Genomic DNA, 55,582 nt, shown 5'->3' with positions numbered 1-55,582 from the left:
GTTGCCCTTGACCCACAGCACTTCACCGAGGTGAGCGGCGACTTCGTGATCAGGGAAACGCTCCAGCGCCTGACGCAGATATTTCTCGGCGTCGTCCAGATTGCCCAAGCGGAAGTTCACCCAGCCGAGGCTGTCGAGTACTGCCGGGTCTTGCGGGTTGATCTGATGCGCCTGCTCGATCAGCGTCCTGGCTTCAGCGTAGCGCGTGGTTCGGTCAGACAGGGTGTAGCCCAAAGCGTTCAGCGCCATGGCGTTGTCCGGATCGCGTTTGATGATCAGGCGCAGGTCTTTTTCCATCTGTGCCAGGTCATCGCGTTTTTCCGCGAGCATTGCCCGGGTGTAAAGCAGGTTCAGGTCGTCCGGGTATTGCTGCAAGGCTTGCTGCAAGACTTTCCAGGCCTTGTCGTCCTGTTTGTTGGCCGACAGGGTTTCTGATTCGATCAGGTACAACTGGATGGCGTAATCGGGTTGCGCGTCGCGTTCGACCGCCAGTTTGTTTTGCGCTTCGGCGGTTTTGCCGTTGTTCATCAGGATGTCGGCCTGGCGCAACTGCGCGGGCAAATAGTCGTTGCCCGGTCCTACCTGGGCGTACTCGATCAGTGCACCTTGCGGGTCGTTGCGCTCTTCAGCGATGCGCCCCAGGTTCAGGTGCGCCGAATCGACGTGGCTGTCGCGAGCGATCAGGTCTTCGAGATAGCCCTTGGCCTCGTCCCAGGCCTTGGCTTCCAGGCACACCAGCGCTAACGAATAACGCAGTTCGTCGTCTTCAGGATATTGCTGAACGAGACTGAAAAACTCGGCTTTGGCGTCGTCCACTCGGTCCTGCTCGACCAGCATGCGTGCGTAAGTCAGGCGCAGGCGTTTGTCGTCCGGGTACTTCTTGATGCTTTTTTGCAGCACCGGCAGCGCTTCGTCGCCACGGTTCAAGAGCTGCAGCAGGCGCGCGCGCAGCAGGATCGGGGCAATTTCGCCGTCTTCCGGCGGGTGGTCTTCGAGCAGGGTCAGCGCAGCTTTATTGTCGCCGTCCTGCTGCAAGAGCAGGGCCTTGCCGAAAATCAGTTGACCGTTGTTCGGGTGACGCTGCAACAAACGGTCAAAACTTTTCATCAGGCCGTCGCGGGTTTCCTGGTCGGTATCAGCCGCCGACAGCGCGAGGAAATCGAAATGGGTGTCGCCCTTGCCCAGCAGGACTTTCTCCATATAGACCATGGAGTCGTCATAGCGCCCGGCGCGTGCCAGTTGTACGGCGGCGGCGCGTTGCGCTTCGAGATCGTCCGGGGCGTTTCTTGCCCAGATCAGTGCCGTGTCGAGAGCCGGTTGGTCGGCGCCCAGATACTCGGCGATGCGAAAAGCACGCTCGGAGACGCCCGGGTCCTGGGTATTGATGGCCTGGGTCACGTAGTTATCCAGCGCAATGTCGAATCGATTGCGCTGGCCGGCGAGTTCGGCGCTCAACAGGCTGAAAATGGTTTCCTCGCTGAACGAGCTGTAAACCTTGGGCTTTTCAGGCGCGGGCGTGGTGTCTTCGACCGGTGGCGTACCGTCCGGCGAAACGGGTGCCAAGGCCTGGCAGCCGCTGAGGAAGACAAAAGCAAGGAGCAACGCGGAAGATCTATTCATATAGGAAGAGGACGACTAACCTGCGGTCGGATCATCATGACACAAGCCTTGGGCCAAACATAACCGAGTCTCAATTGTGCCCATTATAGGGGCCGACAATTGGGACAATAGTCAGCGGTAGTTGTTCTGAATCTTTCGAAGGTGGACAATTGCCGGCTTCACGTCACCATCAGCGACCTTGAATGGCCTTCCTTGCACTCGGTATTAACCACAAGACTGCTTCAGTAGACGTCCGCGAGCGCGTGGCCTTTACCCCTGAGCAACTGGTTGAGGCCCTGCAGCAGCTCTGCCGACTGACCGACAGCCGCGAAGCTGCGATCCTCTCCACCTGCAATCGCAGTGAGCTTTATATAGAACAGGATCAGCTTTGTGCGGATATCGTGCTGCGCTGGCTGGCCGACTATCACCATTTAAGCCTCGATGAGCTGCGTGCGAGTGCTTATGTGCATGAAGATGATGCGGCAGTTCGTCACATGATGCGTGTCGCCTCCGGGCTCGACTCGTTGGTGCTGGGCGAACCACAGATTCTCGGCCAGATGAAATCGGCCTACGCCGTGGCCCGCGAGGCCGGGACTATCGGGCCGCTGCTGGGGCGACTCTTTCAAGCCACGTTCAATGCCGCCAAACAGGTGCGCACCGACACCGCAATCGGTGAAAACCCGGTGTCCGTGGCATTTGCGGCCGTCAGCCTGGCCAAACAGATTTTCAGTGATTTGCAACGCAGCCAGGCCTTGCTGATCGGCGCTGGCGAGACCATCACCCTGGTCGCCCGACATTTGCACGAGCTGGGGGTCAAGCGCATCGTCGTTGCCAACCGCACCCTGGAGCGCGCGAGTCTGCTGGCCGAACAGTTCGGCGCCCACGCGGTGTTGCTGTCGGATATTCCGGCGGAGTTGGTGCGCAGCGATATCGTCATCAGTTCGACCGCCAGTCAGTTGCCGATCCTCGGCAAAGGCGCGGTCGAGAGTGCTCTGAAGCTGCGCAAGCACAAACCGATCTTCATGGTCGACATTGCCGTTCCCCGGGATATCGAGCCGGAAGTCGGCGAGTTGGACGACGTTTACCTCTATAGCGTCGACGACCTCCACGAAGTGGTCGCCGAAAACCTCAAAAGTCGCCAGGGCGCAGCCCAGGCGGCGGAAGAAATGGTCTCGGTCGGCGCTGACGATTTCATGGTGCGCCTGCGCGAACTGGCGGCGGTCGACGTGCTCAAGGCCTATCGTCAACAGAGCGAACGCCTGCGCGACGAGGAACTGCAAAAAGCCCTGCGTCTGCTGGCCAACGGCGGTAACGCTGAAGACGTGCTCGGGCAACTGGCCCGTGGCCTGACCAATAAACTGTTGCATGCCCCGAGCGTGCAACTGAAAAAGCTTTCTGCCGAAGGCCGCCTCGATGCGCTGGCCATGGCCCAGGAACTCTTTGCCCTCGAGGGCTCACCGGATAGCTTTTCGGATAAAAAACCGCAATGAAAGCGTCACTGCTCAATAAGCTGGACATCCTCCAGGACCGTTTCGAGGAACTGACCGCGCTGCTCGGCGACGGCGAAGTCATTTCCGATCAAGCCAAGTTTCGTGCCTATTCCAAGGAATACGCCGAACTTGAGCCGGTGGTACAAGGCTATAAAAAGCTGCTCAGTGTACAAAGCGATCTTGAAGGCGCGCAGGCGCTGCTCAAGGACAGCGACCCGGACATGCGTGAAATGGCCGTGGAAGAAGTCCACGAAGCCAAGGAATTGCTGATCAGCCTGGAATCCGATCTGCAGCGCATGCTGCTGCCCAAGGATCTCAACGACGGCCGCAACGTCTTCCTCGAAATTCGCGCCGGCACCGGCGGCGACGAGGCGGCGATTTTTTCCGGCGACCTGTTCCGCATGTACTCGCGTTACGCCGAACGCCGCGGCTGGCGTGTGGAGATCCTTTCGGAAAACGAAGGCGAACACGGTGGCTATAAAGAAGTCATCGCCCGCATCGAAGGCGACAACGTTTACGGCAAGCTGAAATTCGAGTCCGGCGCGCACCGCGTACAGCGTGTGCCGGCCACCGAATCCCAGGGCCGTATCCACACCTCGGCCTGCACCGTGGCGGTGTTGCCCGAGCCAGACGAGCGCGAAGCCATCGAGATCAACCCGGCGGATTTGCGCGTCGACACTTACCGCTCCTCCGGGGCCGGCGGTCAGCACGTCAACACCACCGACTCGGCGATCCGCATCACGCACATACCGACCGGCACTGTCGTCGAGTGTCAGGAAGAACGTTCCCAGCACAAGAACCGTGCGCGGGCGATGGCGTGGCTCGCAGCCAAACTCAATGATCAGCAAACCGCCGCGGCGGCCAATGCGATTGCCAGCGAGCGAAAACTGCTCGTCGGTTCCGGTGATCGTTCCGAGCGGATTCGCACCTACAACTTTGCTCAGGGCCGGGTCACCGACCATCGCGTCAACCTGACCCTGTACTCCCTGGATGACATTCTCGCCGGTGGCGTTGAGGCCGTGATCGAGCCTTTGCTGGCCGAATACCAGGCCGACCAACTCGCGGCAATAGGTGAATAAATGACCATCATTGCCAGCCTGTTGCGTGCCGCCGAACTGCCGGATTCGCCCACCGCGCGTCTGGACGCCGAATTGCTCCTCGCGGCGGCGCTGGGCAAGTCGCGCAGTTTTCTGCACACCTGGCCCGAGCGCATCGTGCCCAGTGACGCGGCGCTGACCTTTGCCGAATACTTGCAACGCCGCCGTAGCGGTGAGCCGGTGGCTTATATTCTGGGTCAGCAGGGGTTCTGGAAGCTCGATCTGGAAGTCGCTCCGCACACACTGATTCCGCGTCCTGACACTGAATTGCTGGTGGAAGCGGCGCTGGAGTTGCTCCCCGCAACGCCCGCTAAAGTGCTCGACCTCGGCACTGGCAGTGGCGCAATTGCGTTGGCCTTGGCCAGCGAACGCCCAGCGTGGAAAGTCACTGCCGTGGACCGTGTTCTGGAAGCCGTGGCCCTGGCGGAGCGCAATCGCCAGCGTCTGCACCTGAACAATGCCACGGTGCTGAGCAGCCATTGGTTCAGCGCTCTGCAAGGTCAGCGTTTTGATCTGATCATCAGCAATCCGCCCTACATCGCGTCCGCCGACCCGCATCTGGTCGAAGGTGATGTGCGCTTCGAACCGGCCAGTGCGCTGGTGGCCGGTGAGGACGGGCTCGACGACTTGCGTCTGATCGTCGCCCAAGCGCCGGATCACCTGCAGGCCGCTGGCTGGCTGATGCTCGAACACGGCTATGATCAAGCCGAAGCCGTGCGCGATCTGCTGCTCACGCGCGGTTTTGAAGAAGTCCACAGCCGCACCGATCTGGGCGGTCATCAACGCATCAGCCTGGGGCGCCTGCCGTGCTGAATGATCAGGAATTGCTGCGCTACAGCCGACAGATTCTGCTGCAACACATCGACATCGATGGCCAGTTGAAGCTCAAGGACAGTCGCGTACTGATCGTCGGCCTCGGCGGTCTCGGTGCGCCGGTTGCCTTGTATCTGGCGGCAGCAGGTGTGGGCGAATTGCATTTGGCGGATTTCGACACGGTCGATCTGACCAACCTGCAGCGCCAGATCATCCACGACACCGACAGCGTCGGCATGAGCAAGGTCGACTCGGCGCTCAAGCGTTTGAGTGCGATCAACCCCGAGATTCTACTGGTGCCTCATCGTCAGGCACTGGACGAGGACTCTCTTGCCGCTGCCGTTTCGGCGGTGGACCTGGTCCTCGACTGTTCCGATAATTTTTCCACGCGCGAAGCGGTCAACGCCGCGTGTGTGGCCGCTGGCAAACCCTTGGTCAGCGGCGCAGCGATTCGTCTTGAAGGGCAGTTGTCGGTGTTCGATCCGCGTCGCGCCGAAAGTCCTTGCTACCACTGTCTGTACGGCCACGGTAGCGAAGCCGAACTGACGTGTAGCGAGGCTGGCGTAGTGGGGCCGCTGGTGGGGTTGGTCGGCAGCCTTCAGGCACTCGAAGCGTTGAAGGTGCTGGTCGGGTTCGGCGAACCGCTGGTGGGGCGCTTGCTGTTGATCGACGCCTTGGGCTCGCGCTTTCGCGAGTTGCGGGTCAAGCGTGATCCGGGTTGCAGCGTCTGTGGTTCGCGCCATGCGTGAAGCGCCGATCGGCGTGTTTGATTCCGGTGTCGGCGGCTTGTCGGTATTGGCCGAAATCCAGCGATTGTTGCCCCGAGAGTCGCTGCTGTACTTTGCCGATTGCGGGCACATTCCTTACGGCGAGAAAACCCCTGCGTTCATCCGCCAGCGCTGCAGCGTGATGGCCGGGTTTTTCCGCGAGCAGGGCGCCAAGGCGTTGGTGGTCGCCTGCAATACCGCGACGGTGGCCGCTGTGGCCGATCTGCGCCGGGATTTTCCCGACTGGCCGATTGTTGGCATGGAGCCAGCGGTCAAGCCCGCCGCTGCTGCCACCCGCAGCGGTGTGGTCGGCGTACTCGCCACCACCGGCACCTTGCAGAGTGCCAAGTTTGCAGCGCTGCTGGATCGCTTCGCCACCGATGTGCGGGTGATCACCCAGCCGTGCCCGGGGCTGGTCGAGTTGATCGAGAGCGGCGATCTGCACAGCGCCGCGTTGCGCCAGTTGCTGCAAAGCTACGTCGATCCGCTGCTGGCCAATGGTTGCGACACCATTATTCTCGGCTGCACGCACTATCCCTTTCTTAAAACGATGCTCAAGTCGATGCTCCCCGAAAACATCAGCCTGATCGACACGGGTGCAGCCGTGGCTCGGCAACTTCAGCGTCTTCTGGCCGAACGCGATTTGCTCGCCGAAGGGCCGAACCGGTCGGTCAGATTCTGGACCAGTGCCGACCCGCAGTACTTCAAAAACATCCTGCCGCTGCTGGGGCAAACCGCAAGTGAAGTGCATCACTTCGGATTGTAAAAAAAGTGTGAAATAACTAAAAAATCGGCTGAACTTCTGATCAACCGCCGCCTTCTATAGCGTGAGTTATCTAGAAAACCAAACGATCGTTCCGGAAAAGGAAGTTTCAAAGTGAAGCGACTATTCTGTTTGGCCGCGATTGCGGCCGCACTGATGGGGCACAGTTTTACCGCACAAGCAGCAGGTGTTGAGTTCGGGGTCGGGGCAACCAGCGACTCAACCATGACGTATCGCCTGGGGATGAATTTCGATTGGGACAAGAGCTGGCTGCAGAGTGACGTCGGTCGCCTGACCGGTTACTGGAGCGGTGCCTACACCTATTGGGAAGGCGACAAGACCTCCAGCAACAACAGCCTGTCCTTCTCGCCGGTGTTCGTTTACGAGTTTGCCGGGCAATCGGTCAAACCGTATGTCGAGGCCGGGATTGGCGTGGCGGTGTTCTCCAATACCCGGTATGAATCGAACAATCTGGGCGGCGCCTTCCAGTTCGAAGATCGCCTGGGTTTTGGTCTGCGTTTCAACGGTGGGCATGAAGTCGGGATTCGTGCGATGCACTATTCCAACGCCGGTCTTGCCAGTGACAACGACGGTGTAGAAAGCTACGCGCTGCATTACACGATGCCACTGTAAGCACAGATTTAACTGTTTGCAGAAAACCTTGTGGGAGCGGGCTTGCTCGCGAATATGGTGTATCAGTCGACATGCGAGTTGATTGACCCACCGCTTTCGCGATCAAGCCCGCTCCCACATTTGGTTTTGGGGTGTTTTCGGGATCAGCGGTATACCGTGGCGATACCCTGGCGCTCTTCGATGCACTCGGGTGAGCCCATCTCGAACTCGCGACAAATCAGCGGACGCTTCTCATAGATCGTGCACATCATCGTGTCGCGATCCAGTGCCGCACACCAGCCGTCGTCCAGACGCAGCATCACTTCGCCGCCCCACTCATCGGTATCGATAAAGCGATCAGGCACGCCGGTGTCGGTGATCAGCATCACTTCGAGCTGGCAGCAGCACGCTGCGCAAGTCGAACAGGTGACCGCCGGTTCGGTGATTTGCTGGTGGGGAATGTTTTTCATGGCCGGCAGTGTAAGGCAGAGCTCGTCGAGTGTGTGAAAGCTCTGACGGACGCTCAGTGGTTCAGGCGTCGCGCCATGGTGTGCAACAACGGAAACAGCAGTGCCCAAAGCAGGCCGATGCCGATCAGGGTCGGTAATTCGCCGTAGGGAAATTGCACCCCGGCCAGTCGTCCGCCGCCGTAGTACGACAATGCGCCGCCGACGGCGCCCAGTGCGCTGGCCAGCCACCATGGCCGGGCAGTCCACGCAAGGCAGTGACGCAGGGTCGTGGCGAGCAAGGCCCAGAGCAGCATCAGCCACAGCGGAATCAATGGTGACTGATCCTGGAACTCAAACACGCCTAGGCCACGCAAAACGCTGTCCACCGCCGTACCGACCAGCACCACACTGAGTACCAAACGGCCCTCAGCCGCCCAACTGCTGATCCAGCACAGATGAATCACCAGCACCGCCAGCGCCAGCAGCAGCCACAAACTGTTGCCGCCGAGCACACAGACCAGCCAGCCGATCTGGAACAACACGGCATTGGCGATCCGCTCAAGCATCGAAACGGCCAAGCAGTGGCGCGGGCATGGCAGCGGGTTTGGCCAGCAGCAATTGCGCGGTGCCGATGGTGCGCTCCAGGAATCCGCCCTCGCAGTAGCACAGATAGAATTCCCACAACCGCAGGAAGTAATCGTCGTAGCCCAATTCGCTCAAGCGGCCGTGTGCACGGCGAAAGTTTTCGTGCCACAGACGCAGGGTGCGTGCGTAGTGCAGGCCGAAATCTTCCATGTGCAGCAAGTTCATGTCGGTTTCGCGACTGACCACTTCAAGCATCTTCTGCACAGAGGGCAGGGCGCCGCCGGGGAAGATGTAGCGCTGGATGAAGTCGACGCCGCGCCTGGCTTGCTCGTAGCGCTGTTCGCGGATGGTGATGGCTTGAATCAGCATCAGACCATTGCGCTTGAGCAGGTGTGCACATTGCTTGAAGTAGGTCGGCAGGAAGCGATGACCGACGGCTTCGATCATCTCGATCGACACCAGTTTGTCGTACTCGCCGGTGAGGTCGCGGTAGTCCTTGAGCAGCAGCGTGACCTGATCCTGCAAGCCCAGTTGTTCGATGCGCTGTGCGGTAAACGCGTACTGCTCTTTGGACAGGGTTGTGGTGGTCACGCGGCAGCCATAGTTTTGTGCCGCGTAGAGCGCCATGCTGCCCCAACCGGTGCCGATTTCCAGCAGGTGATCGCTGGGCGTAAGTGCGAGTTTCTGGCAGATCCGCTCGAGCTTGTTCAGTTGCGCCTGTTCCAGACTGTCTTCGGGGGTGAGGAACTGTGCCGCCGAATACATCATGGTCGGGTCGAGAAACTGCTCGAACAGATCGTTGCCCAGGTCATAGTGCGCGGCGATGTTTTTCTGCGAGCCCTTGCGGGTGTTGCGGTTGAGCCAGTGCAGGCCTTGCACCAGCGGGCGGCCGAGACGGGCCAGACCGCCCTCCATCGCGTCGAGCACCTCAAGGTTGCTGACGAACACCCGCACCACGGCGGTCAGGTCAGGCGAATGCCAGTAACCATGGATGAATGCCTCGCCGGCACCGATCGAGCCGTTGCCGGCCACCATGCCCCAGACTGCCGGGTCCTGAATGTGGATTTCCCCGAGCAAGGCACTTCCCGGCGCGCCGAACATCAAGCGTTCGCCATCCTCGATCACCAGCAGTTGCCCGTGTTTGAGTTGAGCCAGTTGGCGTAATACACCACGGCGCAACAGCGATCCGGTCAAACCATGGGTGCTGAGCCGACTGAGCGACGGGCTAGAGGATTTCATGGCGTTGCTCCTTGGGAGGCACAGTGGCGGTTTGAAAGCTGCCGTCGGCAGCCTGATGAGCAAAGACGGGCGCGCGTTTGAACAGCAGTCGCAACGCTTGCCAGTAAATCGCCAACGCGGTTTTTGCAGTCATCCACGGGAAGCGCCGCAGGTAGCGATGCAGGCTTTGCCGGTTGAGGGTTTCGCGTTGCAGATTGAGCGTGGCGTCGAACAGCTTGTGTTCGCCCTGCCAGTCGGCCATGTGCACGCCAAGGGTTTTGGCGGCGGGGCTGAAGCTCATGCGGTATTCAAGATCGCGCGGCAGAAACGGTGAGACATGGAACGCCTTGGCCACCGCGAAATGCTGGTGAAAATCCTGCAGATTGGCCGGCGTGCGCGCAGGCAGCACGTAGTGATAACGCTCGCGCCATGGGGTGTTGGTCACTTCGCAGACAATCGCGGCCAGTTGCCCGTCGGCTTCGTGGCAGTAAAAGAAACTCACCGGGTTGAACGACAAGCCCCAACTGCGCGCCTGGGTCAGCAGGCAGATCGAGCCTTGCGGTTCATGGCCGATGGCGGCAGCGACCTGCTGGCGCACGGCATCGATCAGGCGAATGCCGCGCCCGGTGAAGGTCTTCAGATAGTCGGTTTCGCGAAAGGAGAACGGCGCGAAGCGGCTACGCCCCGCCAGTGGCGACAGCGCCAGTACAGCGTCCTGTTCGCTCAGATCGAGATAGAGCAAGCCGATCTTGTAACGGAACGCGTGCTTGCGCGGCGAAAAGCGCCGATGACCGATCCAGCCGCTGTACAGGGCGCTGTTCATAAGGTTTCCCCGAACGAAGCAGCCACGCGCAATGCGCTGACCACACCGTCTTCATGGAAACCGTTGGCCCAGTAGGCGCCGCAATAATGTGTGTGTTGTGCGCCGTCCAGTTCTGCCCAGCGATTCTGCGCCGCCACTGCCGCGAGGCTGAATTGCGGGTGGGCGTAGGTGTATTTGGCGAGCACTTTGAATGGGCTGATGCCCGCGCTCTGGTTGAGGCTGACGCAAAACGTGGTGTCGCTCTGGATGCCTTGCAGGATGTTCATGTCATAAGTGACCGCCGCCTGAGTGTGGCCGGATCCGCCAAGTCGATAGTTCCAGCTCGCCCACGCCAGTTTGCGAGCGGGCAGCAGACGCGTGTCGGTGTGCAACACCACTTCATTGTCGGCGTAGGGCAGGGCGCCGAGGATTGCACGTTCGGCATCGCTGGGGCTGGCGAGCAGTTGCAAGGCCTGATCGCTGTGACAGGCAAACACCACTTGGTCGAAATGTTCGCTGCCTGCCGGGCTGTGGATAACCACGCCATGTTCGTTGCGATCAACACGGGTCACCGGGCAGTTGAGGCGGATGTTCTCTTTGAACGAAGCGGTCAGTGGCGCGACATAGGCGCTGGAGCCGCCCTCGATGACCTGCCATTGCGGACGATTACTGACCGATAACAGCCCATGGTTCTTGAAGAAACGGACAAAAAACTGCAGCGGAAAATTGAGCATCTGCGCCATCGGCATCGACCAGATCGCGGCCCCCATCGGCACGATGTAATGCAGGATGAAACGCTCGCCGTAGCCGCCAGCCTTGAGGTAGTCGTCCAGCGTGGTGTCGGCAGCGATCCGCTGTTCTGCGAGGTCGCGTTGCGCTTCTTTGTTGAAGCGCAGAATGTCGCGCAGCATGCCCCAGAATCCCGGCGACAGCAGATTGCGGCGCTGGGCGAACAGGCTGTTGAGGTTGTTGCCGTTGTATTCCAGCCCCGTGTCCGGATCGGTCACGGAGAAGCTCATTTCGGTCGCTTTGAAGCTCACGCCGAGCTCGCCCAGCAAGCGAATGAAGTGGGGGTACGTCCAGTCGTTGAATACGATGAAGCCGGTGTCCACCGCGTAGGAGCGACCGTCGACGGTCACCTCTACGGTGTGCGTGTGGCCACCGACCCAGTCGCTGGCTTCGAACACCGTGATGTCGTGTCGGCGATTGAGCAGGTAGGCGCAGGTAAGCCCGGAGATCCCGCTGCCGATGATGGCAATTTTCACGTTGGTTCCTGCAGCGGTGGATTGCGTCGCACCATGCGTTTGCCAATGGCGAGTTGCGCTCGGGCGGGCAATTTCGACAACGGCCACAGGGCGGCCATGAACAGCGCGGGAAAGGCGATTTCCAGTGGCCGGTCCTTGAGTTTGGCGTAGATGTGTCGTGCGGCTTTATCCACAGGCCAGCTCAGAGGCATCGGAAAATCATTCTTGGCGGTCAGCGGTGTCTCGACAAAACCGGGGCTGACCACCGTGACTTCAATGCCTTCATCCGCCAGGTCAATGCGCAACGATTCGAACAGGTAACGCAGCCCGGCCTTCGATGCACCATAGGCTTCGGCCCGAGGCAGCGGCAGATAGGTCACGGAGCTGGCGACCCCGACCAGATGCGGTGCCGTGCCTTTACGCAGCAAGGGCAGGGCGGCTTCGATGCAATAGCTGCTGGCGAGCAGATTGGTGCGCACCACATGCTCGACGATCGAAGCGTCGAACTGGCGGGCATCGACGTACTCGCACGTCCCGGCATTGAGAATCACGCTATCGAGCGATCCCCAGTCCTGAGTGATGTGCTCACCGATTTCGCGCACGGTCTGGCTGTTGGTCAAATCGCCCGGCACCACGAGCACTTGTCCCGGATAACGTTGCGACAAGGCCTTGAGCGGGGCGACCTGGCGTGAACTGACCGCCAGGTGCGCACCGGATTTCAGAATTTCCTCAGCCAGTGCCGCGCCGATACCACTGCTGGCACCGGTCAACCAATAGCGCCGTGGAGGTGTACGAGTCATCCCATTCTCCTTTTCAACCAAGTAATTACTCGGCCCAATACGGGCAAATGTTCGTACAGCAGCGCCCCGGCATCGAAATAATCCCGGTGGCGATAAACCTTGTCGCGCCAAAGCAAATGCGAGCAGCCGCTGACGCGTATTTCCCGGCCACTGGCCAGCCGTGGGTGGCGATAACTCATGACCCAGCGCAGGTAGCCTTCACCGTCACTGATCTGGTCGAAACCGTAGAAGTCGAAGCGCAGTTCGCTGACGTTGGCGTACATCTGGGCAAAGTAGCTGCGCAGTTGCGTCAACCCCTGCACGTCGTGCAACGGGTCGGTGAAGTGAATGTCATCGCTGTACAGCTCGCCCAAGCGTTGCAAGTTGTCTTTATCCAACTCGCAAAATTGCCGGGCGAAGCTGCGCAGCAATTCACTCATGATCGCCTCCGGCCGCTTGGCGGGCAGGCAGGTTCTTGAAGGCGGCCAACGCGCGCTCCCGTGACGCGCTGAGATTAACGATTGGCGCGCGATAGTCGGCGACACCGAACAGCCCACCGGCGCTGGCCGGGTTGTGCACTTGTTTTTTATTGAGCCCGGCCAGTTCAGGCAGCCAGTGCTTGATGAACAGCCCTTCGCTGTCGAATTTCTCCGACTGGCTCAGCGGATTGAAAATGCGGAAGTACGGCGCCGAATCGGTCCCGGTCGATGAGCTCCACTGCCAGCCACCGTTGTTGGCCGCCAGATCGCCGTCGATCAGGTGGCGCATGAAAAAGCGTTCGCCTTCACGCCAGTCGATCAGCAGGTTTTTGGTCAGGAACATTGCCACCACCATGCGCAGACGGTTGTGCATCCAGCCGGTTTCGAGCAATTGGCGCATGGCCGCATCGATGATCGGCAGCCCGGTGCGCGCTTCTTGCCACGCCGCCAGATCATCCGGTGCATGGCGCCAGGCCAAGGCCTCGGTTTCCGGGCGGAAGGCGCGGTGGCGCGATACCCGTGGATAGCCGACCAGGATGTGTTTGTAAAACTCACGCCACAGCAGTTCGTTGATCCAGGTGACCGCGCCCACCTTGCCGCTTTCGAATTCGCCCTGATTGCTCTGCAGGGCCGCGTGCAGGCATTGGCGGGGCGATATCACCCCGGCGGCAAGATAAGCAGAAAGCTGACTGGTGCCCGGTTTGGCCGGGAAGTCTCTTTCGCTTTTGTAGTAGTCGATTTGCGCATCGGCGAAGGTATCGAGGCGGCGTTGAGCTTCCTCTTCCCCTGCCGGCCACAGGGCGCGCAGGGACTCGCCGGGGGCGGCGAAACCGTCGACGCAGTCAGGCACCGGATCGCTCTCGAGCGCCAGTGCGGTTTGCTTGCCTGGGGTTTTCACCAGGGCCGGCATCGAGCGATGCAGGCGTTCATAGCAGACCTTGCGGAACTGGCTGAACACCTGAAAATAAGTGCCGGTTTTGGTCAGTACCGTGCCGGGCTTGAACAGCAGTTGATCAAGATAGCGGTGAAATTCGACGCCTTCGCCTTTCAGCGTGTCGGCCACCGCCGCATCGCGACGGCTCTCATGAACACCGTATTCTTCGTTGACGTGAACGGCGGCGATCTTCAGTTGCTGGCAGAGTTTGAGCAGCTGCGCTGGGGCCTGATCCCAGTGCGCAGCGGTGCGGATCAGCAAGGGAATGTTCAGCTCGCCCAGGCTTTTGCTCAGTTCGCGCAGATTGCGTAGCCAGAAATCGACCTTGCACGGCGCGTCGTCATGTTCTTGCCATTGCCGGGGGCTCAACAGGTACACGGCGACCGTCGGGCCGCGTGCTGCGGCGGCCGCAATGGCGGTGTTGTCATGTTGGCGCAAGTCAGTGCGCAGCCAGATCAATTGCATGTCGGTCTTCACTGGGTTCATCAAATCAGCCCGCGCTGAATGAGCACCTGGTGCGCTGAAAGCGCATCTTCAGCCAGGTACAAATCAGCTATCTCGCAAGTTCTTACGGACAACTCGGCGTGGTGGATGCATACCGTTGGTCCGACAATTATTTTTGGGCCACTGACCCCCGCCAGAAGTTTCGGCAACTGTGCGAGTTGCATGGCTTTGCTGGAATACAGCAGTACGCCACGCGATTGCAGATGTTCGACCGCCAATGCCAGTTCCCCGGCTGGCAACGGCCAGTCAAAGACTTGCACCGGACAATCGTTGCTGCTGATCAGCCACGCGCATAGCCACAGATGAGGTTCCAGTGGCAGGTCGGAGTGATTGATCAGCAGCAGCGGCGCTGAATGCAACTGACGGTTGTTATGGTAGATGCGCGCGCCGAATTTGCTGCGTAACCATGAATAAAAGAACACGCGCTCCATCTGCGCACCGAACTGGCCCTGCCAGCGTTGCTCAAGATCGGCCAGCAGCGGCATCAGCAATTGTTCGCACAGGGTGCGCGGCGGATACAGCGCCATGGCTTGATTGACGCTGTCGTCGAGGTTGCGTTCATTGAGTTGCGTGACGGCCATCAACAGTGTCTGACGCAATCGTTGCCAGTCGTTTTCCACCGTTTCGCTGAACGCTTGCGGGGTCTCGAGCAACGGCTTGACCTGACTGACCGCAACGCCGCGGTTGAGCCAGGTGAGGATGGTCAGGATCCGTTGCACATGCTCGGCCGAATACAGCCGATGCCCCTTGGGTGTGCGCTGCGGCACGATCAGCCCATAACGGCGTTCCCATGCGCGCAGAGTGATCGCGTTGACGCCGGTTTGCCGCGCCACTTCGCGGATCGGCAGCCAGCCTTCGTCGAGGGCTTTTTTAAAGTCCGCGCCCAAGTCTTCCTGGGCGCTGCTATCGGTTTTTTCAGTCATTAGATGGCGTTTCGCAAGCTGAGATTTTCCGGATGCGGTTGCAGATAAACCTGCTGCGCAATGTACGGGTCCGGATGGAGGCGAAAGTGATGCTTGAGCAGGGTCAACGGCACGACCAGCGGCACGATGCCGAGGCGGTACTGGCCGATGACATGTTGCATCTCTTGTTTGTCTTCGGCGCTGATCGCCTGTTTCAGATACCCGCTGATGTGTAACAGGACGTTGCTGTGCGTGCCACGGGTGGCGCATTTTTTAAGCGCCGCCATCAGTTCGCTGAAGTAGCGAGGGCCCAGTTGCGCAGGGTCGCTCTGCGCCATGTTGCCTAACAACTGCCCCAGTGCCTTGTATTGCAGAGGGTTGTGGGCCATCAGCTGATATTTGTAGCGCGAATGGAATTCCGTGAGGGCACGGCGGCTCAGGCCTTGGGCAAGCAACTGCTGCCAGTCGCGGTAGGCGAGCACGCGGGTAATGAAGTTCTCGCGCAGCACCGGATCGTTCAGGCGGCCGGCTTCTTCCACCGGCAAGTCCGGGTGCCGTGCACAGAAGGCTTGAGCATAGATGCCGCGTCCGCCGCCGTTCACCGGGGCGCCGTTGGCGTGATAGACCTTGACCCGTTCCAGTCCGCAGGACGGTGACTGCTGCATGAAGATGTAGCCGCAGATGTCATTCAGTTCGGCGGCCATCTTCTGGCCGTACTCGGCCAGTGGCTGGGTGACGTTGATTGCGGGGTTGACGGTGCCGATGGCTTCGGGATGCTCCGGGTCGCCGACCAGGCGAATCGGCTCGCGAGGAATGCCCAGGCCAATCGCGACTTCCGGGCACAGCGGGACGAACTCGAAATATTCCGAGAGCGTGCGGCTGCACAGTCGCGACTCCTTGTGACCACCGTTGTAGCGCACCTCGGCACCCAGCAGGCAGGCGCTGATGGCGATTTTGGGTTTAAGCGCAGAAGGTTCGGACATGAGCACCTCGAATCTATACCTGTACAGAGGTTTGCCTCTGTACAACTTTTCCTCAGCATAGATTGTGGGGTGTACAAGTCAAATGATTTGTATAGGTTTTTGCGGGAGGGAGCTCACTTCCAGCCCAAATGCCATTCAGCCGGGTCTTTCAGGATTTGCCAATCGAGTCGCTCGGCGCGCTGGGTCAGCACGGCCTGCAACTCAATCTCAAGCACCGTGCCTTCCTCATCGCAGAACAGTTCGGTCACCAGAAAATGCTTCTCGCGGTTTTTCGGCTGGGCTGCTGTCCATTTCGACAGCAGCAATTTGCGCGGATTGATGCGGTTCATTGCAGGTGCTCGTGCAAGCGTCGCGCGGCCTCCTGACCACTGAGCCATGCACCTTCGACACGTCCCGACAGGCACCAGTCGCCGCAGGCATACAAGCCCAGATCGGCATCGGCCAGCGTGCCCCATTCGTGGCCGGTCGCCGGGCGGGCATAGAGCCAGCGATGGGCGAGGCTGAAGGTCGGGGCGGGCATCGCGCCGTGCAGCAATTCGGCGAAAGCACCGTGCAGTTGCTCAATGACCGCCTCTTTGGACAGGTCGATGTGCTGCCGGCTCCACGCGCTTGTGGCATGCAACACCCAAGTGTCGAGGGTGTTGTCGCGCCCCGGCTTGCTGCGGTTGCGCGCCAGCCAATCGAGTGGGCTGTCCTGCACGAAGCAGCCTTCGATGGGGGTCTCCAGCGGCGTATCGAAGGCGAGGGCAACGGCCCAGGTGGGGTCCATTTTCACCCCGGCGGCGGCCCCGGCGAGTTTCGGCGCGGCGGCCAGCAGTGCGGTGGCCTGCGGCGCGGGCGTGGCAATCACCACATGACTGAAAGGCCCGTGGGTGAAACCTTCGGCGTCTTGCAGATGCCAGTGTTCTTCGCCACGGAAGACCTCGGTGATCCGGCAAGCGAAATGCACTTCCATGCCATCGAGCAAGCCGCGTGTGATTGCGCTCATGCGTGGCGCGCCAACCCAACGGGTCTGTTCGTCCGGGGAGAGGTTGAGTTGCCCGCCCTGATAGGTGTAGAGCTGCGGCGTCCACTCGGCGACCCAGCCCTGGCTTTGCCAGCGCTGCACCTCGGTGACGAAGCGCCGGTCGCGGGCGGTGAAGTATTGCGCGCCCATGTCCAGCGAACCGGCGTCGCTGCGTTTGCTCGACATGCGTCCGCCGCTGCCGCGACTTTTATCGAACAACTGGACGGTGTACCCGGTCTCTGTCAGAGCCTGGGCCGCCGAGAGCCCGGCGATGCCGGTGCCGATGATTGCGATAGGTACAGTCATAGGGGCCTCGTTTACCTTTCTGTACAGAACAGACTACGCTGCTGATGAAACCTGTACAATTTTGTTTTTTGGTATAACTTCTAGCATTCTCGTTCGGACAGCTTGGCCTATGGTTAAACAATAGAGCCTGCCCGATAGAAAAGATCCCTGCTTCTAAAAATAGACTAGTGATCCGGGTAAAACGCCACGCGAGGAAGATGTCATGCATATATTGCTGACCGGCGGTACTGGTTTGATAGGGCGTCAGCTCTGCCGACATTGGTCTGGGCAGGGCCATCGTCTGACGGTGTGGAGTCGACGTCCGGAAACGGTCGCGAAAACCTGTGGTGCCCAAGTGCGTGGAGTTGCGCGCCTGGAGGACCTCGGCGAAGAAACTGTCGACGCCATCATCAATCTTGCTGGCGCACCGATTGCCGACCGACTCTGGACGCATCGACGCAAAGCGTTGCTGTGGAGCAGCCGTATCACGCTGACGGAAACGTTGTTGGCATGGCTCGAAACGCGGGCGCAGAAACCGTCGCTGCTGATCTCCGGGTCCGCCATCGGTTGGTATGGCGACGGTGGTGAACGTGAGCTGACGGAAGAGTCGCCGCCGGTCATCGACGATTTCGCCAGTCAGTTGTGCATCGCCTGGGAAGAAACGGCCCTGCGTGCCGAGTCTCAGGGCATTCGCGTGGTGCTGGTGCGAACCGGTCTGGTGCTGTCGGCTGAGGGCGGTTTTTTGTCGCGGCTGTTACTGCCGTTCAAGCTCGGGTTGGGCGGGCCGCTGGGCAATGGCCGGCAGTGGATGCCGTGGATTCATATCGACGATCAAATCGCCTTGATTGATTTTCTTCTGCTCCGCGATCAGGCGAGTGGTCCTTATAATGCGTGCGCGCCGAACCCTGTGCGCAATCGCGAATTTGCCAAGACGTTGGGCAGCGTACTGCACCGCCCGGCGTTCATGCCGATGCCGACGCTGGTGCTCAAAGTCGGCCTCGGCGAGATGTCTTTGTTGTTGCTGGGCGGCCAACGGGCCACGCCGGCACGCTTGCTGGAAGCGGGCTTCACTTTCCAGTTCACGGATTTACGCGCGGCCCTGGATGATCTCTCCAGCCGCCTCTGAAATAGGACGTTGCATGACCGATCACGCCTTGCTTCTGGTCAACCTGGGCTCCCCGGCCTCCACCTCGGTGGCCGATGTGCGCAGCTACCTCAATCAGTTTTTGATGGACCCGTACGTGATTGACCTGCCGTGGCCGGTAAGGCGTTTGCTGGTGTCGTTGATCCTGATCAAACGCCCCGAGCAATCGGCCCACGCCTATGCTTCGATCTGGTGGGAGGAGGGTTCGCCGTTGGTGGTGCTCAGTCGTCGTTTGCAGCAGCAGATGACCCAACAGTGGAACCGTGGCCCGGTTGATTTGGCGATGCGTTACGGCGAGCCGTCGATTGAAACCTGCCTGTTGCGATTGGTCGCGGCGGGGCACAAACGCATCACACTGGCGCCGCTTTATCCCCAGTTCGCTGACAGCACCACTACCACGGTGATCGAAGAGGCGAAGCGTGTCATTGGCAGCAAAAATCTCAATGTGCAGCTCTCGTTGCTGCAACCGTTCTACGATCAGCCGGAATACATTGAAGCGCTGGTCGAAAGCGCCAGGCCGCACTTGCAGCAGGACTACGATCACCTGCTGCTGAGCTTCCATGGCTTGCCCGAGCGGCACCTGACCAAACTCGATCCGACCGGCAATCATTGCTTCAAGAATGAAGATTGCTGCAAGAACGCATCGCCTGAGGTCTTGGCCACCTGTTATCGCGCGCAATGCCTGCGCACGGCGGCGTTGTTCGCTGAGCGCATGGGGCTGACGGATGGCAAATGGTCGGTGTCGTTTCAGTCGCGTCTGGGCCGAGCGAAGTGGATCGAGCCCTATACCGAGGCGCGGCTCGATGAGCTGGCGAAAAGCGGCGTGAAGAAGATTCTGGTGATGTGCCCGGCGTTTGTCGCTGACTGCATCGAGACACTGGAAGAGATTGGTGATCGCGGCAAGGAGCAGTTCTGCGAAGCCGGGGGAGAGGATCTGGTGCTGGTGCCGTGCCTCAATGACAACCCGCAATGGGCGAAGGCGCTGGCCACTCTGTGTGAACGAGCGCCGTTGGCGCTTTAAAAGCTTCGCGAGCAAGCTCGCTCCCACAGGGTCTGTGTTGCCACAAATGTTGTGTGCTCAGCAGATTCACTGTGGGAGCGCTCGCGAAAGCGGTCCTTCAGGCAATAAAGATTTTCAGCCGTCAGACCAGCGGCTCATCCGCCTTCTTGTGCTTCCAGCTGTCATTGCCCGGCAGGATCAGGTTCAGCGCAATCGCCACCACCGCGCATAGCGCAATGCCTTTGAGGCCGAAGTCGTCAGGCCCGGTGCCCGTGCCGACCAGCACGCCGCCAATCCCGAACACCAGCGTCACCGAAACGATCACCAGATTGCGCGCCTCGGCCAAGTCGATCTTGTGACGGATCAGGGTGTTCATCCCCACCGCCGCGATCGAACCGAACAACAGGCACAGAATCCCGCCCATCACCGGTACAGGAATGCTCTGCAGCAGCGCGCCGAACTTGCCGACAAACGCCAGGCTGATGGCGAAAATCGCCGCCCAGGTCATGATTTTCGGGTTGTAGTTCTTGGTCAGCATCACCGCGCCAGTCACTTCGGCGTAGGTGGTATTCGGCGGGCCGCCGAACAGTCCCGCAGCGGTAGTGGCGATGCCATCACCGAGCAGGGTGCGGTGCAGGCCCGGCTTCTTCAGATAGTCGCGACCGGTCACGCTGCCGACCGCAATCACGCCGCCGATGTGTTCAATCGCAGGCGCCAACGCGACCGGAACGATGAACAGAATTGCCTGCCAGTTGAACTCCGGCGCCGTGAAGTGCGGGATGGCAAACCAAGGGGCAGCGGCAATCTTCGCGGTATCGACCACGCCGAAATAGAACGCCATGGCAAAACCGACCAGTACGCCGGAAATGATCGGCACCAGGCGGAAGATGCCTTTGCCGAACACCGCCACGATCAACGTGGTCAGCAGCGCTGGCATCGAGATCATCATCGCGGTCTGGTAGTGGATCAGTTCGGAACCGTCGCCGGCCTTGCCCATTGCCATGTTCGCGGCAATCGGCGCCATGGCCAGGCCGATCGAAATGATCACCGGGCCAATCACCACCGGCGGCAGCAGACGGTCGATGAACCCGGTGCCTTTGATCTTCACGGCCAGGCCCAGGAAGGTGTAGACGAAACCGGCCGCCATCACGCCGCCCATGGTCGCGGCGAGGCCGAACTGGCCCTTGGCGAGAATGATCGGCGTGATGAACGCAAAGCTCGACGCCAGGAACACCGGCACCTGACGCCCGGTGACGATCTGGAACAGAATCGTCCCAAGACCTGCGGTGAACAGTGCCACGTTCGGGTCAAGGCCCGTGATCAGCGGCATCAGCACCAGGGCGCCGAAAGCCACGAACAGCATCTGCGCGCCGGACAACACCGTGCGCCAGAGCGGATCGTTGAACTCTTGCTGCATGGTCACGCGTCCTTCTGCTTGGTGCCGAAGATCTTGTCACCGGCATCGCCCAGCCCTGGGATGATGTAACCGTGTTCGTTCAAGCGTTCATCGATGGACGCGGTGTAAATGGTCACGTCCGGGTGAGCCTTTTCTACGGCGGCGATGCCTTCCGGCGCGGCCACCAGCACCATGGCGCGGATGTCCTTGCAACCGGCCTTCTTCAGCAGGTCGATGGTCGCGACCATGGAACTGCCGGTGGCGAGCATCGGGTCGATGATCATGGCCAAACGTTCATCGATTTCCGGAACCAGTTTTTCCAGATAGGTGTGTGCTTGCAGGGTTTCTTCGTTGCGGGCAACGCCCACAGCGCTGACCTTGGCGCCCGGGATCAGGCTCAGCACGCCTTCAAGCATGCCGATGCCGGCGCGCAGGATCGGCACCACGGTGATCTTCTTGCCAGCGATTTTCTCCACCGACACCGTGCCGCACCAACCGGCAATGTCGTAGGATTCCAGCGGCAAATCTTTTGTAGCTTCGTAGGTCAACAGTGCGCCGACTTCCTGAGCAAGCTCGCGGAAATTCTTGGTGCTGATGTCGGCGCGGCGCATAAGACCGAGTTTATGACGGATCAGCGGATGGCGGATCTCAAGGATGGGCATGGGAAAGGCTCCGGCGGCGGGCAAAAAAACCGGCCTAGATTAATCTATCCGAGGGTGATGTCCTATAGGACATCGAGTACGTTAGTCCATAAAGGCTTGATCTGGCCTCGCTTGATGCGTACCTTTGCCCGCTTTTCCTGATTCCGCCACCCCTTGGAGAGCACCATGTCCGCTGATCTCGAGCATATCCGTCAAATCATGCGAGAGGCTGACTGCCTGTACACCGAGTCTGAAGTCGAGGCGGCCATCGCCCGCGTCGGTGCACAAATCAACGAACAACTGGCTGATAGCAATCCGGTGGTGTTCTGCGTGATGAACGGTGGCCTGATCTTCTCCGGCAAACTGCTGACTCATCTGAGTTTCCCGCTGGAAGCGTCCTACCTGCACGCCACCCGCTATCGCAACGAAACCAGCGGCGGCGACCTGTTCTGGAAAGCCAAGCCGGAAGTCTCGTTCATCGACCGCGACGTGCTGATCATCGACGACATCCTCGACGAGGGTCACACCCTGGGCGCGATCATCGACTTCTGCAAACACGCTGGGGCGCGCAAAGTGCACACCGCCGTGCTGATCGACAAGGATCACGACCGCAAAGCGCGTCCTGACCTGAAAGCCGATTTCGTCGGCCTGCCGTGCATCGACCGTTACATCTTCGGTTACGGCATGGACTACAAAGGCTACTGGCGCAACGCCAACGGGATCTTTGCCGTCAAAGGCATGTAACCCACGCCTTGATCTAACGGCGGGAACGGGCTTGCTCGCGAAGGCGTCGTGTCAGTCAATATCATTGACAAGGGACACACCGCTTTCGCGAGCAAGCCCGCTCCCACAGTTGTTTGGTGTGCGCTGATCGATTTTCATACACCCCATGCTAGAGTGCTCGGCCCCGCCCCCGGAGCCTGTCATGAGCCTCTTGATCCGCAGCTTTGCCGCCCTGTTGCTGACCCTAAGCCTGCCTCTGGCCGCCGCGCCGATGCACAGTCAATTCCTGCCGCCGGACGACCTGACCCTGCGCGCTGCCGCGCCCGAACAGCAGCAACTGCTGCAAGTGACCGACTATTCGGTGGTCGTGGGGGCGCAACGCCCATCCAATCAGCAGCCGATTCCGGTCACCTCGTCCCTGATGATTCGCCTCAAGGGCAAACCCCTGAACAAGGGCGCGACGATCGCTCAGGTGCTGGTGAGTTTTGATGGCGAAAGCAAAAGCCTGAAAAAACCGGTTTACGACGATAAGGGCAAGACGCTCACCCTGTTTTACCCGTTGTCGCAATACCGCGTGGTGATCGACTTGCTGCGCCACGATACCGTGTATGTGCAGTTCCTCAGCTACGCCAACGGCCATGTCTGGGCCGATTTGCACACCGGGGCCGTTCGATCGCGTTGAGCCCGGCGGCGGGGCAGGGGTAAACTGCCGACCCCGTGTCATGTCTGCGAGCTGGAGTCGGCAATGCGTAAAGATAAGAAACAAGTGATTGGTGACGAGATTGGCGATGAGCAGATCAAGCTGTTCCTCGATTTTGAACCGATCGATGCCACTTCGCCGTCGCTGCACAAATTGATCAAGGCGTACCGAGGCCTGCGCATCGATGACTTCGAGCGCTTTCTGACGTTCTTTGTCGCGGCGGGTTACGACGTGGATGGCAAGGATGAGCAGGGCCAGACATTCGTTGACCACATCAAGGATCAGCGCAACGCTGCTGACTACATCGAATTGATCGAAAAAGCCCGCGGCTAAAAACCCAAGGCACAAAAAAACGCCCCGCACTCACTGAGTGCGGGGCGTTTTTTATGCGGCAAGATCAAGCGTAGCTTGGGGTCTCGCTGCTTTCTTCAACCAGTTCCAGGGCGATGTTGTTCTGCGTGTTGATCTTGCGATACAGCGCCGCATCGGTTTCCAGGACTTTTTCACGGGCCGGGAAGATTTCGGCCAGTTTGGCCGCCCACTCACCCTTGGCCTTGCCCGGGAAGCACTTCTCGATCAGTTCGAGCATGATCGAAACGGTCACTGATGCACCCGGCGAAGCACCGAGCAGGGCGGCGAGGGAGCCGTCCTTGGCCGAAACCAGCTCGGTACCGAATTGCAGGATGCCGCCCTTTTTCGGGTCTTTCTTGATGATCTGTACCCGCTGACCGGCCACTTCCAGGCGCCAGTCTTCGGCTTTCGCCTCAGGGTAGAAGCGGCGCAGGGATTCCAGGCGCTGCTCCATCGACTGCATCACTTCGCTGACCAGGTATTTGGTCAGGTCCATGTTGTTCTTCGCCACCGCCAGCATCGGCCCGATGTTGCCGGCGCGAACCGACATCGGCAGGTCCATGAAGGAGCCGTGCTTGAGGAACTTGGTGGTGAAACCGGCGTATGGCCCGAACAGCAGGGATTTCTTGCCATCGACCACGCGGGTGTCCAGGTGCGGCACCGACATCGGTGGCGAACCCACCGCTGCCTGGCTGTAGACCTTGGCCTGGTGGTGTTTGACCACTTGCGGATTATCGCAACGCAGCCACTGGCCACTGATCGGGAAACCGCCGAAACCTTTGCTTTCTTCGATACCCGAAGCCTGCAGCAACGGCAGTGCCGCGCCACCCGCGCCGAGGAAAACGAATTTGGCGTCGACTTCACGGCTGCTGCCGCTGTTGACGTCCTTGATGCTGACGGTCCAGCCGGCGCCGTTACGCTTGAGGCCGGTGACGCGTTTGCAGTATTTGACTTGAGCGTCGGGGGCGCTGGTCAGGTGCTTGAGCAACTGATTGGTCAGAGCGCCGAAATTGACGTCGGTACCGTTCATCACCCGGGTCGCGGCGAGCACTTCGTCCGGCGCGCGCCCCGGCATCATCAACGGCATCCACTCGGCCATTGTGGCCTTGTCTTCGGTGTATTCCATGTCGGAAAACGCGTGGTGCTTGTGCAGCACATCAAAGCGTTCCTTGAGGAAGGAAACGCCTTTGTCGCCCTGCACGAAGCTCAGATGCGGGACCGGGCTGATGAAGGATTTGCACGAGCCGAACGTGCCTTTCTTGGTCAGGTACGACCAGAACTGCTTCGACACCTCGAACTGGGTGTTGATGTGCACGGCTTTCTTGATGTCGACGGTGCCATCAGCCGCCTGCGGCGTGTAGTTCAGCTCACACAGGCCAGCGTGGCCGGTACCGGCGTTGTTCCATGGGTTGGAACTCTCGGCAGCACCGGAATCCATCAGCTCGACAACTTCCAGCTTGATCGCCGGATCGAGCTCTTTGAGCAGTACGGCAAGGGTGGCACTCATGATGCCGGCCCCAACCAGAACTACGTCGACTGCTTCGTTATGCGCCATTTAACGCGTCTCCAAAATCTGCAGCACCAAATTGTCGGCATGGCTGCCAGGCATTCAAGGGCAGGTCAGTAAACCCAGGATGCCCATGGTCAGGTTCGCCATGTCCGAATCTTCGCAATTTTTCGCAACTTCGACGGACGCATGCGGCCTGGCTTTACGAGCTCCATGAACTCATTTCAGCGCGCGGCTGGCAATTCGACTTATGGTCGAGACATCCGTTTTGTGCAACCAAATCCGTAGCGGACAGGCTTCAGGCTCTGGTATTCGAGGTATACCCGGTCCTGTGTCGTTGGGCTGTTTCAGACGCTAATGGTGCATGTTCAGACGCAAAACTATTCATTTGCTCGCCACACTCTTGTGAAGTTGTGAAAACCCGTTTTTTTCACGCTCTTTTGAAGACGTGAACCTCAAAAAAGGGCTGTCCAAGCCTGGCAACCTGCCCGAAGGGGCAAAACATCTCGGTGGCCGAGCGTAATGACAGCTCTGCAGATTCGCGAAAAGCGGGTTTTTGCCGCAGGAACAGGCAAGCACGCCAACTTCACTCGATCTGTGTGGGCGGCTCTCTGTGGGCGATTTGGATGTCGATGCATGCGCATTGACGCTGTTGCGGGGCCCGATCAGGAGACGTCCTTATAATCGGGGGGAGATTGTATCGAAGAAATGCGCGGAGTTGGTTGTGTTTAATGACTTTTATTAGGCATCCGGTCAGATGCTCAACTGGACCTGAGCGTTTGCGCGCGGTTGACGCGGGGCGATCCGGGCGCTGGCAGGCAGCGGTTTACGCAACCAATTGAGGCGGATTTCTTCGATTTCCACCCATCCGTCGCCCATTGGCTGCAGGCTGCACTGCTTGAACGCCTGGCAGTGGCCGTTGCGGTCGAGCAGGGCAAAGCAGCGGTGCAGCGGGCGTGGGGCGAACAACGAGATCAAATAGCGCATGGCCGAGTACCTTGTTGGAGGACTGGTTCGAGCTTGCCCGCAGGCCGTGACGTCAAGGTGTATGGGCGGTGAACAATCTGTGACAGGAACCGCTTTCATCAGGGTTTGTCAGACATTTCAGTATTCATTGTGCGGTGCTGGTTCCGCGCAGTGGCCCACCGCTATACTGCGGGCCTGTTTGTGCCTGATTCTGGAGAAAAGAGCATGTTGCAACGCCTGTTGTTCGGTTTGATCACTGTGGCCGGTTTGACTCTGGCCGGCTGCGCCCACAGCCCGCAACAACTGAGTCCGGAACCGAAGCTGACCACGCAACTGGCGGCGGTCGGCCGTGGCCAGCCTGTGGTGGTGCGTGTGGTCGACGGTCGTCCGTCGCCAACCCTGGGCACCCGTGGCGGTCTGTACCCGGAAACCAGCGTCATCAGCGTGCAGCGCGAGCAGATCCTGCCCAAGTTGCAGGCTCAGGCTGAAGCCGCCGTGCGTCTGCTCGGGTTCACCCCGACCAACAACGCACCGAACGCACCGCAGTTGACCGTGACCCTGGCGGAGCTGAAATACCAGTCGCCGAAAGAAGGCATGTACGTGACCGAGGCGACTATTGGCGCGACCTTCCGCTCCGACGTGCAGAACGCCAACCGTCGCTACAGCGGCCGTTACGGCGCTTCGCTGGATCAGCGCTTCGGCATGGCGCCCAACCAGGAAACCAACACCAAACTGGTCAGCGACGTGTTGAGCGATGCGTTGACGCGTCTGTTCAAGGACCCGACCGTGGGTCAGGTCCTCGCCGAGTAAGCTTTCGGCGCAGATAAAAAAGCCCGGTGCCAGTGATGGCTCCGGGCTTTTTTGTGGGCGCTGTCTTTGAACCTTGCACAAATCCCCTGTGGGAGCGGCGGCGGGTCAGGCGGCTTGAGAATAGAAATCGAGAACGCTCACGCCTGTCAGCAGATCCGTCTCCGGCAAATCCGCATGCTGATGCCCGCCGAGGGCGCAATACACCAGCCAGTGGCGATCCTGAACATTGAAGGCAAGGCTGCCGACGAGACTTTGCTGATCGTCGTAGGGGGTGATGAGGTACAGGCGATCCTGGTTTTCAGCGTGAAGCATGACGTGTTCCGTGTCGGTTTCGAGGCGCGCATGGTGGTGCATCCACATGACGAAGCCGTGACACAGGACAGCCATCGGTCGATTGATGCGTTATTTGTCGTAAAGGGGAGGCGTCGAAGGTATGTTTCGGTAAAATCCGCGCCGCGGTCGTCGCGCCTGGCGCCTGCCACACCGATTAAGTTTGAGGGTCTGTGATGTCGCTGCACTTGATGACGCTGTTTACCGCCCATCCCGCCAAATTGATCAATCTGCTGGCACTGTTGCTCGCGTTTCCGGGCAGTTGGTTGCTGCACGCGACCCGCCGCCGTGAACAGCGCGCCATGGCCAGTATCGCGGCCCAGCGTCAGGCTCAGCCCAATGCCGAACCGATTCTGGATTGGGCAACGCTGCGCATGAATCGGTTTTTCTATCGCTTTGGCTTTGCCTGCCTGGGCCTGGCACTGCTCATTTCGTGGATCAGCACGCGCTACTGATGATTTTCAGGCATGAAAAACGGCGCTCGAGGGCGCCGTTTCTGTATCTGGCCGACGCCGCTTACAGCGCTAACCCAGCCTTGACCCGGTACTGATTGCGCACCGGCGTTGCATATTGCAGCACCAGATACGGGCGATGCTCTTCAGGGCAAGCATCCAGTCGGCTCTGCCACTCTTCTTGCGCCTTGGCCAATTCATCGGCCGGGAATACCTCCGCAGCCTTCGGCACGTTCACTTGTGGATCAGCGTCCGCCCACTGCGCATAGGCCAGGTAATGCACCGGGAACAGGCGGTAGCCGCCCAGAATCTGCTTGTCCATCTCGATCGCCAATTGCTTGGTGTCTTCGAAGCACTCGGTGATCGGCGCGGCAAAGTTCACATGCACCCGGCCCTTGTAGCCGGTGATGCCCTTGGCGATGCTCACGTCATCTTCGCCCGGCACTTTGGCGTAGGTGCCGGTGGTGGCGCGGATGTACAGCTCGCGGGCCTTGGCCTGGTCGCAGGGGTCGTATTCGTAGCTGATCGACACCGGGGTGACGTTCAGTGACTGAATCACTTCGCCGAACGGTTCGTCCTTGCGGCTCATGTGGAACATTTTGAGGATCGCCGACTCGGTGCGGTCGTCGCCATCCTTCGCCCGGCCTTCGGCCTGCGCGATCCAGATCGAGGCGCAGTCGTTGCGGATCGAGTGGTTGATGTAGGCCGACAGCAACTGGTACGCGGCCATTTTCTCGCGGCGCCCGGTGATCGAACGGTGAACGATAAAACTCTTGTTCAGGCGCATCAGATCGCTGACGAACGGCTTTTGCAAAAGGTTGTCGCCGATGGCGATACGCGGGGTCGGCAGGCCGGCGTGGTACACGGCATAGTTGACGAAGGCCGGGTCCATCACGATGTCGCGGTGGTTGGCGATGAACAGATAGGCACTGCCTGACTTGAATTGCTCGACACCGGTGTAGGTCACGCCATCGGTGGCGCGCTCGATGGTGTGGTCGACGTAGAACTCGACTTTATCTTGTAAGGTAGCTACCGAGTTGACGCCGGCGAACTCACGACGCAGCCGATGGGCTATAAGGGGTTTGAGCATCCAGCCGAAAGGACCGGCAAAACGCGGGAAGCGGAAGTGGGTGAGGATATCTAGAAACGCCTTGTCGCCGAGCAGTCTTGCCAGTACCGCAGGTACTTCGCTGTCGTCGTAAGGTCGGATGGCATCGAATTCGCCCATCATGCTCTCTTGTTGGAAACGGCTAGGGTAAGTAAAGGTTTTGATCGAAAACCCGCGGGGCACGGTCTGAAAAGGTAGCCAGACAAAAATAGCCCTGCAAATAGACCGGCGATTATACGCACAAGTCACTTGGGAGACCGCGATGCTGGAAACCGCTGAGTATGAATGTCCGTATTGTGGTGAAGATGTCGAGACGACGCTGGATCTGTCTGGCGGCGACCAGACCTACATCGAGGACTGTCAGGTGTGTTGTCGGCCGATCACATTCGTATTGCAGGTTCACGAAGAAGAATGGCACCTGGAAGTCTTCAGCGAAAACGAGTGAGGGGCGCCCATGCAGCGAATCTACGAACCGGAGAGCCTGATGGAAGGCGAAATGCTCAAAGGCATGCTCGCCAGCGAAGGTATTGAAGCGCACCTGGTGGGCCGGGATCTGCTCGGCGGCACGGGTGAATTGCCGATTTTTGGACTGCTGGGGCTTTCGGTGGATAACGATCAGGCCGAGTACGCCCGCGAACTGATCACCGCGTACAATGCCGCGCTGCCGCTGCCCGGCGATGAACCGGAGAGCTTCCCCGGGACGCTGGTCTGTTAGGCTGACGTTCGTTTTACTTCTGAGTCGTGTTGCCCCATGTGTGGACGTTATGCCCTGTTTCGCTGGAACCGCGACTTCGCGGCGCTGCCTGGTTTTCCCGCCGATCAACAGGCGCAGTGGAACATTTCCCCCAATGATTCGGTGTTGATGCTGCGCGCCGAGGCCGACGGCCAGCGCACGCTGGCCCGGGCCCGATGGGGGCTGACGCCGCCGTGGTTGACCGATTTGTCGAAAACACCGGCGCATGCCCGGGCAGAAACAGTGGCCGAACAGCCGATGTTTCGCGAGGCACTGCGCCTGCGTCGCTGCCTGCTGCCGGCCAACGGCTTTTACGAGTGGCGGGGTACCCAACGCAAACGCCCGTACTGGCTGACGCCGGGGGAGGGTTCTTCGCTGTTTTTTGCGGCGATCTGGGAGGCATATCCGGTGCAGGAACAGGTGTGGCTGAGTACCGCCGTCATCACTCAGCCGGCGGCCAGTCAGCGCCGGCCGTTGATTCTCGATGAGGCGGGGCAGGCCGCTTGGCTCAATCCCGAAACACCGTTGCATGTGTTGCAGGGTTTGCTGGCCAGTGAGCCTGCCGCGCTGCGCGAGCGGGTGCTGGCGAATCTGATCAATGATCCGAAGCTCAATGGGCCGGAGTGTCTGACCCCGGGGTAGTGCGTTGACTGCATTGACGCCTTGGCGCGCAAGCCCGCGCCCACCATTGGAATTCACTCCAGGGTGGTAGCGGGCTTGCTCGACAAGGCGCCTTTGGATCAGACCTTGAACTGATTGATCAACCGCCGCTGCTGCTCCGCCAGTTTGGTCAGGTCGGCACTGGCCGAACTCGACTCATCCGCGCCGCCCGCCACCTCATTGGCCACCTGGCCAATATTGATCACGTTGCGGTTGATGTCATCGGCCACCGCGCTCTGCTCCTCGGCCGCACTGGCAATCTGCGTATTCATGTCGTTGATCACCGACACCGCCTGGGTAATCGTCTCCAGCGCCTCGGCCGCTTTCGAGGCGTGCTGCACGCTTTCGTCGGTGCGGTTCTGGCTGTCTTCCATGACCCGCACCACATCGCGGGTGCCCTGTTGCAGTTGCTGGATCATGGTCTGGATTTCTTCGGTGGCTTTCTGGGTTTTCTGCGCCAGATTGCGCACCTCGTCCGCCACCACCGCAAAGCCGCGACCTTGTTCGCCGGCACGCGCCGCTTCGATCGCCGCGTTCAGCGCCAACAGGTTGGTCTGTTCGGCGATCCCGCGAATCGCGGTGAGGATCGCGTTGATGTTCTCGCTGTCCTTGGCCAGGGTTTGCACCACACCCACAGCCTTGCCGATTTCCACCGCCAGCACGCCAATCGAATGGGAGGTATCGCGGACAATCTGCATGCCCTGGCTGGCGGCTTGATCGGCATGGCTCGCTGCTTGCGCCGCTTGGGTCGCGTTGCGCGCCACATCTTGCGCGGTGGCGGTCATTTCCTGCACGGCGGTGGCGACCTGATCGATCTCGGCCATTTGTTTCTGGATGCCGATGTTGGTGCGAATCGCGATGTCGGCGGTGTGTTCCGACGAGTCGCTGACGCTCTGCACCGACGTCACCACTTGGGTAATCATCGCCTGCAACTTGCTCAGGAAGGTGTTGAAACCCTTGGCAATCGAACCCAATTCGTCGCTGCGATCACTGCTCAAGCGACGGGTCAGATCACCTTCACCCTGGGCAATGTCATCCAGCATCGCGACCATCTGCTTGAGTGGCCGGGCAATGCCGTGGCCCACCAGCCAGATCACCAGCAGGCCGACGCCAGCGATGATCAGACCGACCATGGCCATGCCGAAGGTGTCGGACTTGCGCTGGGCATCGAGGTCGCCCTGCAGTTTTTGCAGATCAGCCATCACCGCGTTGATCGGCAGTTGCAGCATCAACGTCCAGCGTGCGTCAGTCTGGCCAATGCCGAACGGCAAGTACAATTCGATGCGCCCCTTGTCCTTATTGACGGAGTAGGTGACTTCGCCGCGCTTGAGGTTGGCCATGCTGGCAATCTGTTCGGCGTCGAGAATGTCGCTGACCTTTTCGCCGAATTTGCTCGGATCCTTGGTGTAGGCGACGATCCGGCCATTGCTGCCGATCAGGGCCATTTCTCCGGCGCCGCTGTAGAGTTTCTGATTGGCGCCCAGGAGCATTTCCTGGATGAAGTTCACCGACAGGTCGGCGCCGACGATGCCCTGGAATGCGCCGTTGAGCATGATCGGTTCGATAAAGGAGGCGAGCATGACGATCTTGTCGCCGACCTTGTAGGGCGCAGGATCGATCACGCAGGATTTTTTGCGCTCTTTCGAACACAGGTAGTACTCGCTGGCGCGCACGCCGGTGGAGAGGACTTTCTGGTCGTCGACGTCCACCAGTTTGTCCAGGCCCAGGGTGCCGTCGTCGTTGCGGAACCACCATGGCAGGAAGCGCCCGTTGGCTGCGTCGATACCGACGACGCGGGTGCCGACGTAGGCTGCGTCATTGTGGTCCAGTGCGTTTTTTTCCCACGCGATGTAGGTGCCGAGAATCTTCGGGTTCTTTTCGACGTTCTCTTTGATCAGGCTGATCAACTGTTCACGGCTGACGCTCAGGCGTGGCTGGCCATCGGCGCCGGGCGTGCCGAGCAAGGCGTTGACCCGCACCAGCCCGCCGGCAATCAGCAACGGCGCTTCGAGTTCGCGCTGAATCTGGCTGACCTGGGTTTGTGCCAGTGAGGTCAGTCGCTGTTCGATGACTTGTTCAAACTGGGCCTGAGTGCGTTGCTGCACCATTTCCTGAGTGCGGGCGCCAGAGAACAGCGCGTACAGCACCAGCGCGGCAACCACGCTGAGTACGATAGCGCCGGCCAGGGCGGCGACGGAAAACTGGATCGACTTGAACTTCATGGGAGCTCCGCACGCAAGAGGATGTCTGCGGTGATGTATCGGCAGCGGGCAATGAGCCATGAATGGTGCAAGGCGCAATTGGGTGGGGATGTCGCAAATGGATGCGTGCGCGACGCAGTTGTCGGGGGCTTGCGGTCGCTGTGAATTTTTTACGACAGTGCGGGCGGGAAATATCTGAAAGCCGCTGCAATACGTCTGTTGTCTCTGGCGCCAATACCATTACCCGCCTACGATACGCGCACGTTTTCAGGGAGCTTTTGAATGAACAAGACATTGGTTGTAAGTGCACTGAGCGCAGCGCTGTTGCTGGCCGGTTGTCAGTCGGTCAACACCACCAGCGGCGGAGCCGTAGGGGTGGAGCGCAAGCAGTACATGTTCAGCATGCTGTCCTCGCAAGAGGTCGACCAGATGTATGCCCAGTCGTATCAGAAAACCGTCGGCGAGGCGTCGAGCAAAGGCGTGCTGGACAAAACCAGTCCTGAGGCCAAGCGCGTTCAGGCGATTGCCAACCGCTTGATCGCTCAGGCGCCGAACTTCCGCCCGGATGCCGCGCAGTGGCAATGGGAAGTCAATCTGATCAAGAGCGATGAGCTCAACGCCAACTGCGGCCCCGGCGGCAAGATCATCTTCTACACCGGGCTGATCGACAGCCTGAAACTCACCGACGATGAGATCGCCGCGGTCATGGGCCATGAAATTGCCCACGCCCTGCGCGAGCACGGTCGTGAAGCGATGTCCAAGGCCTATGGCGTTGAAATGGCCAAACAGGGCGCGGGCGCACTGTTTGGTCTGGGGCAGGACAGCCTGGCGCTGGCCGACACCGTGGCCAACTACGGCATGACCTTGCCCAACAGCCGAGCCAACGAAAACGAAGCCGACCTGATTGGTCTGGAACTGGCCGCTCGCGCCGGTTACAACCCGAACGCGGCGATCACCTTGTGGAACAAGATGAGCAAGGCTTCGGAAGGTTCTCCACCGGAGTTCATGAGCACTCACCCGGCGTCGAGCAGCCGTATTGCCTCGTTGCAGGCGGCGATTCCGAAGGTCATGCCGCTGTACGAGAAAGCGCCGAAGTCCTGATGGTTTTGCAGCGAGGCTGATTGCCCCTTAGCGAGCAAGCCCGCTCTCACTTTGGAATGCACTCCATAGTGGGGGCTGGTTTGCTCGCGAAGAACGCTGACAGGGTCTATCGACTTACGCCGTCAAACCCAGCCACTGCTTTGCATCGCCTTGTACACCGCAACGACTGCCAAAATCAGGAATGCCGAAGCCGCCAATCGACGGATCAATGTCAGTGGCAGTTTTTCCGCGGCAAAATTACCGGCCAATACCACCGGCACGTTGGCAATCAACATGCCCAGGGTGGTGCCGATAATCACCAGCCACAATTCCGGATATTGCGCAGCCAGCATGACGGTGGCGATCTGGGTCTTGTCTCCGATTTCCGCGAGGAAGAACGCAATCAGCGTCGTGAGGAACGGCCCGAATTTGCGTGCCGTGCTCGCTTCATCGTCGTCCATTTTGTCCGGGACCAGCGTCCACAACGCCGTGGCCGTAAAGCTGGCGGCGAGAATCCAGTGCAGTACCGAATCGGAGAAGAAGCTGCCGAACCAGGCACCGACCGCACCGGCTGCTGCGTGGTTGGCCAGCGTTGCGGCGACGATACCGGCAATGATCGGCCAGGGTTTGCGGAAGCGAGCGGCGAGAATCAGCGCGAGCAGTTGCGTCTTGTCGCCGATTTCGGCCAAGGCAACGATTGCGGTGGGAACGAGTAACGAGTCCAGCATCAGGATTTCCTAAGGGGCGGGTCGACACGGCTATGACACGTACAGCCTTCCCGCCCCGGGTAAGGTGTTCGTGTCATAGGTCTTGTCAAACCCTGCTATCCGTCTGGTGCGGACGCTTGGGTCGCATACGCCATGATCTGAGGATCAAGTATGTTGACGTATGCCGGACGAGCTTGGCGCTCGTGGGAGACTACTCCCCTAGGACGGAGCGGATTCTGCCTAGGCAGAATCCATTCGGCAAGTGCTAATTTTCAGCCGCGCTTGGCCCGGTAAATCCGGAATCCGTTGCCCTCGGCCTTGATCGCACACACGCCCAGATGCTCTTCGATCAGTGGCTGATACTTCAGGAAACTGTTCGCCACCAAGCGCAGTTCGCCACCGTTTTTCAGATGTTTGACCGCTTTTCGCAGCAAGTTCTCGGTGGCGAAATAATCGGTGTGCACGCCGACATGGAACGGCGGGTTGCTCAGAATCGCGCTCAAACCCATTGGTGCCGCATCGATTCCGTCACCGGTCAGCACCTCGCCTTCCAGGCCGTTGGCTGCCAAGGTCAGACGACTGCTGGCCGCAGCAAACGCATCGACGTCCAGCAACGTGACCTGGTTGTGCGGGTAACGACGTTTGACCGCTGCCCCCAACACGCCCGCGCCACAACCGAAGTCGAGCAGATGACCGCTCGGCAGTTTGTCCAGATGTTCCAGCAGCAGGGCACTGCCGCGATCCAGTCGGCCGTGGCTGAACACGCCGGGCAGGCTGATGACTTTCAACGGGCCTTCAGCCAGCGGCAATTCGTAAGTCTGCGCCAGGCTTTCCAGCGATTTTGCTTCTGGCGCATTGGCCACGGTCACTTGCCACAGTTGGCAATGCCGGGCGCTGTCGAGTTTGCGCGGCTTGCCGAACGGGTTGAGTTGCTTGGACGCACCTTCGATGCCGCTGCGTTTTTCCCCGACCAGAAACACCTCACGCCCCGGCAGACGTGCGGCCACAGCGTTGAGGATGTAATCGGTCAGGTCTTTGGATTTGGGCAGAAACACCACGGCGCTGTCGAATTCGCGCTCCGGGATATTCACGCCAAAGTGGCTGCGGCCTTCGAAGCGAGCGTCGAGCGCGGCTTGATCGCCGGCGTGCCAGCACCAGCCAAAGGCGTTGGGCAGACGTGCGAGCAAATCGTCGGCAGGCAATCCGGCCAGCAATAGCGAGCCCTGGAATAACTCGGCCTGACGAAGCAGTACTTCACTGCGCGGATCCATAACTGCTCCTCAAAAAAAAGTGCCGCAGTTTATCAACTGACGACCCGCAGCGCCTTAGCGCTGAAAAACGCCTGAGCGTTTTCAGTCAATTGACCCACGATGCGCTGCCGGGCCTCGCGACTGCCCCAAGCGTTGTGCGGCGTGACGATCAGACGGGGGATGTCGGCGGCCAGCAGTGGATTGCCCTGGGTGGGCGGCTCGACGCTGAGCACATCGGTAGCGGCGCCGCCGAGATGGCCATTGCGCAAGGCGTCGGCCAAGGCCTGTTCGTCGATCAGTCCGCCACGGGCGGTATTGACCACGAACGCGCCGGGCTTCATCGACGCCAGTTCGCGAGCACCGATGAACTGGCGAGTGTGTTCGTTGAGCGGGCAGTGCAGGGTCAGGGCGTCGATCTGCGGCAGCAATTGATCCAGTGGCAGACGATCCGGCCGGGCCGGGCGGCCGGGGATTTGCCCCAGCAGCACGCGCATGCCGAAGGCTTCAGCCAACCGGGCAACGGCACCGCCGAGTTCGCCATGCCCAAGCAGGCCGAGGGTTTTGCCTTCCAGTTCGACAATCGGGTAGTCCAGCAGACAGAACTGTTTTGCTTGCTGCCAGCGACCTTCGCCCACCGCTTGCTGGTAATCGGCCAAGCGCGTGGCGAGATTGAGCAGCAGCATGATCGTGTGCTGCGCCACCGATGGCGTGCCGTAACCCTGGCAGTTGCACACGGTGATGCCGTGAGCACGGGCGGCGGCCAGATCAACGTTATTGGTCCCGGTGGCGGTGATCAGGATCAGTTTCAGTTCCGGGCTGGCGGCCATCGCTGCGTCGTCGATCAGGATCTTGTTGGTTATGGCCACGGTGGCACCTTGCAGGCGTTCGGCGACGTGTTCAGGCAGGGTCTGGGTGAACAGTTGCAAGTCAGTGAAGCAGGCGCGCAAAGGGCTGAGGTCAAGATCGCCGAGATCCAGCGAAGGGTGATCGAGGAATGCGGCGCGGCGCGAGTTAGTCATCAACTGTACCTTTTGTGCGGTGAACGGAAGGCGTAATCTGCCGAGCCTATCAGATGAAACAAAACGTTACGCCTGGCCTAAAGGAGCCCCCATGTACTGGACCGAGTTCTTGACCGTTGCACTGATCCACTTGCTGGCCGTCGCCAGCCCCGGCCCGGACTTTGCCGTGGTGGTGCGCGAGAGCGTGACCCACGGTCGCCGCGCCGGCACATGGACGGCGCTGGGTGTGGGCACGGCGATTTTTCTGCACGTTGGCTATTCGTTGCTCGGCATCGGCCTGATCGTGTCGCAGTCGATCGTGTTGTTCAACGCGTTGAAATGGGCGGCGGCGGCTTATTTGCTGTACATCGGCTTCAAGGCCCTGCGCGCGCAACCGGCGAAAACCGTCAGCGATGATCTGCACAAAGAAGCCGGTGAGCGCACCGCACGCGGCGCGTTCACTTCAGGCTTTGTGACTAACGGCCTGAACCCGAAAGCCACGCTGTTTTTCCTGTCACTGTTCACTGTGGTGATCAACCCGCATACGCCGCTGTCGGTGCAGGCCGGTTACGGGGTTTACCTGGCCGTCGCGACCGCCACCTGGTTCTGCCTTGTCGCGATGCTGTTCAGCCAACAGCGCGTGCGCGCCGGTTTCGCCCGCATGGGCCACTGGTTCGACCGCACCATGGGCGCGGTGCTGATCGCTATCGGCGTGAAGCTGGCGTTCACCGAGATGCACTAGGCGATGGATAACCGGCAAATGCTGGCGCAAAGCTAGCATTTGTACGGCTGTGCAAATCATTCCTTTGGCTGATTTGGCTGGCGTATAAGGGTTTTAGAGTACAAATCTCTACGCCAACACCGTGCAGTCAGAAAAGGGATTCTTATGTTGCAGACTCGCGTCATTCCCCCGGCCGATGGGGCCTACCAGTATCCATTGCTGATCAAGCGGCTGCTGATGTCCGGCGCCCGTTACGAGAAAACCCGCGAGATCGTCTACCGAGACCAGTTGCGCTACAGCTATCCGACCCTGATCGAGCGTGTGGCGCGGCTGGCCAATGTGCTGACGGCGGCGGGCGTCAAGGCCGGTGACACCGTGGCGGTGATGGACTGGGACAGCCATCGTTATCTGGAATGCATGTTTGCCGTGCCGATGATCGGCGCGGTGATCCACACGATCAACGTGCGTCTGTCGCCTGAACAGATCCTCTACACCATGAACCACGCCGAGGACCGCTTTGTGCTGGTCAACAGCGAGTTTGCAGGTCTCTATCAGGCCATCGCGCCGCAACTGACCACCGTCGAGAAAACCCTGCTGCTCACCGACCTGCCGGAAAAAACCGCCGAGTTGCCGAATCTGGTTGGCGAGTACGAACAACTGCTGGCCGCCGCGAGCCCGCAGTACGACTTCCAGGATTTCGACGAAAATTCGGTTGCCACCACGTTCTACACGACCGGCACCACCGGCAACCCGAAAGGCGTGTATTTCACCCATCGGCAACTGGTGCTGCACACCATGGGCGTGTCGACGATCATGGGCTGCATCGACAGCGTGCGCCTGCTCGGCACCAGCGACGTGTACATGCCGATCACCCCGATGTTCCACGTACACGCCTGGGGCCTGCCGTATGTGGCGACCATGCTCGGGCTCAAACAGGTTTACCCGGGGCGTTACGATCCGGAGTTTCTGGTGGAGTTGTGGCGCAAGGAGAAGGTCACGTTCTCCCACTGCGTGCCGACGATCCTGCAAATGTTGCTCAATGCCAAGGGCGCGCAAGGCACCGATTTCGGTGGCTGGAAAATCGTCATTGGCGGCAGCGCACTCAATCGCACCTTGTATGAAAACGCCAAGGAGCGCGGCATTCAGCTCACGGCGGCGTACGGCATGTCGGAAACCGGGCCGCTGGTTTCCTGCGCACATCTCAATGATGAGCTGATGGCCGGCACCGAGGATGAGCGCACCACGTATCGGATCAAGGCCGGTGTACCGGGGCCGTTGGTGGAAGCCGCGATCATCGACGCCGAGGGCAATTTCCTCCCGGCCGACGGTGAGACTCAAGGCGAACTGGTATTGCGCGCGCCATGGCTGACCGAAGGCTATTTCAACGAGCCGCAGAAGGGCGCTGAGCTCTGGGCCGGCGGCTGGCTGCACACCGGTGACGTGGCGACGCTCGACAGCATGGGCGTGATCGACATCCGTGACCGCATCAAGGACGTGATCAAGACCGGTGGCGAATGGATTTCCTCGCTGGACCTCGAAGACCTGATCAGCCGCCATGTCGCGGTACGCGAAGTAGCAGTGGTGGGCATCGCTGATCCGCAGTGGGGGGAGCGTCCGTTTGCCCTGCTGGTGATCCGTGAAGGGCACGAGATCGGGGCGCGTGAGCTCAAGGAACACCTCAAGCCGTTTGTGGAATTGGGGCACCTGAGCAAGTGGGCGATTCCGAGCCAGATTGCCCTTGTTACCGAAATTCCCAAGACCAGCGTTGGCAAGCTCGACAAGAAGCGCATCCGCCTCGACATCACCCAATGGCAGGCCAACAACAGTACCTTCCTTTCGACACTTTGAGTGTCCGCCGGCGCGCCGAAAACGACGCGCCAGGCCCCCCAAGCAAGCGCTTGGCTTGTGAAATCGAAAAAATCAGCCATCCTTGCCGTGCCGACATGTGTCGGACTGGCAAAAGGACTGTTCCAGAGTGGCCGGCAGCTGCAAATCACACTTTAGAGGGATCAAGCTCTACAACCTGCTGGCTATAGTCCACTCAAGGATTTTTAAGAACGGGGCACACGCACAAAACGGGGCGATGCATCTTTGGAGTGATTTCGGTCAGCCTTTGGCAGCCGGTCCTTCAGGCGTTTTTAAAAGTACTCACTGCCATAACAATAATGCACATGGAGTAGCGTCGATGACCTCAGTAAACCAGTTCTGGCGCCGGGCGAAACTGCCTCTGGCGGTCAGTCTTGCCTCTTCGCTCGCCGGGCCCGCATTCGGCGTCAGTTTCAACGTCGGTGAAATCGAAGGCCAGTTCGATTCGTCCCTGTCGATCGGTGCCAGTTGGTCTACTCAGCAGCCGAACAAGAACCTCATCGGCGTCAACAACGGCGGTCACGGCCTGTCCCAGACATCTGACGACGGTCACGCCAACTTCAAGAGCGGTGAGACGTTCTCGAAGATCTTCAAGGGTATCCATGACCTCGAACTGAAATACGGCGACACCGGTGTGTTCGTTCGTGGCAAATACTGGTACGACTTCGAACTCAAGGATGAAAGCCGCCAGTTCAAGGACATCAGCGACAACAACCGCAAGGAGGGCGCCAAATCCTCGGGCGGGCAGATTCTCGATGCCTTCGTCTACCACAACTACTCCATCGCCGATGAGCCAGGCTCCGTGCGTCTGGGCAAGCAGGTCGTAAGCTGGGGTGAAAGTACCTTCATCGGCGGCGGTATCAACTCGATCAACCCGATCGACGTGTCTGCATTCCGTCGTCCGGGCGCCGAGATCAAGGAAGGCCTGATCCCGGTCAACATGTTCTACGTGTCCCAGAGCCTGACCGAAAACCTGTCGGCCGAAGCCTTCTATCAGTTGGAATGGGACCAGACCGTCGTCGACAACTGCGGCACCTTCTTCGCTCAGCCGGACATCATTGCCGACGGTTGCACCGACAACCTGCGGGTTTTGAACAAGCGCTCGCAGATTCCGGGCATTGCCTTGGGGCCTTTGGCGGCCAACGGGGTCAATGTCAACGAAGAGGGGGTTCTGGTGCGCCGTGGCGCCGACCGCGATGCCCGTGACAGCGGTCAGTGGGGCGCGTCGTTCCGCTACATGTACGAGCCGCTGGACACCGAATTCGGTGCCTATTTCATGAACTACCACAGCCGTGCACCGATCTTCAGCGCCACGGGCGCGCCACAATCGGTCTATAACGGCGTGGCGGCACTACCCGCGGCATTTCGTGCACTGGGGCCGCTGTTGGTCGCGGGTAACTCGAAGTACTTTGTCGAATACCCTGAAGACATCCGTCTCTACGGCTTGAGTTTCTCCACCACCCTGCCTACCGGTACGGCGTGGAGCGGTGAAATCAGCTACCGGCCGAACGCACCGGTACAACTGAACTCCACCGATATCCTGTTCGCCGGTGTCCGTCCGCTGGGCGGCCCGTACAGCAATGCGTCGCTGCTAAACGGTGTACCGGGCCAGGATCTGCATGGTTACGAGCGCAAGGAAATCACCCAACTGCAAACCACGTTCACGCACTTCTTCGATCAGGTGATGGGCGCCAGCCGTTTGACCCTGGTGGGTGAGGTGGGCATGACTTACGTGGGCGGTCTGGAAAGCAAGTCCGACAAGCGTTATGGCCGTGACCCGGTCTACGGCCCGGGCGAACTGCCAGCCACCGGTGGCGTCGACACCTGCGCCAACATTCTCAACAACGGCACCATCAACGGTGCGGGGCCAGGTTCGCCGCAGAACAACCGCAGCCGTAATTGCACCAACGAAGGTTTCACCACTGCCGCGTCCTGGGGCTACCGCGGTCGCGCCATCTGGGAATACAACGATGTATTCGCTGGCGTGAACCTCAAGCCGAACGTGGCTTGGTCTCATGACGTCAGCGGCTACTCGCCAGGCCCTGGCGGTAACTTCGAGGAAGGTCGCAAAGCCGTCAGCCTGGGCGTCGATGCCGAGTACCAGAACACCTACACCGCGAGCCTGGCGTACACCAACTTCTTCGACGGCAAGTACACCACGGTGGATGACCGCGATTTCGTAGCGCTCAGCTTCGGCGTGAACTTCTAAGCACTGCATTTCAGGACGAACGAATTTATGAAAATAACAAAGAGTCTGTTCCATGCCAGCGTTCTGGGCCTGTCGCTGCTGGCGACCGGTGTCATGGCCGCGGTGCCTGCTGCCGAAGCCGACAAACTGGGCAAGAGTCTGACCCCGATGGGCGCCGAAATGGCCGGTAATGCCGACGGTTCGATTCCTGCCTGGAAACCGATGCCCAAGAATGCGGGCACCGTCGACAGCAAGGGGTTCCTGTCTGACCCGTATGCAAGTGAGAAACCGCTGTTCACCATCACTGCGCAGAACGTGGATCAATACAAGGACAAGCTCGCCCCGGGCCAGTACGCGATGTTCAAGCGCTACCCGGATAGCTTCAAGATGCCGGTTTACCCGTCCCATCGCGGTGCTACCGTGCCGGATGACGTGTTTGCCGCGATCAAGAAAAACGCCACCAATACCAATCTGGTGTCCGGCGGCAACGGGCTGGAGAACTTCGAAACGGCCGTACCGTTCCCGATCCCGAAAAGCGGCGTGGAAGTCATCTGGAACCACATCACCCGCTATCGCGGCGGCAGCGTGACCCGTCTGGTGACCCAGGCGACGCCACAGCCGAACGGCTCGTTCAGCCTGGTGTACTTCCAGGACCAGTTCGTGTTTCGGGACAAGATGAAGGATTACGATCCGAAGAACCCTGGCAACATCCTCTTCTACTTCAAGCAGAAAGTGACCGCGCCGGCGCGTCTGGCCGGTGGTGTGCTGCTGGTGCACGAAACCCTCGACCAAGTGAAAGAGCCACGTTCGGCGTGGGTCTACAACGCCGGTCAGCGTCGTGTGCGTCGCGCGCCACAGGTGTCCTATGACGGTCCGGGTACTGCGGCGGATGGTCTGCGTACCTCCGACAACCTCGATATGTACAACGGTGCGCCGGATCGCTACGACTGGAAACTCGAAGGCAAGAAAGAGATGTACATCGCCTCCGACAGCTACAAGCTCGACGATCCGAAACTGAAATACACCGACATCATCAAGGCTGGCCACATCAACCAGGATCTGGCGCGTTACGAGTTGCGTCGCGTCTGGCACGTAGTGGCGACCCTCAAGGAAGGTCAGCGCCACATCTACGCCAAGCGTGACTTCTACATCGATGAAGACACCTGGCAAGCAGCCGTCATCGACCACTACGACGGTCGTGGACAACTGTGGCGCGTAGCCGAGGCGCATGCCGAGAACTACTACGACAAGCAAGTGCCGTGGTACGCGCTGGAAACGCTCTACGACCTGCAATCCGGCCGCTATCTGGCGCTGGGCATGAAGAACGAAGAGAAGCAGGCCTATGACTTCGGCTTCACCGCCACCACCAGCGACTTCACCCCTGCCGCTTTGCGCCAGGAGGGTGTTCGCTAAACCGTTGTAAAGCGAGGCCGCATCCTCGTGAAAACGCCCCGACCGGTTCGGGGCGTTTTTTTGTCTGTAGCTTTTTTGTAGCCATTTGTAGCAGCAACCTTCATAACCGGTTCGTTTAAGGCTAGTCTGCGGACATCTGCAACGCCGCCAACTGCAATTCGAACAAGAGCCGGCCATGACTGATCTGTCCCCACTTCCGGGTCCCGCAAGCGTTGCTGTCGCGGCACTGGCCGGGCGTTTTTTTCGCCCGCCGTTGCCTGATGGCTATGTGTTGCGACCACGCCTTTGCGAGCGCCTGCAAGCGGGGCTCGGTGGACGGCTGTTGCTGGTCAGCGCTCCCGCCGGGTTCGGCAAAAGCTCGTTGGCGGTGGAGTTCTGCCAGAGCCTGCCTGCGCACTGGCAAAGCCTGTGGCTGGGTTTGAGCCCTCGCGACAGTGACCCTGGGCGGTTTCTCGAGCGCCTGCTCGAAGGCTTGCAGGATTATTTTCCGCAATTGGGCAGTCGCGCACTCGGCCTGCTGAAAATGCGTCAACGCCATCAGCCCTTCGCCTTCGAAGAGTGGCTCGACGGTCTGCTCGATGAGCTGGCATTGCACCTCGATCCGCTGAGCCCATTGCTGTTGGTGCTCGACGATTACCATCTCGCCCAAGGTCCGGTCCTGGACCGTTGCCTGCAGTTTTTCCTCAATCACTTGCCCGACGGCTTGCTGGTGATGGTCACCAGTCGGCAGCGCCCGGACTGGCATCTGGCGCGCTTGCGCCTGTCCCGGCAATTGCTTGAACTGCATGAGCAGGATCTGCGCCTGACCCACGACGAAGCCCTGACGTTACTTGATCGCCACAGCACTTCACTGCGCGGCGAAGCCTTGGAGAATCTGATCCTGCGCAGTGAAGGCTGGGTGGCGGGATTGCGTTTCTGGCTACTGGCGGTGTCCGAAGCCGGTGGCGATGCCGCTTTGCCTCAGGCACTGAACGGCGGGGAAGGGCTGATCCGCGACTATCTGCTTGAAGAAGTCATCGATTGTCTGCCCACCGAAGTGCAGGCGTTTCTCTACGACACTGCCCCGCAGGAACGCTTTTGCAGCGAACTCTGCGATGCGGTGCGTGAAGCCCATGACAGTGCCGAGATCCTGCGTTTCCTGCTGGCGCATCAGGTGTTTCTGGTACCGCTGGACGAACACGGGCACTGGTATCGCTATCATCATCTGTTTTCCGATTTGTTGCGCAGCCGGCCGATTGCCCAGGCGATGGTGCCGACCGCCACGCTGCACCTGCGTGCCTGTCGCTGGTTCAATGCCCAGGGCCTGCTCGACGAAGCGGTGGAACAGGCCTTGCGCGCCGGTCACCTCGATGTGGCGGCGAATCTGGTACAGAACCTTTCAGAAGAACAACTGCTGGCCGAGCAAAACGTCGGCATGCTGCTGCGCTGGAAAATGGACTTGCCTGATAGCCTGCTGATCAGCACGCCGCGCTTGATCGTCCTTTATAGCTGGGCGCTTGGGCTGGCCTGTCAGCTCGACGCGGCCGAAGAGTTGTCCAGCCACTTGAGTCGTTTCCTGCCGGCCCCGTCCGCCACGGCGCAAAAGTCGATGCTGGCGCAATGGCTGGCGCTGAGCGGAATCATTGCCCGTGGCCGCGGCCATCGAGAGTTAACCCTCAGGTATTGCACCGAAGCGCTGGAGAGCCTGCCGGCCAAGCGTTATGGCCAACGGCTGATGTGTTTGTCGACCTTGTCCAATCTGGCAATCGCTGACGGCGACCTGTGGCGTGCCCGTGGCCTGAACCGCGAATCCCTTGAGCTGGCGCAACGCGTCGGCAATCCCCTCTTCGAAGCCTTGGCGCATTACGACCGCGCCCGCGTGTTGCAGGCTCGCGGCGAAATCCTGCGGGCACTGGATGAAGTGCATCAGGGCCTGGAACGCCTGCGCGGCCTGTCACCGCAACGCTTGTACGCGGTGCGCGCACGGCTGACGCTGTACGAAGGTTTTCTGCTGGCGATGCGCTTGCAGCCACAGGCCGCGCGCGCGCGGTTACTGGCTGGTATTGGCGAGGCGCGCGCCTGTCGTGATATCAGCGTGTTGATCGGTCACTGCGTGATTGCACGCCTGGACGGCGCGAGCGGCGAATTCGCCAAAGCCTTCGCCGAACTCGCCGAAGCCGAACGCCTGATGCACATCTGGGACGTACCGCCCATCTACTATCTGGCGATGATCACGCTGGTCAAATGTGAACTCTGGCTGGCGCAGGGTCGTACTGATCTGGCTGAAGCCTGGCTGGCGCGACTGGGCCAGACGTACACGGGCGAACGCGCCGCGGCTCCGCCGGAATTTCATCCACAGTTGCCGTTGCATGTTGAGTTGCAACAGGCGCTGCTCGATGTGATTCAAGGCCAGCCGATGCTCGCCGAAGGGCGGCTGAATGTGTTGCATGAGAATGGCCAGCAAACCGGTCGTCAGTTGCTCAGTGTGATGGCGTTGACCCAAAAGGTTGCGTTGCTGCTGGCGGGTGGGCGAGAGCCGGAAGCGCGCAAGGCATTGAATCAGGCGCTGGAAGCGGCGGCGGGGGGCGTGCTGCAGCCGTTCGATAGCTTGGTGAAGGAACACGCGGACTGGCTACGAGGGCATTTGCAGGCCTCTGCGACCTTGCCTGGGCAGCAATTGCTGGAGCATTTTCCGCCTGTAGCGGCTCGTCCAGTCGCCGAGTCCGGCGTTGCGGAACAACTCAGTAGCAGGGAGCTCGCCGTTTTACGCCTGATTGCCCAAGGCTGTTCGAACCAGCAAATCAGCGAGCAATTGTTCATCTCGCTACATACAGTGAAAACCCACGCCAGCCATATCAACAGCAAGTTGGGTGTGGAGCGGCGTACGCAGGCGGTGGCGCGGGCGAAGGAGTTGGGGTTAATGATTTAACGACGGTAAAATCCCGGAACAAACGGTTTCGACCGCTGATGAAAATTTTTCAGGATATCCCCCATGACGGTTTCAACCGCAGTGCTCATCCGCGAAACCTTCCCCGTCGGTCCGCTCCAGTGCAATTGCACCATCATCGGCGACCCAATCACCAAAAAAGCCATCGTTGTCGACCCCGGCGGCAACCCTGACCTGATCATGGCGCGCCTCGACGCGCTGGGCCTCAAGGTCGTCAGCATCATCCACACCCACGCCCATCTCGATCACTTCCTCGCCTCTGGCCAGATGAAGGAGAAAACCGGCGCAACCCTGCATCTGCACAAGGAAGACCAGTTCCTGTGGGACAACCTGGAGATGCAATGCCAGATGTTCGGCGTGCCTTACACCCCCGTACCCTCACCGGATCGCTGGCTGAGTGACGATGAAGAACTCGCCTGCGGCTGCGGCGTGGCGTTGCACACGCCGGGTCATACACCCGGCTCCATGAGCTTTTGGTTTTCCGAGGCTAAGCTGTTAATTGCCGGTGACACGTTGTTTCGTCGCGGCGTAGGGCGCACGGATTTGTGGGGCGGCGATCAGGCGACCATCGTGCGATCGATCAAGCAGCGGCTTTACACACTGGATGAAGACGCGACGGTCGTTACCGGGCATGGTCCGGATACGCGTCTGGGTGATGAAATGCGTGAAAATCCTTTCGTGCGGGCGTAAATAATTTGTAATGGGTGTGCGGCGGAATTTTTACGCATAGTCATGATCAAACGCCCGCAGAGGTTCATTGCCAAACGGCCGCTGCACCATAGAATGCAGAAACGTAGGAGCTCTTCATGTTCACCAAGCGTCGTTTGATTATTGTCGCCACGGCCGTGGCCTTGCTGTCCGGCTGTGCTTCGCCTAACCCCTATGACAATCAGGGCCAGGCCGACGGTGGCTCCCAAGGCATGAGCAAAACCGCCAAGTATGGTGGTCTCGGGGCACTTGCCGGTGCATTGGCCGGTGCGGCCATCGACCACAACAACCGTGGCAAGGGCGCCTTGATCGGTGCAGCGGTAGTGGGGGCTTCGGCGGCCGGTTACGGTTACTACGCTGACAAGCAGGAAGCGAAACTACGCGCCAGCATGGCCAACACTGGCGTTGAGGTGCAGCGTCAGGGCGATCAGATCAAGCTGATCATGCCGGGCAACATCACGTTCGCCACCGATTCGGCGAACATCGCGTCCAGCTTCTACCAACCGCTGAACAATCTGGCCAACTCGCTGAAAGAGTTCAACCAGAACCAGATCGAAATCGTCGGCTACACCGACAGCACCGGCAGCCGCCAGCACAACATGGACCTGTCCCAGCGTCGTGCGCAGAGCGTGGCGACCTATCTGACCTCGCAAGGTGTCAGCGGTGCCAACCTGTCGGCCCGTGGCGCCGGTCCGGATAACCCGATTGCCAGCAACGGTGACGTCAATGGCCGGGCGCAGAACCGTCGGGTTGAAGTCAACCTGAAAGCGATTCCGGGGCAGCAGTATGGTGGTCAGCAGCAGGGCACGGTTCAGCAATATCCGTAACTGATCGCTTGAGTGAAAAAATGCCCGGTCCTGGTGATCGGGCATTTTTTGTGTGGTCTGTGCCGGCCTCTTCGCGGGCAAGCCCGCGAAGAGGCCGGTGTTGTCACCGCAAAATCAGCAGATACAAAAAAGCCCTCGGACAACAGCATTGTCCGGGGGCTTTTTGTTGGGCGCGAAACCCAATTACTTCTTCAGGCCATATTGCTCATCGAGCATGCCCGGCGAGTTTGGGGTCTTCGGTGCGTAGTCGCGTGGAGGCTCCTGATCGCGCGGTGGCGTCAGGCGTTCGCGCGGTGCCTGCGTCGCATCGGCGTGCAGGGCGGCGATCAGGCGTTGGCGGGTCTGCTCGTCCAGGGCCAGACGGTTGGCACCCTCGGCGAGATGATCCTGCACTTCCTGATAGCTCTGGGTCAGCTTCTTGACCAGCATCGCAGTGCTGTTGAAGTGGGTGACCACTTCGTTTTGATAACTGTCGAAACGCTCCTGGATATCATCCAGTTGACGCTGCGTACGGCTCGGCGCGGCGTTCGGCGCAACGCGCGCGATCAGGAATCCAATGGCGACACCCACAACCAGGGCAAGAGTCGGTAACAACCAAACTAAGAGCGAGTGTTCCACGAGTCCTTCCTCTATAAACGGCTTTGCTTTACGTTAACGGCTCGAACCTGCGCTGTATACCGCGATTCACTCGCAATAGATTGGCACAGACAATTTGCTAGACGAGTCGACCCGACTCGAGGTCACGGAGTTCCTTCCTTGCTGATGCGTGAAACCCCCGTAGTGATTGATGGCCCAATCGGCCAACTTGAGTCTCTGTATCTGGATAACGAGCAGCCGCGCGGTATCGCGCTGATCTGCCATCCTAACCCGGTGCAGGGCGGCACCATGCTCAACAAGGTCGTCTCGACCCTGCAGCGCACCGCGCGCGATGCGGGCCTGATCACCTTGCGTTTCAACTATCGCGGCGTCGGCGCCAGCGAAGGTTCCCACGACATGGGCACTGGCGAAGTCGATGATGCCCAGGCTGCGGCGGCATGGCTGAGGGAAAAACACCCGGATCTGCCGTTGACCCTGTTCGGTTTCTCCTTTGGTGGATTTGTTGCAGCAAGTCTCGGCGGGCGTCTTGAAGCGCAGGGCGTGCCGCTCAAGCACCTGTTCATGGTCGCGCCGGCGGTGATGCGTCTGGGTGATCAGGATCAACTGCCACAGCACGGCGAGCTGACGGTGATCCAGCCGGAAACCGACGAAGTGATCGATCCGCAACTGGTCTACGACTGGTCCGACAAACTCCAGCGCCCCCATGAGCTGCTGAAAGTGGCAGAATGCGGACACTTTTTTCATGGCAAGTTGACCGATCTCAAGGATCTGATCCTGCCGCGTCTCTCGAATTGATTGCAGTCTGACAAGCGATTACCCATGACGAACCGTACCCGTACCCGTATCCTCACCGGCATCACCACCACCGGCACGCCGCACCTGGGCAACTACGCCGGCGCCATCCGCCCGGCGATCCTTGCCAGTCGCGACAGCAATGCCGATTCGTTCTACTTTCTGGCCGACTACCACGCCCTGATCAAATGCGATGACCCGCTGCGCATCCAGCGCTCGCGTCTGGAAATCGCCGCGACCTGGCTGGCCGGTGGCCTCGATGTCGACCGCGTGACCTTCTACCGCCAGTCCGACATCCCGGAAATCCCCGAGCTGACCTGGCTGCTGACCTGCGTTGCCGCCAAGGGCCTGCTTAACCGCGCCCATGCCTACAAGGCTTCGGTGGACAAGAACGTTGAAACCGGTGAAGACCCGGATGCCGGTATCACCATGGGCCTCTACAGCTATCCGGTGCTGATGGCGGCGGACATCCTGATGTTCAACGCGCACAAGGTGCCGGTCGGTCGCGACCAGATCCAGCATGTGGAAATGGCGCGCGACATCGGCCAGCGCTTCAACCATTTGTTTGGTCAGGGCAAAGAGTTTTTCACCATGCCCGAAGCGCTGATTGAGGAAAGCGTGGCGACGTTGCCGGGCCTCGACGGGCGCAAGATGTCGAAGAGCTACGACAACACCATCCCGTTGTTCTCCAGCGCCAAAGAGATGAAGGACGCGATCTCGCGGATCGTCACCGACTCCCGCGCGCCGGGCGAAGCCAAAGATCCGGACAACTCGCACCTGTTCACCCTGTTCCAGGCCTTCGCCACGCCGGCGCAATCCGACGAATTCCGCAGCGAACTGTTGGGCGGCCTGGGTTGGGGCGAGGCGAAGAACCGTCTGTTCCAGTTGCTCGACAACGAACTGGGCGAGGCTCGCGACAAGTATCACCAGTTGATCGAGCGTCCAGCAGATCTGGAAGACATCCTGCAGATCGGCGCGAAAAAGGCCCGTGCCGTGGCCACGCCGTTCCTCAACGAACTGCGTGAGGCCGTCGGCCTGCGTTCTTTCGTCAATCAGGTTCAAGTCGCAGCGACCACCAAGAAGAAAGTGGCGAAAGCCGCACGATTCGTCAGCTTCCGTGAAGACGACGGCAGCTTCCGTTTCCGTCTGCTGGCCGCCGATGGTGAGCAACTGCTGCTGTCGCGCAACTTCGCCGACGGCAAAACCGCAGGCCAGGTGACCAAGCAACTGCAATCCGGCCAGCCTTTGGACGTGCGCAGCGAAGACCAGAGCTTCAGCGTGTGGCTGGAAGGCGAGTGCGTTGGCGACAGTCCGGCATTCGCTGACAGTGCAGCGCTGGATGCGGCCATCGAGGCCCTGCGCATCGCTCTGACACCGGTTCAGGAATAATCAGCGGCGCGGCCCGACCAAGGGCTGATTGCCATTCTCAAGGGCCGTCGCTACAGTGACGGCCCGTTTTTGTTGCCTTGCTAACGAATTATGACGCCCCTAGAACGATACCAAGCTGATCTGAAACGCCCGGACTTCTTCCATGACGCCGCGCAGGAAACTGCTGTGCGTCATTTGCAACGCCTGTACGAGGACCTGATCGCCGCCGATCAGAACAAACCGGGGCTGCTGAGCAAACTGTTTGGCAAAAAGGATCAGGCGCCGGTCAAGGGTCTCTACTTCTGGGGCGGCGTGGGCCGCGGCAAGACTTACCTGGTCGACACCTTCTTCGAAGCGCTGCCGTTCAAGGAAAAGACCCGCACTCACTTCCACCGTTTCATGAAGCGTGTGCATGAAGAGATGAAGACCCTCGGCGGTGAGAAAAACCCGCTGACCCTCATCGCCAAGCGTTTTTCGACTGAATCGCGGGTCATCTGCTTCGATGAGTTCTTTGTCTCCGATATCACTGACGCCATGATCCTCGGCACGCTGATGGAAGAGCTGTTCAAGAATGGTGTGACCCTGGTCGCGACTTCAAACATCGTCCCGGACGGTCTGTATAAAGACGGTCTGCAACGTGCGCGCTTCTTGCCAGCCATCGCGCTGATCAAGCAGAACACCGAGATCGTCAACGTCGACAGCGGCGTCGACTACCGTCTGCGTCACCTCGAACAAGCGGAGCTGTTCCACTATCCGCTCGACGAAGCCGCTCACGAAAGCCTGCGCAAAAGCTTCAAGGCACTGACGCCGGAATGCACCGCTGCGGTCGAGAACGATGTGTTGATCATCGAAAATCGTGAAATTCGCGCGTTGCGTACCTGTGACGACGTGGCCTGGTTCGACTTCCGTGAACTGTGCGACGGCCCGCGCAGCCAGAACGATTACATCGAACTGGGCAAGATCTTCCATGCCGTGCTGCTCAGCGGTGTCGAGCAGATGAGCGTCACCACCGATGACATCGCTCGACGTTTCATCAACATGGTCGACGAGTTCTACGACCGCAACGTGAAGCTGATCATTTCTGCCGAAGTCGAGTTGAAAGATCTGTACACCGGCGGACGTCTGAACTTCGAGTTCCAGCGCACGCTGAGCCGTTTGCTGGAGATGCAATCCCACGAATTCCTGGCTCGGGCGCACAAGCCTTGAACCGATTCGGCAAATAAAAAAGGGCCTGCGAATGCAGGCCCTTTTTTATGTCTTGAAGATTCCTCGGATTCACCGCAATCCCCCTGTGGGAGCTGGCTTGCTCGCGAAAGCGGTATGTCATTCAACATCGATGTCGGCAGATGCGCCGCCTTCGCGAACAAGCCCGCTACCACAGGGGATCTCTGTATGCTTCGGGGGTTAGGCAGCCTGCTGAAATTGCTGCCGATACTGGTTTGGCGACAGTTCGGTGTGCTGGCGGAACAGTCGCGCAAAGAAGCTCGCATCGTCATAGCCGACTTCATAACTGATGGTCTTGATGCTCTTGCGGCTGCCCGACAGCAACCCCTTGGCCGTTTCGATGCGCAGCCGTTGCAGGTAATGCAGCGGTTTGTCACCGGTGGCGGTCTGGAAGCGGCGCATGAAGTTGCGGATGCTCATGCCGTGTTCGCGGGCCACGTCTTCGAAGCGGAATTTGTCGGCGAAGTGTTCTTCGAGCCAGTGCTGAATCTGCAGAATGATCACGTCCTGATGCAGCTTCTGCCCGCCGAAACCGATGCGCCCTGGCGAATAGTTACGCTGCACCTCGTAAAGAATGTCGCGGGCCACAGCCTGCGCCACGTTGGCGCCGCAGAAGCGCTCGATCAGATAGATGTAGAGATCGCAGGCCGACGTGGTGCCGCCGGCGCAATAGAGATTGTCGGCATCAGTCAGGTGCTTGTCCTGATTGAGGTGAACCTGCGGGAAGCGCTCGGCGAAGGCGTTGAAGAAGCGCCAGTAAGTGGTTGCTTCCTTGCCATTGAGCAGCCCCGCCTCGGCCAGCCAGAACACGCCTGTGGCCTCGGCGCATAGCACGGCGCCGCGAGCGTGTTGTTCGCGCAACCAAGGCAGGATTTGCGGGTAACGGCTGCACAGCGTATCGAAATCGTCCCAGAACGCCGGGAGGATGATGATATCGGTGTTTTCGAGACCGCCATCCACCGGCATGACTACATTGCTAAAGCTTTTCACCGGTTGGCCATCAGGGCTGACCAGGCGTGTTTCAAACGCCGGTGTCAGGCCGTGGCCCAATTGTTTGCCGTAGCGCAGGCTGGCCACATGGAAAAAATCCTTGGCTTGCATGAGGGTGAAGGCGAAAACCTGGTCGATCGCCAGGATGCTGACGCGCCGTAAGGGCGTGGAGACTTGCTTAGACATAATTCAACTTTTGTTTTGTTTTTATAAGGGAAAGTGGTCACCAGACGGCTGGATCGTCTTATTTTTTGTCGGATGTGTCCAGTGTCCTGTGTCGGAGGGGAGGCTTAGTCTCTGAAGGGTGTATCCCTCCAATAACAAAGAAAGGTGCCGCATGATTCCCAGAACCTTGTTCAGTTCCGAGCACGAATTGTTCCGCGACAGCGTACGAACATTCCTCGAAAAAGAGGCGGTGCCGTTTCATGCGCAGTGGGAGAAACAGGGCTATATCGACCGCAAACTATGGAACAAGGCAGGGGAGGCGGGGATGCTCTGCTCGCACCTGCCGGAAGAATACGGCGGCCTGGGAGCGGACTTTCTTTACAGCACCGTGGTGATCGAAGAGGTCGGTAGGCTGGGCCTGACCGGGATCGGTTTCTCGCTGCATTCGGACATCGTCGCGCCGTACATCCTGCATTACGGCAGCGAAGCGCTGAAGCACAAGTACCTGCCGAAACTGGTGTCGGGTGAGATGGTTACGGCTATCGCCATGACCGAGCCTGGCGCCGGTTCCGACCTGCAAGGGGTCAAGACTACGGCCGTGCTCGACGGTGACGAGTATGTGATCAACGGCTCCAAGACCTTCATCACCAATGGTTTTCTCGCCGATCTGGTCATCGTCGTCGCCAAGACCGATCCGAAAGCCGGCGCCAAAGGCACCAGCCTGTTTCTGGTCGAGGCGAACACGCCAGGTTTCGATAAAGGCAAGCGCCTGGAGAAAGTCGGGATGAAGGCGCAGGACACGTCGGAATTGTTCTTCCAGGACGTACGCGTGCCCAGGGAAAACCTGCTGGGTCAGGCCGGGGCGGGATTTGCCTATCTGATGCAGGAGTTGCCTCAGGAACGTCTGACGGTAGCCATCGGTGGCTTGGCCTCGGCCGAAGCAGCGCTGCAATGGACGCTCGATTACACCCGTGATCGCAAGGCGTTCGGCAAGGCGATTGCCGACTTCCAGAACACTCGATTCAAACTGGCGGAAATGGCCACGCAGATTCAGATCGGACGGGTGTTCGTCGATAAGTGTCTGGAGCTGCATCTGCAAGGCAAACTCGACGTGCCGACGGCAGCGATGGCGAAATACTGGGGCACCGACCTTCAATGCAAGGTGCTCGACGAGTGCGTGCAACTGCATGGCGGCTACGGCTTCATGTGGGAATACCCGGTGGCCCGGGCCTGGGCGGATGCGCGGGTGCAGCGGATTTATGCCGGCACCAACGAAATCATGAAAGAGATCATTGCGCGGTCGCTTTGAGTCTTGCGTTGACTTGACTGGCGTCTTCGCGGGCAAGCCCGCTCCCACAGGTTCGGTGATCGTGGGGGCGGGGTTGCTCGCTAAGACGGTTTATCTCGCGATCACGGCGCAGGGTTGGGGTGATCCTTATGAATCGCCTCAATCCCCTCCAGCACTTCATCTGAAAGCTTCAGATCAAAACTGGCGATGTTGCTGTCCAGTTGCTCAAGCGTCGTCGCACCAATGATGTTGCTGGTGACGAACGGCTGCTGGGTCACGAACGCCAAAGCCATTTGCGCCGGGTCCAGGCCGTGTTCGCGGGCCAGCGCCACGTAACGGGTGCACGCGGCCTCCGATTGCGCGTTGAAATAGCGGCTGAAGCGGCTGTAAAGGCTCAGACGGCCTTTTGGCGGACGTGCACCACCTTCGTACTTGCCCGACAAAAAGCCGAACGCCAGCGGCGAATAGGCGAGCAAGCCGCACTGTTCGCGGATGGCGATTTCCGCCAGGCCAACTTCAAAGCTGCGGTTGAGCAGGTTGTACGGATTCTGGATCGACACCGCGCGCGGCCAGCCACGGGCTTGGGCCAGCGCCAGAAAACGCATCGTGCCCCAAGGGGTTTCGTTGGACAGGCCGATGTGGCGGATTTTGCCAGCCTTTACCTGTTCGTCGAGTGCTTCGAGGGTGTCCTCCAGAGGTGTCAGGTTGGCTTCGATCTTGTGTTTGTAGCCCAGTTGTCCGAAAAAGTTGGTGCTGCGCTCTGGCCAGTGCAGTTGATACAAATCGATGTAATCGGTCTGCAGGCGCTTGAGGCTGGCGTCGACCGCTGCGGTGATGTGCTGACGGTTGTGGCGCAGGTTTTTGTCGCGGATGTAGTCGATGGTGTTGCCTGGGCCGGCGATTTTGCTGGCGAGGATCCAGTCGGCACGATCGCCGCGACTTTTGAAGTAATTGCCGATGTAACGCTCGGTGGTGGCGTAGGTGTCGGCTTTCGGCGGCACCGGATACATCTCGGCGGTGTCGATGAAGTTGATCCCGGCTTCCTTGGCCCGTTCGATCTGGGCGAAGGCTTCAGCTTCGGTGTTTTGCTCGCCCCAGGTCATGGTGCCGAGGCAGATTGCACTCACGTTCAGGTCGGTACGGCCTAGCTGGCGATAGTCCATCGGGTGCTCCTTGGGCAAAACAATCATAAAAGCAGGTTGAAATATTTTTCGCAATCTGCATAATTGCCGACCTCTTTCTGCAGTGGAAGTGATGCGCCGCCGCCGAAGAATCTTGCCGTTGAACGGACGCGCCGACCCGAGCCCCCGAAAGCGTCTGTATCCGGCTGCCTTTGACTTGTCAAAGTACGCACTATTCAGTAAGATCCGCCGTCTAATTTACAGGGCGGCCCCTGAGGCTATAAAGAATGAAAACTTTTACTGCTAAACCGGAAACAGTAAAGCGCGACTGGTTTGTCGTCGACGCTGCTGGTCAGACCCTGGGTCGTCTGGCCACCGAAATCGCGAGCCGTCTGCGTGGCAAGCACAAGCCTGAGTACACTCCTCACGTTGACACCGGCGACTACATCGTCGTAATCAACGCTGAGCAGATCCGTGTTACCGGTGCTAAAACCACTGACAAAATGTACTACTCCCACTCCGGTTTCCCGGGCGGCATCAAGTCGATCAACTTTGAAAAGCTGATCGCTAAAGCCCCTGAGCGCGTGATCGAGACCGCGGTTAAAGGCATGCTGCCTAAAAACCCACTGGGTCGCGACATGTACCGTAAGCTGAAAGTCTATGCGGGCGCTGCACACCCACATACTGCTCAGCAGCCCCAAGAACTGAAGTTTTAACGGAATAGTACATTATGTCGGCGACTCAAAATTACGGCACTGGCCGTCGCAAGACCGCAACCGCACGCGTTTTCCTGCGTCCGGGTACTGGTAAAATCTCCATCAACAACCGTTCGCTGGATAACTTCTTCGGCCGCGAAACTGCCCGCATGGTAGTTCGTCAGCCGCTGGAGCTGACCGAGACTGTCGAGAAGTTCGACATCTACGTCACCGTGATCGGTGGTGGTGTAAGTGGTCAGGCTGGTGCAATCCGCCACGGTATCACTCGCGCTCTGATGGACTACGACGAAACCCTGCGTGGCGCTCTGCGCAAAGCTGGCTTCGTTACTCGCGACGCCCGTGAAGTTGAACGTAAGAAAGTTGGTCTGCGTAAAGCGCGTAAGCGTCCGCAGTACTCGAAGCGTTAATTTCGCTTCCACGTTCAAAAAGAACGCCCGATTCCTCACGGAACCGGGCGTTTTTTTATGCCTGTGATTTATCAAAGAATTGCGCTGTGACAACTTGCCACATTCGTAGACCCCCTATACTACAAGGCTTGAGGGTGAGAGCTCCGGGTAATTCCCTTGTCAGAATTGGGGCTTTTCATTACCATCTCGGCAAAATT

At 59.6% G+C, this 55,582-nt stretch carries 56 protein-coding genes and 1 riboswitch (1 of these 57 running past the window's edge); of the genes, 30 read left to right on the top strand and 26 right to left on the bottom strand.

Annotation, left to right across the window (positions count from 1 at the left end; genetic code table 11):
* Positions 1–1,620 carry the 5' portion of a tetratricopeptide repeat protein gene (locus AACY50_RS15140; RefSeq protein ID WP_339538792.1) on the bottom strand. Its footprint begins 105 nt before the window's first position, so 1,620 of the gene's 1,725 nt are visible here — the first part of the coding sequence; it begins with the start codon at positions 1,618–1,620; its stop codon lies off the left edge, out of view.
* 182 nt (positions 1,621–1,802) lie between these two features.
* On the opposite strand from AACY50_RS15140, the gene hemA reads away from it, so the two are divergent.
* The 6 genes from hemA (at position 1,803) to AACY50_RS15110 (ending at position 7,162) form a co-directional block, all read left to right on the top strand.
* Positions 1,803–3,089, top strand: coding sequence for a glutamyl-tRNA reductase (hemA, locus tag AACY50_RS15135; RefSeq protein WP_339465327.1), 1,287 nt, complete (start codon positions 1,803–1,805; stop codon positions 3,087–3,089).
* Positions 3,086–4,168: a peptide chain release factor 1 gene (gene prfA, locus AACY50_RS15130; RefSeq protein ID WP_339538791.1), complete on the top strand. Its 1,083-nt coding sequence runs from the start codon at positions 3,086–3,088 to the stop codon at positions 4,166–4,168. The genes hemA and prfA overlap by 4 nt, the downstream gene beginning before the upstream one ends.
* Entirely contained in the window at positions 4,169–4,999 is an 831-nt protein-coding gene (gene prmC, locus AACY50_RS15125; RefSeq protein WP_339538790.1) for a peptide chain release factor N(5)-glutamine methyltransferase, read from the top strand.
* Positions 4,993–5,748 (top strand): molybdopterin-synthase adenylyltransferase MoeB, encoded by a 756-nt coding sequence (locus tag AACY50_RS15120; RefSeq protein WP_339495730.1) that lies wholly within the window; start codon positions 4,993–4,995, stop codon positions 5,746–5,748. Before prmC ends, AACY50_RS15120 begins: the two co-directional genes overlap by 7 nt.
* Positions 5,741–6,532 carry a glutamate racemase gene (gene murI, locus AACY50_RS15115; protein ID WP_339432201.1) on the top strand — a complete coding sequence of 264 codons (792 nt, stop codon included), beginning with the start codon at positions 5,741–5,743 and terminating at the stop codon, positions 6,530–6,532. The genes AACY50_RS15120 and murI overlap by 8 nt, the downstream gene beginning before the upstream one ends.
* 111 nt (positions 6,533–6,643) lie before the next feature.
* Positions 6,644–7,162, top strand: coding sequence for an acyloxyacyl hydrolase (locus AACY50_RS15110; protein ID WP_339432200.1), 519 nt, complete (start codon positions 6,644–6,646; stop codon positions 7,160–7,162).
* Positions 7,163–7,305: 143 nt separating this feature from the next.
* On the opposite strand, the gene AACY50_RS15105 is transcribed toward AACY50_RS15110, so the two are convergent.
* From AACY50_RS15105 to AACY50_RS15050, 12 genes are all read right to left on the bottom strand, one after another.
* A complete protein-coding gene (locus AACY50_RS15105; RefSeq protein WP_221731562.1) occupies positions 7,306–7,611 on the bottom strand; it encodes a YkgJ family cysteine cluster protein in 306 nt (101 codons plus the stop codon).
* Positions 7,612–7,664: 53 nt separating this feature from the next.
* Entirely contained in the window at positions 7,665–8,156 is a 492-nt protein-coding gene (locus tag AACY50_RS15100; RefSeq protein WP_339432199.1) for a DUF2878 domain-containing protein, read from the bottom strand.
* Entirely contained in the window at positions 8,149–9,414 is a 1,266-nt protein-coding gene (locus tag AACY50_RS15095) for a cyclopropane-fatty-acyl-phospholipid synthase family protein (protein WP_339432198.1), read from the bottom strand. Before AACY50_RS15095 ends, AACY50_RS15100 begins: the two co-directional genes overlap by 8 nt.
* Positions 9,401–10,216: a DUF1365 domain-containing protein gene (locus tag AACY50_RS15090; RefSeq protein WP_339495731.1), complete on the bottom strand. Its 816-nt coding sequence runs from the start codon at positions 10,214–10,216 to the stop codon at positions 9,401–9,403. Before AACY50_RS15090 ends, AACY50_RS15095 begins: the two co-directional genes overlap by 14 nt.
* On the bottom strand, positions 10,213–11,460 hold the full coding sequence (locus AACY50_RS15085; protein WP_339538789.1) for an NAD(P)/FAD-dependent oxidoreductase: 1,248 nt from the start codon (positions 11,458–11,460) through the stop codon (positions 10,213–10,215). Before AACY50_RS15085 ends, AACY50_RS15090 begins: the two co-directional genes overlap by 4 nt.
* Positions 11,457–12,239: an SDR family NAD(P)-dependent oxidoreductase gene (locus tag AACY50_RS15080; protein ID WP_339432196.1), complete on the bottom strand. Its 783-nt coding sequence runs from the start codon at positions 12,237–12,239 to the stop codon at positions 11,457–11,459. The genes AACY50_RS15085 and AACY50_RS15080 overlap by 4 nt, the downstream gene beginning before the upstream one ends.
* Positions 12,236–12,658 (bottom strand): nuclear transport factor 2 family protein, encoded by a 423-nt coding sequence (locus tag AACY50_RS15075; RefSeq protein WP_339432195.1) that lies wholly within the window; start codon positions 12,656–12,658, stop codon positions 12,236–12,238. Before AACY50_RS15075 ends, AACY50_RS15080 begins: the two co-directional genes overlap by 4 nt.
* Positions 12,651–14,096 carry a deoxyribodipyrimidine photo-lyase gene (gene phrB, locus AACY50_RS15070; protein WP_339538798.1) on the bottom strand — a complete coding sequence of 482 codons (1,446 nt, stop codon included), beginning with the start codon at positions 14,094–14,096 and terminating at the stop codon, positions 12,651–12,653. Before phrB ends, AACY50_RS15075 begins: the two co-directional genes overlap by 8 nt.
* 20 nt (positions 14,097–14,116) lie before the next feature.
* The gene (locus tag AACY50_RS15065) at positions 14,117–15,058 is read right to left on the bottom strand and encodes a MerR family transcriptional regulator (RefSeq protein WP_339432194.1); all 942 of its coding nucleotides are present in this window, start codon (positions 15,056–15,058) and stop codon (positions 14,117–14,119) included.
* Complete coding sequence (locus AACY50_RS15060) at positions 15,058–16,020, bottom strand: YbgA family protein (protein WP_339432193.1); 963 nt, start codon at positions 16,018–16,020, stop codon at positions 15,058–15,060. The genes AACY50_RS15065 and AACY50_RS15060 overlap by 1 nt, the downstream gene beginning before the upstream one ends.
* 113 nt (positions 16,021–16,133) lie before the next feature.
* Positions 16,134–16,349, bottom strand: a complete 216-nt coding sequence (locus AACY50_RS15055; RefSeq protein ID WP_339432192.1) for a TIGR02450 family Trp-rich protein — start codon at positions 16,347–16,349, stop codon at positions 16,134–16,136.
* Positions 16,346–17,332, bottom strand: a complete 987-nt coding sequence (locus AACY50_RS15050) for an NAD(P)/FAD-dependent oxidoreductase (RefSeq protein WP_339432191.1) — start codon at positions 17,330–17,332, stop codon at positions 16,346–16,348. The genes AACY50_RS15055 and AACY50_RS15050 overlap by 4 nt, the downstream gene beginning before the upstream one ends.
* A gap of 202 nt (positions 17,333–17,534) precedes the next feature.
* Here AACY50_RS15050 and AACY50_RS15045 point away from each other — a divergent pair, with 202 nt between their 5' ends.
* Both AACY50_RS15045 and hemH read left to right on the top strand, forming a co-directional pair.
* The gene (locus AACY50_RS15045; RefSeq protein WP_339538788.1) at positions 17,535–18,437 is read left to right on the top strand and encodes a TIGR01777 family oxidoreductase; all 903 of its coding nucleotides are present in this window, start codon (positions 17,535–17,537) and stop codon (positions 18,435–18,437) included.
* Positions 18,438–18,450: 13 nt separating this feature from the next.
* On the top strand, positions 18,451–19,476 hold the full coding sequence (gene hemH / locus AACY50_RS15040) for a ferrochelatase (RefSeq protein WP_339538787.1): 1,026 nt from the start codon (positions 18,451–18,453) through the stop codon (positions 19,474–19,476).
* Between the two features lie 121 nt (positions 19,477–19,597).
* Here hemH and AACY50_RS15035 read toward each other — a convergent pair whose 3' ends face one another.
* Positions 19,598–20,872 (bottom strand): uracil-xanthine permease family protein, encoded by a 1,275-nt coding sequence (locus AACY50_RS15035; RefSeq protein WP_339432188.1) that lies wholly within the window; start codon positions 20,870–20,872, stop codon positions 19,598–19,600.
* A 2-nt stretch (positions 20,873–20,874) separates the two neighbouring features.
* A complete protein-coding gene (upp, locus tag AACY50_RS15030; RefSeq protein ID WP_007912842.1) occupies positions 20,875–21,513 on the bottom strand; it encodes a uracil phosphoribosyltransferase in 639 nt (212 codons plus the stop codon).
* 165 nt (positions 21,514–21,678) lie between these two features.
* Here upp and AACY50_RS15025 point away from each other — a divergent pair, with 165 nt between their 5' ends.
* The 3 genes from AACY50_RS15025 to AACY50_RS15015 all read left to right on the top strand — a co-directional run bounded on the left by AACY50_RS15025 (position 21,679) and on the right by AACY50_RS15015 (position 23,248).
* A complete protein-coding gene (locus AACY50_RS15025; protein ID WP_339432187.1) occupies positions 21,679–22,236 on the top strand; it encodes a hypoxanthine-guanine phosphoribosyltransferase in 558 nt (185 codons plus the stop codon).
* 181 nt (positions 22,237–22,417) lie between these two features.
* Positions 22,418–22,897 (top strand): hypothetical protein, encoded by a 480-nt coding sequence (locus tag AACY50_RS15020; protein WP_339432186.1) that lies wholly within the window; start codon positions 22,418–22,420, stop codon positions 22,895–22,897.
* A gap of 63 nt (positions 22,898–22,960) precedes the next feature.
* Positions 22,961–23,248, top strand: coding sequence for a PA4642 family protein (locus AACY50_RS15015; protein WP_339432185.1), 288 nt, complete (start codon positions 22,961–22,963; stop codon positions 23,246–23,248).
* Positions 23,249–23,312: 64 nt separating this feature from the next.
* On the opposite strand, the gene mqo is transcribed toward AACY50_RS15015, so the two are convergent.
* Both mqo and AACY50_RS15005 read right to left on the bottom strand, forming a co-directional pair.
* Entirely contained in the window at positions 23,313–24,821 is a 1,509-nt protein-coding gene (mqo, locus tag AACY50_RS15010) for a malate dehydrogenase (quinone) (RefSeq protein WP_339432184.1), read from the bottom strand.
* 705 nt (positions 24,822–25,526) lie between these two features.
* Positions 25,527–25,760: a hypothetical protein gene (locus AACY50_RS15005; protein ID WP_339465315.1), complete on the bottom strand. Its 234-nt coding sequence runs from the start codon at positions 25,758–25,760 to the stop codon at positions 25,527–25,529.
* Positions 25,761–25,964: 204 nt separating this feature from the next.
* On the opposite strand from AACY50_RS15005, the gene AACY50_RS15000 reads away from it, so the two are divergent.
* Positions 25,965–26,549 (top strand): YajG family lipoprotein, encoded by a 585-nt coding sequence (locus AACY50_RS15000; RefSeq protein ID WP_221731543.1) that lies wholly within the window; start codon positions 25,965–25,967, stop codon positions 26,547–26,549.
* A gap of 105 nt (positions 26,550–26,654) precedes the next feature.
* Here AACY50_RS15000 and AACY50_RS14995 read toward each other — a convergent pair whose 3' ends face one another.
* Complete coding sequence (locus tag AACY50_RS14995) at positions 26,655–26,861, bottom strand: hypothetical protein (protein WP_016770662.1); 207 nt, start codon at positions 26,859–26,861, stop codon at positions 26,655–26,657.
* A 194-nt stretch (positions 26,862–27,055) separates the two neighbouring features.
* Here AACY50_RS14995 and AACY50_RS14990 point away from each other — a divergent pair, with 194 nt between their 5' ends.
* Positions 27,056–27,334 (top strand): hypothetical protein, encoded by a 279-nt coding sequence (locus tag AACY50_RS14990; RefSeq protein ID WP_221731542.1) that lies wholly within the window; start codon positions 27,056–27,058, stop codon positions 27,332–27,334.
* Between the two features lie 61 nt (positions 27,335–27,395).
* Here the strand turns inward: AACY50_RS14990 and AACY50_RS14985 are convergent, their stop codons facing one another.
* Positions 27,396–28,559 carry a 1-acyl-sn-glycerol-3-phosphate acyltransferase gene (locus AACY50_RS14985; protein ID WP_339432182.1) on the bottom strand — a complete coding sequence of 388 codons (1,164 nt, stop codon included), beginning with the start codon at positions 28,557–28,559 and terminating at the stop codon, positions 27,396–27,398.
* Between the two features lie 142 nt (positions 28,560–28,701).
* Between AACY50_RS14985 and AACY50_RS14980 the strand changes: the two genes are divergently transcribed.
* From AACY50_RS14980 to AACY50_RS14970, 3 genes are read left to right on the top strand one after another with little or no spacing between them, the layout of a single operon-like run.
* Positions 28,702–28,884, top strand: coding sequence for a CPXCG motif-containing cysteine-rich protein (locus AACY50_RS14980; RefSeq protein ID WP_339432181.1), 183 nt, complete (start codon positions 28,702–28,704; stop codon positions 28,882–28,884).
* A 9-nt stretch (positions 28,885–28,893) separates the two neighbouring features.
* Positions 28,894–29,154: a putative signal transducing protein gene (locus tag AACY50_RS14975; RefSeq protein ID WP_215502366.1), complete on the top strand. Its 261-nt coding sequence runs from the start codon at positions 28,894–28,896 to the stop codon at positions 29,152–29,154.
* A gap of 36 nt (positions 29,155–29,190) precedes the next feature.
* A complete protein-coding gene (locus AACY50_RS14970; RefSeq protein WP_339432179.1) occupies positions 29,191–29,814 on the top strand; it encodes an SOS response-associated peptidase in 624 nt (207 codons plus the stop codon).
* A gap of 98 nt (positions 29,815–29,912) precedes the next feature.
* Here AACY50_RS14970 and AACY50_RS14965 read toward each other — a convergent pair whose 3' ends face one another.
* Positions 29,913–32,054 (bottom strand): methyl-accepting chemotaxis protein, encoded by a 2,142-nt coding sequence (locus AACY50_RS14965; protein WP_339465311.1) that lies wholly within the window; start codon positions 32,052–32,054, stop codon positions 29,913–29,915.
* Between the two features lie 261 nt (positions 32,055–32,315).
* On the opposite strand from AACY50_RS14965, the gene AACY50_RS14960 reads away from it, so the two are divergent.
* Positions 32,316–33,134, top strand: coding sequence for a M48 family metallopeptidase (locus tag AACY50_RS14960; RefSeq protein WP_339432177.1), 819 nt, complete (start codon positions 32,316–32,318; stop codon positions 33,132–33,134).
* A gap of 122 nt (positions 33,135–33,256) precedes the next feature.
* Here the strand turns inward: AACY50_RS14960 and AACY50_RS14955 are convergent, their stop codons facing one another.
* The 3 genes from AACY50_RS14955 to AACY50_RS14945 form a co-directional block, all read right to left on the bottom strand.
* A complete protein-coding gene (locus tag AACY50_RS14955) occupies positions 33,257–33,841 on the bottom strand; it encodes a TMEM165/GDT1 family protein (protein ID WP_221731535.1) in 585 nt (194 codons plus the stop codon).
* Between the two features lie 87 nt (positions 33,842–33,928).
* Positions 33,929–34,053: riboswitch (yybP-ykoY riboswitch) on the bottom strand.
* Between the two features lie 39 nt (positions 34,054–34,092).
* Positions 34,093–35,091, bottom strand: coding sequence for a class I SAM-dependent methyltransferase (locus AACY50_RS14950; protein ID WP_339432176.1), 999 nt, complete (start codon positions 35,089–35,091; stop codon positions 34,093–34,095).
* Between the two features lie 32 nt (positions 35,092–35,123).
* Positions 35,124–36,089: a 2-hydroxyacid dehydrogenase gene (locus tag AACY50_RS14945; protein ID WP_339538786.1), complete on the bottom strand. Its 966-nt coding sequence runs from the start codon at positions 36,087–36,089 to the stop codon at positions 35,124–35,126.
* A gap of 91 nt (positions 36,090–36,180) precedes the next feature.
* Here AACY50_RS14945 and AACY50_RS14940 point away from each other — a divergent pair, with 91 nt between their 5' ends.
* The 7 genes from AACY50_RS14940 to AACY50_RS14910 all read left to right on the top strand — a co-directional run bounded on the left by AACY50_RS14940 (position 36,181) and on the right by AACY50_RS14910 (position 46,717).
* Positions 36,181–36,810, top strand: coding sequence for a LysE family translocator (locus AACY50_RS14940; RefSeq protein ID WP_339432174.1), 630 nt, complete (start codon positions 36,181–36,183; stop codon positions 36,808–36,810).
* Between the two features lie 144 nt (positions 36,811–36,954).
* Positions 36,955–38,637, top strand: coding sequence for a fatty acid--CoA ligase (locus tag AACY50_RS14935; RefSeq protein WP_339465309.1), 1,683 nt, complete (start codon positions 36,955–36,957; stop codon positions 38,635–38,637).
* Between the two features lie 337 nt (positions 38,638–38,974).
* Positions 38,975–40,864, top strand: a complete 1,890-nt coding sequence (locus tag AACY50_RS14930) for a DUF1302 domain-containing protein (protein WP_339432172.1) — start codon at positions 38,975–38,977, stop codon at positions 40,862–40,864.
* 27 nt (positions 40,865–40,891) lie between these two features.
* Positions 40,892–42,256, top strand: coding sequence for a DUF1329 domain-containing protein (locus AACY50_RS14925; RefSeq protein ID WP_339432171.1), 1,365 nt, complete (start codon positions 40,892–40,894; stop codon positions 42,254–42,256).
* Between the two features lie 175 nt (positions 42,257–42,431).
* Entirely contained in the window at positions 42,432–45,164 is a 2,733-nt protein-coding gene (locus AACY50_RS14920; protein ID WP_339538785.1) for a LuxR C-terminal-related transcriptional regulator, read from the top strand.
* Between the two features lie 63 nt (positions 45,165–45,227).
* The gene (locus tag AACY50_RS14915) at positions 45,228–45,872 is read left to right on the top strand and encodes an MBL fold metallo-hydrolase (protein ID WP_339538784.1); all 645 of its coding nucleotides are present in this window, start codon (positions 45,228–45,230) and stop codon (positions 45,870–45,872) included.
* Between the two features lie 116 nt (positions 45,873–45,988).
* Complete coding sequence (locus AACY50_RS14910; RefSeq protein WP_339432168.1) at positions 45,989–46,717, top strand: OmpA family protein; 729 nt, start codon at positions 45,989–45,991, stop codon at positions 46,715–46,717.
* A gap of 183 nt (positions 46,718–46,900) precedes the next feature.
* On the opposite strand, the gene AACY50_RS14905 is transcribed toward AACY50_RS14910, so the two are convergent.
* Positions 46,901–47,335: a YhcB family protein gene (locus AACY50_RS14905; protein ID WP_339432167.1), complete on the bottom strand. Its 435-nt coding sequence runs from the start codon at positions 47,333–47,335 to the stop codon at positions 46,901–46,903.
* Positions 47,336–47,479: 144 nt separating this feature from the next.
* On the opposite strand from AACY50_RS14905, the gene AACY50_RS14900 reads away from it, so the two are divergent.
* From AACY50_RS14900 to zapE, 3 genes are all read left to right on the top strand, one after another.
* Positions 47,480–48,109 carry an alpha/beta hydrolase gene (locus AACY50_RS14900; protein ID WP_339432217.1) on the top strand — a complete coding sequence of 210 codons (630 nt, stop codon included), beginning with the start codon at positions 47,480–47,482 and terminating at the stop codon, positions 48,107–48,109.
* A 24-nt stretch (positions 48,110–48,133) separates the two neighbouring features.
* On the top strand, positions 48,134–49,495 hold the full coding sequence (locus AACY50_RS14895) for a tryptophan--tRNA ligase (protein WP_339538783.1): 1,362 nt from the start codon (positions 48,134–48,136) through the stop codon (positions 49,493–49,495).
* A 90-nt stretch (positions 49,496–49,585) separates the two neighbouring features.
* Complete coding sequence (gene zapE / locus AACY50_RS14890; protein WP_339432165.1) at positions 49,586–50,680, top strand: cell division protein ZapE; 1,095 nt, start codon at positions 49,586–49,588, stop codon at positions 50,678–50,680.
* Between the two features lie 198 nt (positions 50,681–50,878).
* Here zapE and AACY50_RS14885 read toward each other — a convergent pair whose 3' ends face one another.
* Positions 50,879–51,775: a GlxA family transcriptional regulator gene (locus AACY50_RS14885; RefSeq protein ID WP_221731600.1), complete on the bottom strand. Its 897-nt coding sequence runs from the start codon at positions 51,773–51,775 to the stop codon at positions 50,879–50,881.
* Between the two features lie 250 nt (positions 51,776–52,025).
* Here AACY50_RS14885 and AACY50_RS14880 point away from each other — a divergent pair, with 250 nt between their 5' ends.
* A complete protein-coding gene (locus AACY50_RS14880) occupies positions 52,026–53,162 on the top strand; it encodes an acyl-CoA dehydrogenase family protein (RefSeq protein ID WP_339432164.1) in 1,137 nt (378 codons plus the stop codon).
* A 101-nt stretch (positions 53,163–53,263) separates the two neighbouring features.
* Here AACY50_RS14880 and AACY50_RS14875 read toward each other — a convergent pair whose 3' ends face one another.
* The gene (locus tag AACY50_RS14875; protein ID WP_339432163.1) at positions 53,264–54,304 is read right to left on the bottom strand and encodes an NADP(H)-dependent aldo-keto reductase; all 1,041 of its coding nucleotides are present in this window, start codon (positions 54,302–54,304) and stop codon (positions 53,264–53,266) included.
* A gap of 245 nt (positions 54,305–54,549) precedes the next feature.
* Between AACY50_RS14875 and rplM the strand changes: the two genes are divergently transcribed.
* Positions 54,550–54,978 (top strand): 50S ribosomal protein L13, encoded by a 429-nt coding sequence (gene rplM, locus AACY50_RS14870; protein WP_007917032.1) that lies wholly within the window; start codon positions 54,550–54,552, stop codon positions 54,976–54,978.
* Between the two features lie 14 nt (positions 54,979–54,992).
* Positions 54,993–55,385 (top strand): 30S ribosomal protein S9, encoded by a 393-nt coding sequence (gene rpsI, locus AACY50_RS14865; protein ID WP_100845125.1) that lies wholly within the window; start codon positions 54,993–54,995, stop codon positions 55,383–55,385.
* Positions 55,386–55,582 lie beyond the last annotated feature (197 nt).

This window comes from Pseudomonas sp. RA_15y_Pfl2_54 (genome assembly GCF_963971015.1).
Taxonomy (GTDB): Bacteria; Pseudomonadota; Gammaproteobacteria; order Pseudomonadales; family Pseudomonadaceae; genus Aquipseudomonas; species Aquipseudomonas baetica_A.
Note: the sequence above shows the minus strand (reverse complement) of the source record. Positions and strands in the feature narration are given on the sequence as shown.

Coding starts and splice junctions, on each gene's coding strand:
- AACY50_RS14960 (WP_339432177.1), top strand. CDS start 32,316: ATGAACAAGACATTGGTTGTAAGTGCACTGAGCGCAGCGCTGTTGCTG.
- AACY50_RS15045 (WP_339538788.1), top strand. CDS start 17,535: ATGCATATATTGCTGACCGGCGGTACTGGTTTGATAGGGCGTCAGCTC.
- AACY50_RS15015 (WP_339432185.1), top strand. CDS start 22,961: ATGCGTAAAGATAAGAAACAAGTGATTGGTGACGAGATTGGCGATGAG.
- AACY50_RS14985 (WP_339432182.1), bottom strand. CDS start 28,559: ATGGGCGAATTCGATGCCATCCGACCTTACGACGACAGCGAAGTACCT.
- AACY50_RS14955 (WP_221731535.1), bottom strand. CDS start 33,841: ATGCTGGACTCGTTACTCGTTCCCACCGCAATCGTTGCCTTGGCCGAA.
- AACY50_RS14900 (WP_339432217.1), top strand. CDS start 47,480: ATGCGTGAAACCCCCGTAGTGATTGATGGCCCAATCGGCCAACTTGAG.
- mqo (WP_339432184.1), bottom strand. CDS start 24,821: ATGGCGCATAACGAAGCAGTCGACGTAGTTCTGGTTGGGGCCGGCATC.
- AACY50_RS15065 (WP_339432194.1), bottom strand. CDS start 15,058: ATGACTGAAAAAACCGATAGCAGCGCCCAGGAAGACTTGGGCGCGGAC.
- AACY50_RS15100 (WP_339432199.1), bottom strand. CDS start 8,156: ATGCTTGAGCGGATCGCCAATGCCGTGTTGTTCCAGATCGGCTGGCTG.
- rpsI (WP_100845125.1), top strand. CDS start 54,993: ATGTCGGCGACTCAAAATTACGGCACTGGCCGTCGCAAGACCGCAACC.
- AACY50_RS14995 (WP_016770662.1), bottom strand. CDS start 26,861: ATGCTTCACGCTGAAAACCAGGATCGCCTGTACCTCATCACCCCCTAC.
- AACY50_RS14880 (WP_339432164.1), top strand. CDS start 52,026: ATGATTCCCAGAACCTTGTTCAGTTCCGAGCACGAATTGTTCCGCGAC.
- AACY50_RS14965 (WP_339465311.1), bottom strand. CDS start 32,054: ATGAAGTTCAAGTCGATCCAGTTTTCCGTCGCCGCCCTGGCCGGCGCT.
- AACY50_RS14925 (WP_339432171.1), top strand. CDS start 40,892: ATGAAAATAACAAAGAGTCTGTTCCATGCCAGCGTTCTGGGCCTGTCG.
- AACY50_RS14935 (WP_339465309.1), top strand. CDS start 36,955: ATGTTGCAGACTCGCGTCATTCCCCCGGCCGATGGGGCCTACCAGTAT.
- AACY50_RS14990 (WP_221731542.1), top strand. CDS start 27,056: ATGTCGCTGCACTTGATGACGCTGTTTACCGCCCATCCCGCCAAATTG.
- AACY50_RS15025 (WP_339432187.1), top strand. CDS start 21,679: ATGTCCGCTGATCTCGAGCATATCCGTCAAATCATGCGAGAGGCTGAC.
- hemH (WP_339538787.1), top strand. CDS start 18,451: ATGACCGATCACGCCTTGCTTCTGGTCAACCTGGGCTCCCCGGCCTCC.
- AACY50_RS14910 (WP_339432168.1), top strand. CDS start 45,989: ATGTTCACCAAGCGTCGTTTGATTATTGTCGCCACGGCCGTGGCCTTG.
- hemA (WP_339465327.1), top strand. CDS start 1,803: ATGGCCTTCCTTGCACTCGGTATTAACCACAAGACTGCTTCAGTAGAC.
- AACY50_RS14950 (WP_339432176.1), bottom strand. CDS start 35,091: ATGGATCCGCGCAGTGAAGTACTGCTTCGTCAGGCCGAGTTATTCCAG.
- AACY50_RS14920 (WP_339538785.1), top strand. CDS start 42,432: ATGACTGATCTGTCCCCACTTCCGGGTCCCGCAAGCGTTGCTGTCGCG.
- AACY50_RS15095 (WP_339432198.1), bottom strand. CDS start 9,414: ATGAAATCCTCTAGCCCGTCGCTCAGTCGGCTCAGCACCCATGGTTTG.
- zapE (WP_339432165.1), top strand. CDS start 49,586: ATGACGCCCCTAGAACGATACCAAGCTGATCTGAAACGCCCGGACTTC.
- prmC (WP_339538790.1), top strand. CDS start 4,169: ATGACCATCATTGCCAGCCTGTTGCGTGCCGCCGAACTGCCGGATTCG.
- AACY50_RS15090 (WP_339495731.1), bottom strand. CDS start 10,216: ATGAACAGCGCCCTGTACAGCGGCTGGATCGGTCATCGGCGCTTTTCG.
- AACY50_RS14875 (WP_339432163.1), bottom strand. CDS start 54,304: ATGGACTATCGCCAGCTAGGCCGTACCGACCTGAACGTGAGTGCAATC.
- AACY50_RS15075 (WP_339432195.1), bottom strand. CDS start 12,658: ATGAGTGAATTGCTGCGCAGCTTCGCCCGGCAATTTTGCGAGTTGGAT.
- AACY50_RS15055 (WP_339432192.1), bottom strand. CDS start 16,349: ATGAACCGCATCAATCCGCGCAAATTGCTGCTGTCGAAATGGACAGCA.
- AACY50_RS14975 (WP_215502366.1), top strand. CDS start 28,894: ATGCAGCGAATCTACGAACCGGAGAGCCTGATGGAAGGCGAAATGCTC.
- AACY50_RS15005 (WP_339465315.1), bottom strand. CDS start 25,760: ATGCGCTATTTGATCTCGTTGTTCGCCCCACGCCCGCTGCACCGCTGC.
- AACY50_RS15000 (WP_221731543.1), top strand. CDS start 25,965: ATGTTGCAACGCCTGTTGTTCGGTTTGATCACTGTGGCCGGTTTGACT.
- AACY50_RS15060 (WP_339432193.1), bottom strand. CDS start 16,020: ATGTCCGAACCTTCTGCGCTTAAACCCAAAATCGCCATCAGCGCCTGC.
- AACY50_RS14970 (WP_339432179.1), top strand. CDS start 29,191: ATGTGTGGACGTTATGCCCTGTTTCGCTGGAACCGCGACTTCGCGGCG.
- AACY50_RS15035 (WP_339432188.1), bottom strand. CDS start 20,872: ATGCAGCAAGAGTTCAACGATCCGCTCTGGCGCACGGTGTTGTCCGGC.
- AACY50_RS14930 (WP_339432172.1), top strand. CDS start 38,975: ATGACCTCAGTAAACCAGTTCTGGCGCCGGGCGAAACTGCCTCTGGCG.
- murI (WP_339432201.1), top strand. CDS start 5,741: ATGCGTGAAGCGCCGATCGGCGTGTTTGATTCCGGTGTCGGCGGCTTG.
- AACY50_RS15105 (WP_221731562.1), bottom strand. CDS start 7,611: ATGAAAAACATTCCCCACCAGCAAATCACCGAACCGGCGGTCACCTGT.
- rplM (WP_007917032.1), top strand. CDS start 54,550: ATGAAAACTTTTACTGCTAAACCGGAAACAGTAAAGCGCGACTGGTTT.
- AACY50_RS14895 (WP_339538783.1), top strand. CDS start 48,134: ATGACGAACCGTACCCGTACCCGTATCCTCACCGGCATCACCACCACC.
- AACY50_RS15050 (WP_339432191.1), bottom strand. CDS start 17,332: ATGACTGTACCTATCGCAATCATCGGCACCGGCATCGCCGGGCTCTCG.
- AACY50_RS14945 (WP_339538786.1), bottom strand. CDS start 36,089: ATGACTAACTCGCGCCGCGCCGCATTCCTCGATCACCCTTCGCTGGAT.
- prfA (WP_339538791.1), top strand. CDS start 3,086: ATGAAAGCGTCACTGCTCAATAAGCTGGACATCCTCCAGGACCGTTTC.
- AACY50_RS14980 (WP_339432181.1), top strand. CDS start 28,702: ATGCTGGAAACCGCTGAGTATGAATGTCCGTATTGTGGTGAAGATGTC.
- upp (WP_007912842.1), bottom strand. CDS start 21,513: ATGCCCATCCTTGAGATCCGCCATCCGCTGATCCGTCATAAACTCGGT.
- AACY50_RS14940 (WP_339432174.1), top strand. CDS start 36,181: ATGTACTGGACCGAGTTCTTGACCGTTGCACTGATCCACTTGCTGGCC.
- AACY50_RS15080 (WP_339432196.1), bottom strand. CDS start 12,239: ATGACTCGTACACCTCCACGGCGCTATTGGTTGACCGGTGCCAGCAGT.
- AACY50_RS14915 (WP_339538784.1), top strand. CDS start 45,228: ATGACGGTTTCAACCGCAGTGCTCATCCGCGAAACCTTCCCCGTCGGT.
- AACY50_RS15020 (WP_339432186.1), top strand. CDS start 22,418: ATGAGCCTCTTGATCCGCAGCTTTGCCGCCCTGTTGCTGACCCTAAGC.
- phrB (WP_339538798.1), bottom strand. CDS start 14,096: ATGCAATTGATCTGGCTGCGCACTGACTTGCGCCAACATGACAACACC.